Genomic DNA, 56,323 nt, shown 5'->3' on the forward strand with positions numbered 1-56,323 from the left:
GAAGGTCGCTTCCACCTGGATGTCGGGGATCATCTCGGCGATGCCGTCCATGACGTCGGCGCGCGAGAGAATTTTTGTACCGTCCGACATCAGCTGCGCCACCGACTTGCCGTCGCGCGCGCCTTCCATGATGGCGGCACTGATCAGGGCCACCGCTTCCGGGTAATTGAGCTTCAAGCCGCGCGCCAAGCGCCGTTCGGCCAGCAGCGCGGCCGTAAAAATGAGCAGCTTGTCTTTTTCGCGGGGAGTCAGGTCCATGGTTTTCCTTGCGCTTCTTTAATGTTCAAGTGTTCCAGATGCGGGGCACGACGGCGTCGCGTCCCAGCATGGCGGGACGCAGCAGCTGCCAGGCGGCCAGCATGACGCGGCGCGCCGCCTCGCTGTCGCCGCACAGCAGGCGCACCACCACCAGCGCTTTCATCTGCGTGGCGCCAAACGCGGCGCCTTCCGGCACGGCGATCTCGCGCACGGCGGCCAGCACGGCGGGGGGGACTTGTGTGCCGACGGCGATCAGGGTGGCACACACCGTGTGTCCACCCAGGCCCAGGGGGCTGGCCATCAGCGCACCGCCGGCGGCCAGCACGCCCTGTTCCCACCACAGCAGCTTGCCGCCGCGGCGGATCTGCACCTGCTGATTGATGCTGCCCGTGTTGAAAAATTCGCCCGAGGCGCTGCGTCCCAGGCAGACGATGTCGCAGCCGATGTAGCCGGCGTCCGGCGCCAGCTCCACCTCGTGGCGCAGGCGCACGCAGGCCTGGTCGAAGAAAATGCTCTCCTGCGGCAGCCACTCGATGGCGGCGCCGCTGCCGGCGCGCAGCACGATGTGCTGGCCCGAGACATGGCCGTTCGCGCGGTACCACTTGGTGGCGCCGGGAGACGTCAGCAAGGCGTGCGCGCCCTCGCCCACTGTGGCGTCGACGGCCAGCTGGTCGCCGCCCACCACGCCGCCGGGCGGATGGATGATGATGGCGTGGCAGACGGCGTCGCCTTCCGGATACAGGGGCTTTTGCACGCGCAGGGGGCCGCTGTGCGTGCGCTCGACGAGGCGGCTGACGCCATCGTGCAGCGCGAAGCCCAGGCGCAGCTGCGCCTGCCAGGCGCCGTGTGCGCTGGCTGGTGTAGGCATGACTGGATGGCTGCTGTCTGGCATGCGAGGCAATCGCGTAAATAAGCGATTACCTAAGCAGGATACGTGCCAGCGTCAGGGGAAGGAAAAGTGAGAATCCTGCACCGCGCTGCGGCGGACGCACCAGCATGGTGCATCGGCCGCACCGCGGCGCTTAGGCCTGGGCCACGGCCAGGGTGCGCCGTTCGCGCAGCAAGTCCGTGAATGGGGCGGCCGCGAGGGGGCGGCTGAAATAATAGCCCTGCATTTCATCGCAGCCGTGTTCCGTCAGGAAATCGACCTGTTCGCGCGTTTCCACGCCTTCGGCGATGACGCGCATATCGAGGTTGTGCGCCAGCGAGATGACGGAGCGGGCGATGGCCGCGTCGCTGCTGCTGGTGGTGACGTCGTCAACGAAGGATTTGTCGATCTTCAGCACGTCGATGGGGAAGCGCTTCAGGTAACCGAGGCTGGAATAGCCGGTGCCGAAGTCGTCGAGCGAAATGCCCACGCCGATGTCCTTCAGGCGCGTCAGGGCCGCCACGGCCTTGTCCGGGTCGCCCATCACCGTGCTTTCCGTGATCTCGATGCCGAGGCAGGCGGGCGCGATGCCGTATTTGCGCAGGGCCGCCTCGACGAAAGGCACGGTGCGGTCCTGCGCGAACTGCTTGCCGGACAGGTTGACGGCCACCTTGATGCTGCCCAGGCCCGCATCGTGCCACACGCGAATCTGCGCGCAGACGCTTTCGAGCACCCACTCGCCGATGGCCGTGATGGAACCATACTCCTCGGCCAGCGCAATGAACAGGCCGGGCGGCACCTTGCCCAGCACAGGGTTATTCCAGCGCAACAGCGCTTCCGCGCCCAGCATGGCGCCCGTGCGCAAGCACATCTGCGGCTGGTAGTGCACTTCGAATTCATCGCGGCCGATGGCGCCGCGCAGCTGCTGCTGCATGGCCAGGCGGGCGCGGATATCGCTGCCCATGCGCTCCGTGAAGAAGGCGTAATGGTCGCGCCCCATTTCCTTGGCGCGCACCAGGGCCGTGTCGGCGTGGCGCAGCACGTCGTCGAGGCTGTCGCCGTCGGCCGGGCACATGGCGATGCCGATGCTGGTGGTCAGCGCCAGGCGCTCGCCATCGACGCTGAGTTCTTCGCGCAGGCCGGCCAGGATGGTTTGCGCCAGCGCCAGCGTGCGGCCCAGCAGGGCATCGTCCTGCAGCAGGATCTGGAATTCGTCGCCGCCCTGGCGCACCACCGTGTCGCCCTCGCGCACGCAGCCGGACAGGAAACGCGCCACCACCTGCAGCGCCTTGTCGCCCACGGCCTGGCCGTGCGAATCGTTGATGTTCTTGAAGCGGTCCAGGTCCAGGCACATCAGCACCACCTGCACCACCTGCTGCCGTCGCGCAGGGCATTCGCGCGCGCCTGTTCGAAGCGCTCGCGCAGCAGCACGCGGTTCGGCAAACCCGTCAGCGCGTCGTGGTAGGAGAGGAAATCGATCAGGTGCTGCTCGGCCTTGCGCTCGCTGATGTCGAGGAACACGCCGATGTAGTTGACGACGGCGCCGTCGGGGCCGTGCACGGTGGAGGCGCTGAGCAGGCAGGGATAGGTGTCGCCGCTCTTGCGCCGCGTCTGCACCTCGCCCGACCAGCAGCCGCTGCTGCGCAAGCCCTGGCGCAGCGCCAGCAGCACCGCTTCGCCCGTGTATTCGGCATGCAGGCGCATGATGTCCGTGCCCACCACTTCCTGCGCCGCGTAGCCGGTGATGCGGGTAAACGCGGGATTGGCGGTGACGATGACGCCTGCCGGGTCGGTGATCAGGATGGCGTCCTGGGTGGCTTCGAAGACCTGGCCCGACAAGCGCAGCAATTCTTCATTGGCGCGGCGGATCTGCACTTCGCGCGCCAGGGTGCTGGCCACCTGTTCCAGTTCGGCCGTGCGCTCGGCCACGCGCCGCTCCAGGTTGGCGCGCTCCTGCGCCAGCTGCAGCTGCGCCCGCGCCAGCCGCACGTGGGCATCGGTGCGGGCGAGGATTTCCTCGGCCTGGAAGGGCTTGGCAATAAAGTCGACGGCGCCCAGCGCAAAGCCGCGCACCTTGTCGTCCGTATCGTATTGCGCCGACAGGAAGATCACCGGCACCTGGCTCAGCGATGGAATTTCCTTCAGGCGGCGGCATACTTCAAAGCCGTCGAGGCCAGGCATGCGCACGTCGAGCAGGATCAGCTCCGGCGGGCGCGCCTGGGCCGTCCACAGGGCCAGTTCGCCGTTCGGCGCCTGGCGCACCGCATAGCCGGCGCCACCGAGCAAATCGCTCAACAGCTTCAGCGAAGCCGGCGTATCTTCAACGATCAGTACTTCGCCCTTCGAATTCACTTCCGAAAAATCGCGGTGCATGTAGCAGTTCTCTCAGCTTTGGATGAGGCGCGGCGCTCCGTTGCCGCGCTGGACAAGACATTTCTTTGCGATGAACTACGTATTATCATCATAATCTTTATTGCAATTTAGCACCATCCATCGGCGCCACTTAGTCCGTCTTTTCAGCGAAAACGATGTTGTCAGCCCACACTTTTACGCGGGCGCCAGCGCGCCCTCATTCTCCAGCAAGTCGCACAGCTGGCGGTACTGATGCTGGTCCAGCATGGCTTGCAGCGGTGCCAGCACGGGCGCCGCCGCTGGCGGCAAGGCGCCCAGCAGCAGGGCAACCCTGGCCAGGTTCAATTCGCGCAGCGCCACCAGCAAGGCGGCGCGCTCTTCCCCGGCCAGCAGCAGCAAGTCCTGCGCCCGCAGTACCGGCGGGGCCTCGTGCGCGGGCGCTGCCGGCAGCGGCACGGACGCCTGCACGGGCGCCTCGGCCGCCTGCGCGGGTATGCTGAAGCGGAACGTGGCGCCCTGCCCCGGCCTGGACTCCAGCGTCAGTTCGCCTTTCATCAGCTGCACGAATTCGCGCGAGATGGCCAGGCCCAGGCCCGTGCCATCCTTCGGCCCCGCGCTGTCGGCCTGCACGAAAGGTTCGAAGATGCGCTGCTGGTCCTCAGGCGCGATGCCGATGCCCGTGTCGCTGACGGCGAACGACAGCATCCATTGTTCGCCCTCGCGCCGTTCGCCGCGCACGCGCAAGACGACCTCGCCGCCGCCGGCAAACTTGACGGCGTTCGACATCAGGTTCAGCAGCACCTGGCGCAGGCGCGTCGCGTCGAGCAGCACGGCCGGCGGCACGTCCGCGCAATCGAGGCGCAGCGCCATGCCCTGCTGCTCGGCGCGCATGCCCAGCATGTCCATCACTTCCTGCAGCAGCGGCGCCAGCGCCACCACGGCCGTCTGCGCCTGCAGGCGGCCCGCCTCGCCCTTCGTCAGTTCGAGGATTTCATTGATCAAAGTCAATAAATGATTGCCGGAGCGGTGGATGATGGCCAGGTTGCGCTTTTCATCGTCCTGCATGTTCGGCGAGGCGGCCATCAGGCGCGAAAAGCCGATCACGGAATTCAAGGGCGTGCGCAGTTCATGGCTCATGTTGGCCAGGAAGGTGCTTTTGGCGCGGTTCGCCGCCTGCGCCTGGCTGACGGCCACCGACAAGGCGCTCGTGCGCTCGGCCACCAGCTCTTCCAGGTGATGGCGGTGGCGCAGCAGTTCCAGTTCCGCCTCGCGGTGCGCCGTGATGTCGTAGTTCGACCCCACCAGGCGCATGGGCCGGCCCTGGCCGTCGCGGAAGATCACGGCATCGGCCTTGATGTAGCGGATGGCGCCATCGGGCCACAGGATGCGGTACTCGTGCGTGAACGCCTGGCCGGCGCCCAGCGCGGCGCGCAGGGCTTCCTTGGCGGCCGGCACGTCGTCCGGCACCAGCGCCGCGCGCCAGATCGCCGCCGGCGCCATGCAGCTATCCGCATCGGCCTTGAACTGCGCGTACATCTGCTCATCCCACTGCAAGGCGTCGCTGCTGACGTTCCAGTCCCAGATGCCGATGCTGGCCGCGCCGGTGGCCATCTGCACGCGCTCCTCGCTGCGCTGCAAGGCGCGGTAGCGGCTGTCGAGCAGCGCCACCATGTCGCGGATGGAACGGTACAAGGTGCGCAGCTCGCCCAGGAACCACGCTTTCGGCGGCGTGCCGAACGCTTCGCCCTGCCCCGCCTTGACGCCGGCCGCATACTGGCCGATCGCCTTCAGGGGCTTGAGCATCAGACACCACATCAGCAGCCAGATGCTGGCCACCAGGATCACGTCGAGCGCCACGATCATGGCGCCGATGCCCAGCGCGCGCTGGCGCAGCTGCGCGTGCAGCAGGGCCGGCGTCGCATACACGGCAACGCTGCCGATGACTTGTCCGCCCATCGTCACGGGGCGCCGCTGCACCAGCCAGCCAGGTTCCGCAGACAGCGAGGAAAAGCTGCCGATGGCGCCGGACGCAGTGCGGCGCAGGACCAGCGCTTCCTTGCCGATGCCCGGCGTCAGGGAGCTGGCCACCAGGTCGCGCTTGCCCAGCGTGCTGCGCATGATAGCCTGCATCTGCTTTTCATCGAGATTCCACAAGGGCAGCTCGATGGCCACGGCCAGCTGGTCCGCGCTGATGGCCAGGCTGCGGTGCAGCTGCTGCCAGCGCTGCTCGCGTTCGGACTGGTAAAACAGCACGGCAAACACCAGCAGCAGCACGGTGACGACAAAGGTCAGCGCCACGCTGACGGCCAGCACGATGGATACGCCGCCCAGGCGCTCGCCCTTGGGTGCGTGAACGGTCATGCGTCTTCACCCTGCGGCTCGCTGGCCAGCTGCGCCAGCAAGGCGCACAGCGGCTGGTACTGGTGCTGTTCCAGCATGGCGGCGATGTGCGCGGACAGCTGCGGCAGGCTGGTCGCCAAGCCGGCCAGCACGATGGCGCTGCGCCGCAAATCGAGGGCTTGCACGGATTCGAGCAGCGCCTGCCGTTCGGCCCCGCCCAGCTGGGCCAGCTCCCGCTGCAGGTCGAAGGCGGCGGCCGCGCGCGCGCGGCGCGGCGGCGGCGCTGCGCTGGAAGCGCAGGCCCAGCTGCTGCTCCAGCATGGCGAACAGGTGTTCCTGCTCGATCGGTTTGCGCAGGAAGCCGTCGGCGCCGGCCGCCAGCGCCTCCTGCTTTTCTTCCTCGAAGGCGGAGGCGGTCATGATCACCAGGCGCGGCTGCACCAGCGCCGGCTGCGCGCGCAGCCAGCGCGTCAGCGCCAGGCCGTCCATGTCCGGCATGCGCCAGTCGCTGAGCACCATGTCGTAGCGCTGCGCCGCCAGCATGGCTTGCGCCTGCGCGCCGCCCGCTGCCTCGTGCAGCTGGAAGCCCAGCGGCGCCAGCAAGCCGGCCAGCAGCTTGCGGCAGTTGTCGTCATCGTCGACCAGCAGCACCATGCGCCCGCGCTGGGCCGGCGGCAGGCGCGCCACGCGGCCCGGCGCCAGCGCCGCGATGGCCGGCTGCTGCAACACCGGCGCGCGCAGCTCGAAACTGAAGCGGGAACCGGCGCCCAAGGTCGATTCGACGCGCAGCTCGCCGCCCATCAGGCGCACGAATTCGCGCGAGATGGTCAGCCCCAGCCCCGTGCCCGCCTGCGCCACGGCGCTGTCGGCCTGCACGAACGGTTCAAAGATGCGTTCCAGGTCCTGTTCCGCGATGCCGCTGCCCGTATCGCGCACGGCAAACACCAGCGCCAGCTGCCCGTCGTCGCCCTCCTGGCAGGCCAGCGACAGGGTCACGCTGCCCTGCTCGATGAACTTGAGCGCATTCGACAGCAAATTGAGCAGCACCTGGCGCAGCTTGGCGCCATCGAGGCGCACCAGCGGCGGCACGCCGGAGCGCTCGAGCCGCAGCGCGATGCCCTGGTCGCGCGAGCGCATGCGCACCATTTCGAGCACCTCGTCGAGCAAGCCGTTCAAGTCCACGGGTCCCGCTTGCAGCTGCATGCGGCCCGCCTCGATCTTCGACAATTCCAGGATATCGTTGATCAAGGTCAACAAGTGATGGCCGGCGCGGTTGATGATCGCCAGGTTATGCTTTTCTTCCTCGAACATGCTGCTCGAATCGGCCATCATCTGCGAAAAGCCGATCACGGAATTCAAGGGCGTGCGCAATTCGTGGCTCATGTTGGCGAGAAAAACGCTTTTCGCGCGGTTCGCCGATTCGGCCTCGGTGACGGCCACCGACAGGGCGGCCGTGCGCTGCTGCACCAGCTCTTCCAGGTGGTCGCGGTAGCCCAGCAATTCCTGCTCGCTGTGCTTGCGCTCGGAAATGTCGACGATGCCGCTGCGTACCAGGCGCCGCCCTTCCATCGGCAATTTGACCAGCCGCACCTCGCAGGGGAAAATGCTGCCGTCGGCGCGCCGCACATGGCGCTCGACGAGGATGGGTTCCCCCAGCATGGCGCGGCGCAAATGCTCTTCCACCATCAGGCCCAAAGGCAGGCCGTCGGGCTGCTCCGTGCTATACAGGTCGAACGGCCCGCGCGCCAGCAGCGCTTCGCGCGACATGCCCAGCATGCGCTGCGCGCTGCTGTTGGCGTCGACGAAACGGTCCAGGTCCAGGTCATACACGACGATGGCTTCGGGCGCGTGCTCGACCAGGATGCGGAAGCGCTGCTCGCTCTCGCGCGCCTCGCGCTCGGCACGGCGCAAGCGCCGCCGCTGCAGCAGCAAGGCGCTCAGCAAGCCGGCCATCACGATGAAGACGCCGCCCACCAGCAGCACGGCGACGCGGTGCTCATGCCACAGCTGCGGCGGCCGGTTGAAGAACAGGGTGTGCGGCGGCAGGCGGCTGATGTCGGCGTCCCAGCGCTGCAGCTGTTCCCAATCGTACATGGGCACGGGACGAGCCGGCGGCAGCAAGGCGCCCGGCGCGGCAGGCGCCTTGCCCGCCAGTACTGCCAGCGACAGCTGCGCCACCTGCTGCGCGGCCTGTTCGATGTGCAGGATGGAGCCGCCCAGGATGCCCTTGCCGACCGTCGCGTTATACATGCCGAAGGCGGGTACATTCGCCAGGCGCGCCAGTTGCGCGGAAAACTGCACGGGCGTGGCGATATTGCCGGCCACGTCGCGGTTGACATTGCCCGCCACCAGCAAGGTATCGGCGGGCAGGTGCGCCACCGCCGCGCGCATCTGCGCCAGGGTAAGATCATCGAGGTAGCGCATGGCCACCTTGCCCTGCCACGCCAGCGCCGCCTGCTGCATGTTGCGCTTCAAGGCCTGGTCGGCCTCGCTGGCGCCGACGGCCATGACGATGGTTTTGGTCTCCGGGAACAGCGCCATGGCCTGCGCCAGGGTGCCGGGGAAATCGACATTCGCCTTTTGCTGCCAGATGGCCAGCGGGCTGCCGGCCGGCAAGGCCTTGCCCGAGGTATTAATCGCCAGCACGGGCACGCCGCGCGCCAGCGGCGCCAGGTCCGACAGCAAAAAATCGAGCGCCGGCTGCTGCATGGCGATGATCAGGTCGGCCTTGCGTCCCATCATCTGCGTGTATCTTAAAAGCAACAAATCCCGCATCTCATTGCGCAGCGCCGGGTCGCCCTGGGTATTGAGGCTCAGGTGCTCGACCATGATGTCTTCGCTGGCCAGGCCCGCAGCCACCATGGCGGCCACATAAGTGCGCGTGTACGATTCCACGCCGGCGCGGCCGTAATCGTAAGCGTTGAGGAACAGCACGCGCTGGCCCTGGTGCGGCGGCGCAGCGGCCGGCGCCGATGCCGGCAAGGCGGCAGGCGCCGCGGCGGCACAGAACGCCAGCAGCAATGCGCGGCCACAGCGGCGCACCGCCGCCCTGCCCTGCCCACCGCCCGGCACATCACGCATCATTCGCCATGCCCATGCTCACCCTCGCCTGTCACCATGTTTCACCTATGCGCCGGCCATTCAGCCACCGACACTTACAAAAACATGATAACGTCAACTGCAGGGGCAGGGGCAAGTCTATTGCTTAGGACAATCATTTGACAATACACCCGCCCGCAACACCCGTCATCGTTATGCAGCCGTGCCGCTGATACCGAACAATTCCAGCTTCAGCCCTTTTATGCCGGCCGGCACGTAAATCGCAATCGCCTGCGCCTTGATCATGCTGTCATAGATACTGCCCTTGCTATCGATGGAAAAGTAATACGTATTGGGCCGCACCGGCACTTCGGCGGGAACCTGGGCCATATGGCGCAACTCGGCACCCGGAAGCGCCCGGGCCAGCAATAGTTCGATATTGTCCGGAGATGAAATCTTGAACTGCAACGGTACCGTGGCAACCAGTTCCAGCGCCGGCATATCGGCGTTTACCGCCAGGCAGAGTTCGGTCTGGCGGTCTATCCGCTTGGCATCGAGCAAACCGTGATAGTGGGTGTTTTGTTGCGCATCGTTGGACAGGGGAATCGGGAAGTAGCGCGACAGGAGCACCGTATCGATCAGGTCGCGAATGATGCCATCGAGCTTGCCGAAACCGGGAGCCGCATCATCGTGAGAATAAGACGGCAAGTCGCTCAGCGTGTATTTTTTTGAAAACGTCATCAAGCCGCCGGCCAACGCCATCAATTTTTCAAACAGATACACGGGATGGTGGCGCCGGTAGCTGGCGCAATGACTGAGCATGGCGCTGGCCGTGCTCAAGGTATGCAGCATCCAGAACGAGGAAACATCACCGCCATGAAATTCCACCGTATTGTTACCGGGCTGACGGTGGCGGCTGTACAGCGCTTCAATTTTCGCGCCCATGCGGTCGATCAGCGAATCGAGCAGTTTCTGCAGCGAGGGATCGGCGCTGATGGTCAGGCCAGGCGGCATGAAGGCGGCATCGATGTCAAAGCTGCCGTTGCCAGCGCGGTACAAACGGATCACCGGGATGGCAAGGTAATCGTTCAGGGGATCCAGTTGCGACAGCAGATACACGCGTTTCTTCAGGTAAGCGACGTCTATATGTGACTGCCTCGCTGTACAGATCCGGGGTTTCGATATCCGCCTGGACATAGCGGGCGCCCGCTGAGCTCACATTGCCGCCATGTGCCTGCAGCGCGGGCAGCGCGGCATAAAACGTAAAACTATGTTCGCTGGCAGGCAGCCTGGACAGGTCAACCGCACTGGGCAATATATCGCCAAGCGGCGCGTCAAACAGTTCTCCATCCTGAAAGACGAGCGACATGGCATCCGCCCGCAAGCTATTGTTGGCCAGCGCATCCGCGTTCCAGCTGATGCCATGCACGCCCCATAAATGGGGATTCATCAATGAAGCCAGACGTTGCAGGCGCGCTTCATGGTAGCGGTCCAGCTGCTGGAATTGCTGGGGACCGATGGCCAGGCCTTCGGACCAGAGTAATTTGGATGGCAATGTCATGGCGTTCTCCATATTGACCATTGGAATCATGCTGCCTTGCCAGTCTGATGTTGTCAGTTTGAACGTCCTTGATGTTGCGCAGCAACCCTGTTCAATTATTTGCGCAAACGCAATTTACCTTGGAGCAAACGCTCGGATACTGGCCATTCCGCCGCCAAGACACAGGAAAAGAGAGATGGAGGACTTGCTGCCGTATTTCGAGCGCGAGCTGGTGATGTTGCGGCGGCATTGCCGCGAGTTTGCCGAACGCTATCCGAGAATCGCCGGCAAATTGCACATGTCCGGCGAGTCGTGCGAAGACCCGCACGTGGAACATTTGATCGAATCGGTGGCCATGCTGGCGGCACGCATCTCGAAACGGCTCGATGACGACTATCCGCAATTTACCGAAGCCCTGTTCGAAGCCCTGTTCCCGCATTATCTGCGCCCCTTTCCATCCTGCAGCATCGTGCGCCATTGCGCCCCAGCGGCTGGCGCGGGCGTCTTGCACCTGCCGGCCGACAGTGAAATGGATGCAGCGCCCGTGCGCGGCGTGCGCTGCCGCTTCAAGACGGTCTATGAGCTGACGACCGGCGCATCGGTACTGGACAGCGCCGTTTTCGATGCGATGATCAAGGCGCCGCCGGGCTTGCGCTTGCCAGTATCGGCCAGTTCCTCGCTGAACATCGGCCTCCGGCATCTCGATGCGGCACCCGCATCGCTGCGCGTCTTCATCGATGGCGAAGCTTCTTTTTGCGCCGCATTGCGCGATGCCTTGTTCATGCAGACAGTCTGCGCTTTTGTGTCGACCGAGGCGGCGCAATGGACGGCATTGCCCACCGTGCCGTTGACGCCCGTCGGCTTCGCCGACGCGGATGCCTTGCTACCTTTCGGTGCCCGTTCCCAGCCGGCCTACCGCATCCTGAGCGAGTATTTTGCGTATCCGGAAAAATTCAATTTCTTTGACATCGATGTCGCGGCGCTGGGCGCGGCCCTGCCGCCAGCTTGCCAGCGCTTCACCCTGCATCTGTGCATGGCCGGTTTGCGGCCCGATTCCGCCGCGGCCCGCATGTTGTCCAGCATTTCCAGCGAAAACCTGAAGCTGGGCTGCAGTCCGGCGGTCAATCTCTTCCGCCAGGAAGGCGTACCGATCTCCGTCACCCGGCAGAAAACCGACTACTCCGTGCTGGCCCATGCCACCCATGCGCATGGCTACGAAGTCGTCACTGTCGATGCGGTGCGTTTGCTGCGCCAACGCGGCGGCGAAAGCACGCTGAGCGAATTTCGCCCCCTGTATAGCCTGCGCCATGGCGAGGGGCCGGCGCAACAAGGCCATTACTGGATCATGCGCCACGATACGGCGTTGGCCATCAAGAGCCCTGGTCACGAAAAGAAAATTTCGCTGGTCGATGGCGACTTCCATCCACTGATCCATGAAAAGGCCAGCCTGTCGCTGTCGCTGACATGCAGCAACCGCGATCTTCCCCTGGCACTCAAATACGGCCAGCCGCAAGGAGACCTGCAGCCATGCGCTGGCGGGCCGGCACTGCACATGCTGCGCCGTCCCAGCCAGCCGCGCCGCTTTTCACCGGGCGCGGGCCTGCACTGGCGCCTGATTTCGCACCTGGCGCTGAATCATCACGCGCTGGTCCAGGAGGGCCTGCCGGCGCTGCGCGAAATGCTGACGCTGTATGACCTGTCCCAATCGGCCACCTCGCAGCGCCAGATCGGCGGCATTGTGGCATTGGCTCACGCGCCCACCACGACATGGCTGCGGCACAGGCGCGGCACCTCGCTAGCGCACGGCGTGGAAGTGCGCATCACGCTGGACGAAGAAGCCTTTATCGGCAGCGGCATGCACCTGTTTGTGCAGGTGATCGATCACTTCCTTGGCCTGTATGTGCAAATCAACAGTTTCATTGAACTGGTGGTGCTGTCACTGCAAAGCGGAGAGGAGCTGATCCGATGCAAACCAAGAAGCGGATTGCAGAATCTGGTGTAGTCCAACACTTGTTCGCCGAGCCGTACCGCTATCAGTTCGTGCAGGCGGTGCGTATTCTGCTGTGCTGGCTACGTCAGCAGAACGTGTCCCATGCACAAGCCTTCGGCCAGGGTGCTGCGCTTCAGAAACAGCCTGTCCTTGAGTTTTCCGGCCAGTGAAATCGAGCGGCTCTCGCTCGACGAGAATGAACAGCTGATCCTGATACCGGCGTTCATGCGCTTTCTGGGCGTCGGCGGCACCTTGCCCTTGCATCACTCGGAACGCATCGCCGCCTACCGCTTGTCGAGCAAGGACGCCGGCGTCTCGGCCTTCCTCGAGATCTTTTCGCACCGCATGGTCGCGCTGTATTACCAGGCGTGTGAAAAGTATCGGCTGGAATCCATGCTCCAGACCCAGGCAAAAGACGAGCAACTACTGTTGTTGTCGGCACTGGCCGGCGTGCAGCGCGATGCGCTGCCGTCAAGCGGCGAAGCCGGCGCCGTGACGCAGGACGTGGCGGCCTGGTACGCGGGTCTGCTGCGCTGCCGCCCCGTCTCCGCGCAAGCGATAGGCCCCGTGCTGGCCGAGTACTGCGGCGTCCCCGTCGCCCTGCAACAATTTGTCGTGGTGGGACTATCTGGAAAAAGACCGGCGCAGCCTGCTGGGCAGTGTCAACTTTACGCTGGCGCGCGGCGCAACCGTGGGCCTGCGGCTGTGGCGCCAGGACATGCGCATCTGCCTGCATATCGGCCCGCTGGATCCGGCCGGCCTGCAGCGCTTCCTGCCGCGCAGCGCTGGTGCGGCGGCACTGGCAAAGATGCTGGCGCTGTTTGGCGTCCCGGACTTGCAATATGAAGTGCGGCTGATACTGAGCCCGCCGTGCATCGGGCCCCTGCTCCTGAGCGCCAGCCCTTCAGAAAGGCGGCGCCTGGGCTGGACGACGTTCTTGCAGACGGCGCAAGGCAAGGTGCGCGGCGCCGAAGTGCGTTATTTGCTGCAGCTGGATTGAACAATTCATCTCTGGAAAGCGAGGCAAGCATGAAACATGCGGGACGCGGCGTCATCCGGCTCGGAGACGCAACCGATCACGGCGGCAAGGTCACCAGCGCATCGTCGGGCAGCACCGTGATGGGGAAGACGGCGGCGCTGGCCGACGACACAACCTTCTGCCCCAAGTGCAAGGGCAGCTTCCCCATGACGCCGGACGGCGCCGGCGCAAAACACATGGGCAAGCCGTACGCCTATGACGGCGATGCCACCGCCTGCGGTGCCCGCCTGATCACATCGCTATAGCGGAGGCCGGCCATGCATGCAAGCACACAGGCGGCGCTATCGGTCTTCGACCTCGCCGCGCAAGAGCGGCGCCTGCTGAAAATCGAGTTCCCCCATGACGATGGGCCAGCCGGCGCCATCCTGCTGGTCAATTCGCTGTCCGCCAGGGAAGAAGTATCGCGCGACTTCCGTTTCGAAGCCGAATTGCTGTCGGACGACGCGCACATTGCGCTCAAGGCCATGATGGGCCGCATGGTGACCATTTCCATGGTGCGCGACGATGGCACGCTGCGCCACTTTAACGGCTATGTGGGCGAGTTTTGCCTGCTGCGCGCCGACGGCGGCTTTACCTGGTACCCGCATGGTGCTGCAACCATGGCTGGCCTTTGCCCGGCTGCGCCAGGACAACGTCTCCTTTCATGGTCAAAGCGTGATGCAGCTGACCGAAACAACGTTTGCGCACTACGGGCAGCGCGACTGGAAAACCAGCATCCATGGCGACGATCCGCAGATAACCTGCGCCAACCAGCACAATGAAACCGACTACAACCACCTGCACCGGCGCTGGGAAGCCCTCGGCTGGCATTACTGGTACGAGCACCGTGCCGATGGCCATACCTTGTGGCTCGCAGATAACAGCACCCTGGCGGACATGATCGCCACGGCATCCGGCGACGGCGCCATGCGTTTCCACTCCGGGTCGGGTTCCATGGAAGACGATGGCTTACAACAATGGCAAGCCGTGCGCCGGATCGGCTCCGGGCAGCTGACCTTGGCCAGTTTCGACTATAAGAATCCGCAGCCACGCCTTTCCAGCGGCTACTCCCTGAATCGCCAGGGCGACGTATTTTCCCACGAACTGTATGAAAACACGGGCGCCTATGGCTACAAGAATGTCAATGATGGGGAATCCCTGGCACAGCGCCGCATGGAAGAAAGCGACCATCTGCGCCAGTATTTCGAGGCGGCAGGCAATCACCGTGGCGCACAGCCCGGCCTTTGTTTCCGGCTCGATGGGCATTTCAGCGCCGAGGAAAAACGCTATCAGCCTGGCCAGGAGCGCCCAGACAGTATTGCCGAACGCGAATACCTGATCCTGTCAGCCGAGCATATCGCCAGCAATAACTATCAGGCAGGCCCCAGCGCGCCATCGGATTATGCGAACACGCTCGTATGCGTGCGGCGGGACATCCGCTGGCGGCCGGGCCGCGGCTACAACAGCACGCCATGCATCGTCGCCGGCGTGCAGACGGCGCTGGTGGTCGGGCCGGCCGGGGAAGAAATCCATACCGACGCCCTGGGACGCATCCGCCTGCAATTTCACTGGGACCGCCTGGGTACATTCGATGAACGCAGCTCGCCATGGATAAGAGTCATGATGCCGATGGCGGGAGCGCAAATGGGACAGATCGCCTTGCCCCGCGTGGGACAGGAAGTGGTCGTGCAATTCCAGGACGGCAATATCGACCACCCTATCGTCATCGGCGTCGTCTACAACAGCGCCAATCCGCCGCCGTGGCAATTGCCGCAGCAGCGCGCGCTGTCCGGCGTGCGCAGCCGCGAACTGGGCGCCCGCAGCGCCAACCATCTGGTACTCGACGACACCAAGGGCGCGATCCAGGCACAGCTGCGCAGCGAACACCAGGACAGCCGGCTGTCATTGGGCAACATCACCCGCATCGACGACAATGCCGGCCGCAAGGAAGCACGCGGCGCGGGCTTTGAATTGGCCAGCAACGCCTGGGGCGCCCTGCGCGCCGCCAAAGGCATGCTGATCACCACGGAAACATCAACAGGAACTGGATCGGTCAAACAGCTCGACGAAACGCAGTCCCGCCTGGCGCAGGCGCGCCAACTGCATGAGGGACTGGCCGGCATGGCCGTCGATGCGGGCGCGCAAGACAGTACCGCACAGCAAGGCGCCGTGGCCGACGCCATCCAGCGGCAAAACGCCGCCATCAAGGGCAGCGGCGGCGATTTCCCGGAACTGTCCGAACCACATTTGCTGCTGGCCAGCCCGGCAGGCATCGAACTGAGCACGGCCCAGTCCATCCACCTGGCCGCCAGCGAGCATGTGGCGCTCAGCAGCAGCAAGCATATTTCACTCGCCAGCGGCGACAGCATGTTTGCCAGCATCGCCAAGAGCTTCAGCCTGTTCGTGCACAAGGCCGGCATGAAACTGATCGCCGCCAGCGGCAAGGTGTCCATCCAGGCGCACAGCGACGAGGTGGAAATCCTCGCCCGGAAAGTGCTGTCGCTGATCAGCGAAGCGGACTGGGTCAACATCAAGGGGAAGAAAGGCGTACGCCTGCACGGCGCCAACCACATGCTGGAAATCAGCGACAAGGTGCAGTTCTTCACCTCCTCACCCGTGCTCTTCAACGGCAACCTGGAAACCCTGGCGCCGAAGAGCGTGTCGCAGGAATTCAATGAGAGGCCAGTGGCGCGTTTTGATCAGGCCGTTCGACTGCTGCAAGTCGATGGCACACCCGCTCCCGATATAGCTTTTGAGTTAATACGCGAAGATGGCCACAGAATCAGTGAAAAAAGTAGCAGTGACGGGCACACCCCAGTACAGAAAGGAGACGGCATGGATAGCTACACAATACGCTATAAGGGAGAACTTCCATGAGTGACGATACGGATCTGAATGAACACGGCAATCACCAAGGCGAATTTCGGCAGACTGTTGGCGGATGGGCTGAGTACACCGTCAATATGACTGAAATAAACGACACGATTCGTCATGACGTAACCATTCCTCCTGGGAAAATAATTCCTATCATCTTTTTACCAGGCGTGATGGGTAGTAATTTACGCATGAGCAAGGTACGCCAGAAAGAGCTGGACAAAAGCGATAACATCTCCTGGAGGCCAGATGACATGATGAGCGTGGCCGGAAAATGGAGTGTCGTAGAAGGTTATGGCATCGGTGGATGGTATAAAAATGCATCACCGAGAGATCGACAGATGGCCCTCGATCCAAATGAAACCGAGGTCGAATATTATATTTACAGCACAAATCAAGGAAGATTTGAACCAAGTGGCAACATCACAGGACTTTCCGATTTTCGCCACACCAACATTCCACATGATTTTGCTGGAGTGCCGCCATTGATTGCCATTAGTCCAAGAAAAATAAAAAAGAATGCAAAGTACAACATTCCAGGAATAGTAGATACCTCCTTACCCCCAGCCTTGCGTGAAACACCGGCACAAATTGCACGTTGGCGCGGCTGGAGCGAGATACTTTTTATTGGGGCTTATGGTGAAATGCTAAAGACTGCGGAATTTTTCATGAATAACATTGTCAGAGACAAAAATATTCTTCCCCATTGGCAGACAAGAGATATTCACTCCAATAAAAATCAAGGTCCATATCCTGAAATTTCAAAATTAGTGCTACAAGCACCCAGCGCCTTCGGTGCCACATCCGGTACTGCAATTACCGAGGCTGATCTAAAAAAAATATCTCCATGCTGGTATCCTGTTCACGCCATGGGCTACAACTTCTTGCAGAGCAATGCTATCTCCGCCGGCGTCATCGCTGAGCGGATACGTGGACTTGTCAAAGGCTATGTGGGCTGCGGATTCAAATGCGAAGAGGTCATTCTCGTCACACATAGCATGGGAGGTCTGCTTGCACGCACCTTAATGCATCCAAGTTATGGAAATCTTGTTAACGACAAGGAAGTAAAAGTACTTGGCGTCTATCATAACGTCATGCCGTCGATAGGTGCCGCAAGCGCCTATAAACGTATGCGCTTCGGTTTTTTGGAAAAATCTGGCCCATTCAATAAAAAGACGGCACAAGTTCTGGGAATTAACGGAGAGCATGCAACTGCAACGGTAGCAAATGCTCCAGCTGCATTGGAAATGATGCCGAGCGTTGCCTATGGCGCGAATTGGCTCAAAGTCGTGGACGACAAAGATCGAATTTTATGGAGCTGGCCGCAAGAAGGTCAGAACGCACTCGATAGCATTTATCTACGACCAAGCAGTAATTGGTGGCGCCTTATCAATCCGACGTGGGTAAATCCAGCTAACATTCCCCATGAAAAAGGTGGCGGATTAAAAAATGTAACCCAACGAATAAAAGATGCTTTTGCATTTTCACAATCCATCGAAAAATACTTCCACAAACAAACATACGCTAGTTACTGCGAATCAAAAGACTACCTGTCTTATGGCGAGGTAATCTTCAAAGTTACTGACGGCATGGGTGGTGGACTGACAGATTTTTTTAAGAACTTTACTCCTCCTCATGCAGAGAAATGGAAACTAACCAACGATGATGCAAAAGGAACCCTAACCGTTCAAACTGGATCACGCATACTAAAACTCAAGTTGCAGCCTGCAAAAGAGCTTGGAGATGAAACAGTTCCAGCAATCCGGTCTGCCCGCCATATTACAGGAAATATTTTTCGTCATGGATTAGCAGATGGTAGCGGCTATGAACACCAAAATAGTTACTTGAACAAAAACGTGCTTGCATCTATGCTTTACTCCATAATTCAAATTGCAAAATTAGCAAATTGGGATAAAAAATGAAATCAATTTTTATTAAATATATTTTAATAATTTTCATATATCTCCCCATAATTGCTTGCACAAAAAATTCTATGATTAAGGAGGAAACTATGCCTGAAAAAACGAAATTGAATGGTCGATTGGAAAAAATGTTTTTAAAAACTAAATTATTATGTTTCGGCCGCTATGCCTTGGAAGTTCCAGTCGAATCGAAACTTATTATTGGAAGCAATACTATTGACGCGGAAAAAATAACAACAAATAATTTGCATTTTAAAATAGAAAAAGACATAGAAGAAATTCTTAAAAAAAACAAGAGCGCAGAAAGAAACACATACAACCTTGAAGGCCCAATTGAAAATAGTTGGCAATTACGCTATTACAACAGCATTCATGCAAAGGAAATGAAATTTCTATTTTTTAGAACTTATATTACAAAAGGAGATTTTACATTTATTGCTGGAGATGCTGTAGATGTGGATATCGGTGAACGAGAAGAAGAAATTGCTCGTCGACAACTGCTTCTCGCAAAAAACATACGGTTGCGTGATACGGAGGAAATTCCTTCAGATCCTGGCGTTTGCTTCGAACATGGCTTCCTAGCAGAAAGTTTATATAAAGAGCAAGAGATTGATAACGTCGGAATTCATTTCCCAAGTATTCCTGATATAACTTTTTCGGTGAGTTCCAACAAGGATGCATACGGCGATTACTCTTCAGAAGAATTTGAGAAGCGCCTGCGTGGCGAATTATCCTTGCTCAACCGCATACAGAGTGCAAAAGACATACAGGGGGCGACTTATCCCAAGCGGAACTTGTTACGCGAAGGGAAGCGGGACGTTCAGCATTGGAAGGGGGAAGAGTCACTCATCCTGCGCCCTGATGGAGTACATGATTTTGAATGGGCATTGGTAGGCAAACCGAAAGACATCGCAAATCCATCTGTGCTGGAAGTCAAGATGTACACCAAAGTCGCCCACAACATGGTCGGCGCCGCCGACGCGGCGTCGCTGACGGACGAAGAGGCCATCGCCTTGTGGGACAAGCTGCTGTCCGGCTTGAAGTTCCGGGTGAAGGTGCCGGGTGCGCCGCCGGGTTCGTATTACATCGATCCGGACAAGCCGGCGCAGTGACAATTGACAAACTCATGCTGGCGCCGTGCAAGCCATTGCGCTAGCATGCTCCTTTTGCCCGGAAAGCCGCCATGCCCATCACCCTGCGCCCCGCCCTGCCCACTGATATCGATGCCCTGTGGGCCCTGCGCACGGTGGCCGTGCGCGTCAGTTGCGCCACGCATTATGCGCCGGAGCAAATAACTGTTTGGACAGACAGCTACGCCCGTGCCGGCATCGTATGCGGCCATGCTGGCTGCCGGCGGCGGCATCGTGGCGATGCAGGACGAGGCCATCGCCGGCTATGCCATGCTCGATGCGGACAAGCAGGAAGTCGATGCCGTATTCGTCGATCCCGCCCACGGGGGACTCGGTATCGGCAAGCGCCTGCTGGCGGCGCTGGAGCAGCTGGCGCGCGGCCGCGGCATCGCGCGCCTGCACCTGTCCGCCTCGCTCAATGCGGAACCGTTTTACCGGGCCGCCGGTTTTGTTGCCTTGCGCGCAGAAGCGTATGCGCATCCCAGCGGCATCAGCCTGGCCAGCGTGGCGATGGAAAAGGAGTTGACGCCCGCCTGAACCTTCAGTCAGGCACCGCGCCTGCCTCGGACTCGGCCAGGCATTGCTGCAGCTTCGCGATCAGGGCGCGCACTTCGTCGTCGCCCAAGTCCAGCGGGTCGCCCTGCGCGCCGACGGCGATCAGGCAGATGGCCGAACCGTCGTACCACGCGTCCAGGCGATCCTTGCCTTCACTCATATTGTTCTGCCTCATGTTGCAAATCCCTCAGTAAATCGCCAGGCGCCGCGATGGCGCCCGCTCCTTGCGGCACGGGAAAGACGGACGCCAGCTGCAAGTTGCCCGCCATGCCGGGCAGCCACCTGGCCAAAAAATCGCCGAGCGCGATGGCGCGCGGCTGGAAATGTTCCCACTCGCCGCCGGCGCACGCTTGCGCGAACGCCGCTTCCGGCCAGAATGGTATCGCCACCTTGCCATGGGCTTGCGCCGTGGCCCAGCCGTCGTGGTGCAAGCCCCACACCTCTTGCGTATCAGCCACCTTGCGCACAAAGTAAGCATGGCGTTCGGCGGACGGCAGGCCCATCACCTGCTTGAGCTTTTCAGGATGCACGGTTTCCCCCTACCTCGTCCCATACCCGCAGCTGTGGCGCGCACCAGCCCGTCACCATGTCGAGGGCATCCAGTATCACATCTTCCAGCGCCTCATCCTGCGCGCCGTCCTGCGCAGACGCGCGCAATTCCTGCAGCAAACCGGCCACTTGTTCCGCCGTCGCGCCGCCAGCCTTGTAGCGCAGCAGGATGGCGCGCAGCGTCAATAGCCCTGCCCTGGCATCGAGCGCGGCCAGCAATTCCCTGTCGATGTCGGCGATGATGGTGTGCGGCATGTCAATCCGCCTCCCAGGCGATGGCGGCCGGCCGCGCGCCGCCTGTCGTGAAGAACGCGACGAAGGCGCGCTGGCATTGTTCCAGATCAATGCACCACGCTTCCGGATACTCATCGACCTGCCCATTCGTCAGCAGATAGCTGCAAACGCCGTCCGCCTCCTCATCGCCCAGCGAGTGAAAACTCAGGTCATCCTGTCCCGACAGATACATCAGCCAGGCGTTGCCGCCATTGCGCAGCATGCACAGGGCCGGGCCCTGTTCCGCATCGATTGCCAGGGTCAGCCACAGCTCGCACTGCGCCAGCGCGCGCGCTTCCTGCAGCATTTGTTCCAGCGCAAGGATATTGTCAACGGCGCGCGCCTCGCCATGCAAGTTCAATTCCATCGTCATGTTTTGCTTCCGCTCAAATCGTTCATCGCCAGCGCCGTGCTCAGGTACAGCTTGCCGCTCAGGTCTTGCAATAAACTGCTCTGGCGCAAACGGTCCATCACGGGCCCCTTCACTTCGGCCAGGTTCAGGCTGATGCCGCGCTTGGCCAGTGTGCTGTTGAGTTCGATCAAGCCCAGCAAGGCCGTGCTGTCGATCTGGTTGACGGCCGACAAGACCAGCACCAGGTGGCGCGCCGTCGGGTGGCCCCGCAGCTCGTCTTCCACGCGCTCCGTGACGGCTTCGACGTTGCCGAAGAACAGGCCAGCATCGATGCGCAGCAGCAAGACGTCGGGCAGGGTTTGCGCCTCGTAGCGCTCCACGTTGCGGAAGTGCTCGCTATTCGGGATACGGCCCAGCACGGCGATATGCGGGCGGCTGGCGCGCCAGATCAAGGTCCCCATCGACAGCAGCACGCCGATCACCACGCCCGCTTCCACGCCCAGCACCAGCACGCCGGCCGTCGTCGCCAGCAGGGCCAGCGCATCGCTGCGGTCGTAGCGCCACGACAATTTCAAGGTATCCCAGTCCAGCAGGCTGCTGACGGCAAAGATGATGGTGGCGGCCAGCACGGGCAGCGGCAACAGGGCCAGCCAGCCCGTGGGCGCCACCAGCGCCAGCGCCAGCAAGCCCGCCGTGATGATGCTGGCCAGCGGCGTGTTGGCGCCCGCCTGGAAATTGACGGCCGAGCGGGAAATGGAACCGGTGACGGGAAAGCCGCCCGACAGCGCGCTGGCCACGTTGGCCGCGCCCAGGCCCAGCAGTTCCCGGTTCGTGTGCAGTTTTTCGCCGCGCTTTTGCGCCAGGGTCTGGGCCGCGGACATGCTCATCAGGAAGACGATGAAGGCGATCAGCAGCGCCGGCGACAGCAGGGTGCGCCAATGGGCGCCGGACGTGGCCAGGTTCAGGCCCGGCAAGCCGCTGGGCACGTGGCCCGTCGTCTGCACGCCCATCGCTTCCAGGCCGCCATAGGCGACGAGGGCGATGCCGGCCAGCACCAGCGCCATCGGCGCCAGGCGCGCGCCCACGTCGGCGGCGACTTTATTCAAGCCGCAGCGCTGCAACAGCCGCGAAGCATAGCGCTTGGCCAGCCACAGGAACAGCAGGCCGGACAGCCCCAGCACGAGGCTGGGCGTGTGCCAATGGGGGAGCGTTGCGCCCAGCAGGGGCGTGATCTGGCCCCAGATGATCAGGATGGCGGCGCCATTGCTGAAACCGCTGATCACGGGGCGCGACAAAAAGCTGGCCATGAAGCCCAGGCGCAGCACGCCGCACAGCAGCAGGACGAGGCCGCTGATGAAGGCCAGCTGGGCGGCCAGCACGATGTACAGCGAGGAACCGGGGTCGGCCAGCGGCGCCAGGGCCGCGGCCGTCATCAGCGAAACGATGGCCATGGGGCCCACCGATTGCGTCATGCTGCTGCCGAACAAGGCATACAGCACGGGCGGCAAGATGCTGGCGTAGATGCCCACCACGGGCGGCAAGCCGGCCACCAGGGCGTAAGCCATGCCTTGCGGCACCATCATCATGGCGACAACGATACCGGCAGTGATGTCCCCGGCCAACAGAGGACGCCGGTATTGCCTGAGCCAGAGCAGCATGATGAAATCCCAAAATCTGAAAACCGAAGCCTATCATGCGACGAGGCCGGCTGACAGGGGGATATGCTCAGTCCGGCAGCAATTGCGCCTTCACGGCGTCGAGGATTTCCGCCGACAGCGCCTCGTCATCGATTGCGCGTGCCAGCACCATGGCGCCCACCATGGCGGCAAACGTGGTGATCGCCTGCTGGCGCTGCCGCTCCTGTGTACCATCCGGGGCGCCGTCGGGCAGCAAGCCCTGCAGCAAGGCAAACTGCTGCCGCGTGGCTTGCGTGAACGCGGGACGCGCGCCGGGCGACATGCGCGCCACGTCGACGCCCATGGCCGCCGCCGGGCAGCCGCCGCCGGGCTGGTCGCGGTGGCGGGTGCTCAGGTAGCTATCGACAATGGCCGGCAACGCCCGCTGCGGGTCGCTGGCGATCTTCGCCCGCCAGCCTTCCAGCGACTTATTCAAGGCATGCTGGCACGCTTCGATCATCAAGTCTTCCTTGGACGCAAAATGGCCATAGAAGCCGCCATGCGTGAGACCCGCGTTCTTCATCAGGTCGGCCACGCCGATGCCGTCATAGCCCTTTTCGCGGAACAACCTGGCCGCCGTTTCGACGATGCGTTCGCGGTTCAGCGCCGCCTGTTCCCTGCTCACTTTCATGCTGCCCTCCAATATTTATGTCAATCATCATATAACTTTGCGCCTGTTTGCGCCACTCTGTTAGCAAGCGCACCGTTTGATGGGGGCGCCGCGCCGATACTGGATCTTCGTTTCCAGGGAGGCCAGCATGAACGAGAACAAGGACCAGTCCGCCGGTAACTTGCAGCGCGCCGTCCAGCAGGAGCAGGATGGACGTGATGCCGGCAAGCCAGGCCAGGAAAGCAGGCAGCCCGTGCAGACGGGCCAGCGCGGCCAGCCGGCCCCTCCCCTGCCCGCCCAGCACCTGGACAAGCCAGGCATCGAAGCGCAGATGGCATTGAAACCGCGCTTCCTGGCGCCCGACTATTGCGGCAGCGGCAAGCTGGCCGGCATGGTGGCCGTCATCACGGGCGGCGATTCGGGCATCGGCCGCGCCGTGGCCGTGCTGTACGCGCGCGAAGGGGCCGATGTCGCCATCATTTACCTGAACGAACACGCGGACGCCAACGAAACCAAGCGCTACGTGGAAGCGGAAGGCCAGAGCTGCCTGTTGATTGCCGGCGACGTGCGCGACCAGGGCTTTTGCCAGCAAGCCGTCAGCCAGGTGCTGGAACGTTTCACGCACATCGACGTGCTGGTGAACAACGCCGCCTTCCAGGAACACGGAATCGCTGCTGCTCGACCTGAGCGAGGAACGCTTCGACCTCACCATGAAAACCAATGTGTACGGCTACTTTCATATGGCCAAGGCCGTGCTGCCCCACTTGCAGCGGGGCGCGGCCATCATCAACACGGGTTCCGTGACGGGCTTGCAGGGCTCGAAACACCTGCTCGACTATTCCACCACCAAGGGTGCCATCCATGCGTTTACCATGGCGCTGGCCGGCAACCTGCTCGACAAGGGCATCCGCGTCAACGCCATCGCCCCGGGGCCCGTCTGGACGCCGCTCAATCCGGCCGATAAAACGCCGGAAGAAATCCGGCAATTCGGCGCCGACACGGACATGCGCCGTCCGGCCCAGCCAGAGGAACTGTCGCCCGCCTACGTCTTTTTAGCCTCGCCCGCCTGTTCCAGCTACATCACGGGCATCGTCCTGCCCGTCACCGGCAGCGTGGGAGCATAAGCGATGGCGCGCGCACTGTGGAAAGGCGCCATCAGCTTCGGCCTCGTGCACATCCCCGTCGAGCTGATTTCAGCCAGTCTCGACCATGAACTGGACTTGTCCATGCTGGACCGGCGCGACTTCGCGCCCATCGGCTACAAGCGCTACAACAAGCAGACGGGTGAGGAAGTCGAGTGGGACGACATCGTCAAGGGCTATGAATACAAGACGGACGAATACGTGGTGCTGTCCGACGAGGATTTAAGGCAGGCGAACGTGAAGGCCACGCAAACCATCGACATAGACACCTTTGTCGACGCGGCCGAGGTGCCGCTGACCTTTTACGCGCACCCGTACTACGTGCTGCCCGCCAAGGGCGGCGAGAAAGTCTATGCGCTGCTGCGCGAAACCTTGCGCAAGGCCAATAAAGTGGCTATCGCCAGCGTAGTCATGCGCACCAAGCAGCATCTGTGCGCGCTCGTCTGCGTGGGCGACGCCATCGTGCTCAACACCTTGCGCTACGCCGATGAGCTCCGCCCCACGGACGACCTGGACTTGCCCGCCAGCACCCTGAAGGCGGCGGGTATTTCCGACAAGGAACTCAAGATGGCCCTGTCCCTGGTGGAAGGCATGAGCGAAGCGTGGGAACCGGAGCAATACCACGACAGCTACCGCGAAGACGTGCTGGCGCTGGTCAAGAAGAAAATCAAGGCGAAACAGACCAAGACCATCACCGCGCCCGCGCCCGCGCCCGCGCCGGAAGAAGAGCACGGCAGCAACGTGATCGACCTGGTCGCCCTGCTGCAGCAAAGCCTGGGCAAGAAGGCACCCGCCGCGCCGGCCCGCAAGCGTCCTGCCTCGTCCGCCGCCCGCAAAACGGCGTCCGCCAGGCGCAAGGCGGCCTGAGGCACGCCCCACGCCACCGAGAATAGTCAAGACTATAAATGCATTGACTTTGATCAAGCTTCTCGCTACGTTATGCACAGGCCTGCCAGCCGGCAAGCCCTGTCTCGCGTGCGGAAAAAAATGGATGCCGAGTTAGATCAGCTTATCCTCAGCGGCGCCCCTGGCGGCGTCGTCATCACGAACGAAGAGCATGCCGTCGTGCGCTGGACGGTGGGTGCCCAGCGCATTTTCGGCTATGCCAGCGACGAGGCGCTGGGACGCACGCTATGGGAGCTGATCTCGCTGCCGGGACAAGCCGAAGCGGCCCTGCTGATCGACGAACAGCTGACCCTGCACGGCAGCTATGACCGCGAATCGCTGCGGCGGCGCAAGGATGGCGAACTTATCCACGTCGATGTGGCATGCCAGACCGCACAGGCCGGGGCGGACGGCCCCCGCTACCTGATTTCCACCATGAAGGACACGACCTTGCTGAAGGCGGCGCGCGACGCCCAGTTCGTCGAGGTGCGCTACCGCGTGCTGTTCGAATCGACGCCGGACAGCGTCATCATGGTCAATGCCACGGGCGCCATCGTGCTGGCCAACCAGCAGGCACAGCGCCTGTTCGGGTACGCGGAAGGCGAATTGAACGGCAGGCAAATCGATAGCCTGCTGCCCAACGCCTGCGCCATTCGCACGTGGCGCACCGCGCGCGCTATTTCGACCAGCCGCGCACGCGCACCATGGGCGCCGACCTGGAATTGCTGGGTTTGCGCAAGGACAACGTCGAGTTCCCCGTCGAAATCAGCCTGTCGCCCATCCAGACGGAGATCGGCACCTTCGTCATCAGCGCCATCCGCGACGTCAGCGACCGCCGCCGGGCCGAACAGAAGTTCCGCGGCTTGCTCGAATCGGCGCCGGACGCCATCGTCATCGTCAACGGCGACGGCGAGATCGTGCTCGTCAACTCGCAGACGGAACGCCTGTTCGGCTACTCGCGCGCGGAGTTGCTCGGGCGCAATGTGGAAGTGCTGATCCCGGCCCGCTACGCGCACGACCATCCGCGCCACCGCCATGCGTTTTCCACGGCGCCGCGGGCCCGTTCCATGGGTGCGGGCCTGGAACTGTACGGCTTGCGCCGCGACGGCACCGAGTTTCCCGTCGAAATCAGCCTGTCGCCGCTGGAAACGGACGAAGGCGTGCTCGTGTCATCGGCCATCCGCGACATCTCCGAGCGCAAGCGCATCGAACGCACGCTCAACGAACAGAAAGTCGAACTCGAGCGGGCCAGCCAGGCGAAGGACCGTTTCCTCACCAGCATGTCGCACGAACTGCGCACGCCGCTGAACGCCATCCTCGGCTTTGCCCAGCTGCTGGCCAACGAATCCCTGCCCGCGACCGTGCTGCAAAAACGCACCTTCGTGCAAAACATCGTCACCTCGGGCCGCCACCTGCTCACCCTGATCAATGAAATCCTCGACCTGGCGAAGATCGAATCGGGCAGCCTGAGCCTGTCGATGGAAGCGGTGACGCTGCCCGCGCTGATCGAGGAAGTGCGCGTGATGGTGGAAGAACAGGCGCAGCAGCGCCAGATCCACCTGATCTTTCCAGCCTGCGAAGCGCTGACGCTCAGGGCCGACCATACGCGCCTCAAGCAAGTGCTGCTGAACCTGCTGTCGAACGCCATCAAGTACAACCGCCCGGCCGGCAAGGTGGAGCTGGAAATCTCGCAGCCCGATGCACTGTGCGTGCGCATCGCCATCCGCGACACGGGCAAGGGCCTGGACGACGCGCAGATGGCCGAACTGTTCCAGCCGTTTAACCGCCTGGGACAGGAGGCCGGCAGCGAAGAAGGCACGGGTATCGGCCTGGTCGTCACCAAGCGCCTGGTCGAACTGATGGGCGGACGCATGGGCGTGCACAGCTGCCTTGGCGAGGGCAGCGTGTTCTGGATCGAACTCGACACCATGGCCGCGCCGCCCGAGAGCATGCCGCTGGACACGGAGGGGCTGGCCGAGCCTGCCGGCGGAGCCGGGGACGATGCCAGCGGCCAGGCCCTGCTGCTGTACGTGGAAGACAATCCGGCCAGCCTGCGGCTGGTGGAAGACATCGTCAGCTTCCTGCCCCATCTGCGCATGATCTCGGCCACCGACGCGCGCCAGGGCATCGCGCTGGCGCTGGAACGCCGCCCCGACGTCATTTTGATGGATATCAACCTGCCCGGCATGAATGGCAACCAGGCACAGCGCATCCTGCGCAACGATCCGCGCACGGCGCACATCCCCGTCATCGCGCTGACGGCCAATGCCATGAAGGGCGACATCCGGCACGGCCTGGCCGCGGGCTTTTTCCGCTACCTGACCAAACCCGTCGAGATTCCCCAGCTTAACGCCGCCATCGACGAAGCGCTGCAGCTGGCACGCGCCACCCTGCCGTTCAAGCCGGCGGACTGAAACCGAGCTTTTGCATGGCCCCATCGATGGCCCTGGCGCTGCGCGCATAGCCAGCCCAGGGCGCATTGCCCACGTCGAGGCGGCTGTGGACGTTGCCGACATTCCACTGATCGCCCGCCTTCAGCTGGTCGAGTTCCTCCCAGGCCAGCGGCACGGAAATGCCCAGCCCCGAGCGCGTGCGGGCCGACCACGCGCACACGGTGGTGGCGCCCCGCCCATTGCGCAGATAATCGATGAAAATCTTGCCGACCCGGTTAGCCGGCCCGCTTTTCAGCACAAAACGCTGGGGAATGAGCTGCGCCATGTGCGCCACGATGGCTTGCGAAAACGCCTTGACCGTATCCCAGTCGTGTTTCGGGCGGATCGGCACGACCACGTGCAAGCCCTTGCCGCCGCTGGTTTTCAGCCAGGCGGGCAAGCCCAGCTCCGTCAGGAAGGCGCGCAGCAGCACGGCCGCCTCGCGGATGGCGGGCCAGGCCACGCCCTTGCCCGGATCGAGGTCGAACACCAGGCGGTTCGGCGTGTCGTAGGCGCTGGCCAGCGCGTTTTGCGTGTGAAATTCCACCACATTCCACTGCGCCGCCGACAGCAAGCCCTGTACGCTGCCCACTTCCAGCATGGGCGCATGCTCGGGATCGAGGCCGGGATCGAGCTGTTTGACGCCGGGCATGGTGGACGTGTCCGCATGCTTCTGGAAAAACAATTCTCCGCCCATGCCGGCCGGCGCGCGCACCAGCGACACGGGGCGCCCGCGCAAATGCACGAGCATCAGCTTGCCCACCAGCGCGTAATAGCGCACCAGGTCGATCTTCGTGGCGCCGCTGTCCCGGTCGATCACCCTGTCCGCATGGCTGACCTTGAAACTGGCCGGCAGGACGCTGTCCGCCGCCTCATCGTGCTTGCCCATGCTCTTCTCCCTGGTCCGATCGCTTCGCTGTGGCCGCTCCCGCACGATGGCGGCCGGCTGTTTGTCCTCGCGCAAGCCGTGAAACACGGCGTGGCGCACGGCGCCGCCGCTGGTCCATTGCGCGAAGCTCACTTCGGCCACCAGCTGCGGCTTGACCCAGATGGGCCGGCGCACGCCGCCCGCCTGGCCTTCAAACGGACTCGTATCAACGGTGAGCGCGCCGAGACGCTGCCGCAAGTCGCGCAAGGCCGCATCGTCAAAGCCGCTGCCCACGTTGCCCGCATAGCGCAGTTTTCCCTGGTCATCGTGCACGCCCAGCAGCAGCGACCCGATCCCTTCGCGCGCGCCTTGCGGCGCCGTATAGCCGCCGATGACGAATTCCTGGCGCAGCCCGCATTTGAGCTTGATCCAGTCGCCGGAACGCCGCGTGACGTAGGGCGAACCGCGACGCTTGCCGATCACGCCTTCCAGCCCCAGGCGGCAGGCGTGGGCCAGCAGTTGCTGCGGCGCAGCATCGAGCGCCGCGCTGAAGCGCACCTGGGGAGAAGTTGGCAAGCGCTGCAGCAGCCCTTGCAGCAAGGCCCTGCGCGCCTCGACGGGCTGGCCGCGCAAGTCATGGCCATCGAAATACGGCACGTCGAACAGGTAATACACGATCGCGCTGGTGCTGTCCGCGTCGAATGCGCGCTGCAAGGCGCCGAAATCCGGCTGGCCGCCGGCGTCGTTGACGACGATTTCGCCGTCATACCAGCCTGGCGGCAAACCCAGCTGTTCCAGCGCCTGCCGCAGTTGCGGCAGTTTCGCCGTCCAGTCGTTGCCATTGCGCGTCATCAGGCTGACCCGTTCGCCATCGCAACGCGCAAGGATGCGGTAGCCGTCGAATTTCGCCTCGAAAATCCAGTCTTGCGCGTCCGGCGGCGGCGCATCGACGAGCGTGGCGAGCTGCGGCGACAGGGTGCTGGGCAAAGCGGCATCGGGCGGTGCGGCAGCCGCCTTGCGCGCAGGCAGGGCCTTGTGCTTGACGCTGGCGGGGAACTCGTCGACGACGGAAAACGCGACGGCCGGCCGGGCAAACGCGTCTTTTTCCTTGATCAGCAGCCAGGCCGGCTGCTTTTCATCCTTGCCCCGCATGCGCACCAGCACCCAGTTTCCATGCATCTTGTGGCCATAGAGGGTGAATTTCAGCTCGCCGGCAGCCAGCGCGGCGCGCGCATCGGGCGTGGCCGCCTGCGGCTGCCACGTGCCCTTGTCCCAGATGATGACCTTGCCCGCGCCATACTGCTTTTCGGGGATCGTGCCTTCAAAGCTGGCGTAGGCAATGGGGTGGTCTTCCACCTGCACGGCCATGCGCTTGTCGCGCGGGTCGTAGCTGGGCCCTTTCGGCACGGCCCAGCTTTTCAGCGTGCCATCGAGTTCCAGGCGAAAATCGTAGTGCAAGCGGCTGGCCCAGTGCTTCTGGATCACGAAGGAGAGCCCGTCGCCCGCTTCCTCGCCGCCCTCCGCGGGCTCGGGCGTGACGGCGAAATTGCGCTTGGCTTGATAGGTTTTCAGGGCGGCTTTCATGGCGGACCCATGCGGTGACGATGGCATCGAGTCTAGTCCGCCTGGGGCTGGGGTGCGGTACGCCAGCTAACAGAGTGCCTGTCCGGGCAAATGTAAGTGTTTGTAATTGACGAAAATCCTGTCAACGCAATTGCCGCACGGCGCGTTTTTGGCTCAGTGACAGGGGATTGATCTCCTGAACTACAACCCCACTTCTCGAGGAACTGCATCATGAAAAAACGCACTGTCAACATTGTCGCTACTCTGATCGCCGGCTTGTTCGCTACCGCAGCCTTTGCTCAAACCCCAGCACCAGCGGCGCCGGCCAAGGCCGAAGCCAAGCACACCAAGGAAGTGGCTAAAGCAGAAGCCAAAGAAACCAAGGCCGTCGTGAAAGCCGATGCGAAAGAAGCCGCCGTCGCTGCAGACGCCAAAGCCGATGTCGCCAGCGCCAAGGCTGATGCCAAAGCCACCAAGGCCAAAGCCCATCACAAAGCGAAAAAAGCCAAGGCCAAGGCTGACGAAGCCAAAACTGAAGCGACCGCAGCAGCAGCCAAATAATCGGCTCCGCGCGTTTTCCGCGCCGCACAAAAAGACAGCTTCGGCTGTCTTTTTTCGTTTTCATGCCCGCATCACGCAGCAACAGCCGATAAAACACCTGATTGTAAGAAAGTGTAAACGAGGTCAACGGTAAGCTTCCGGGGCGCGTTTTATGCTCAGTGACACGGGAATCATCCCGGCACCAACAGACATACCAGACAAACCACCACTGAGGACTGCACCATGAAAAAAGTAATTGCTACCCTGATCGCCGGCCTGTTCGCTACCGCAGCCTTTGCCCAGACCCCAGCAGCGCCAGCAGCGCCCGCCAAAGTGGAAGCGGCCCACGCCAAGGCCGTCGTGAAAGCCGATGCCAAGGAAGCGCAAGCCGTCGTGAAAGCGGACGCGAAAGAAGCGAAAGCCGTCGTCGCCGCGAAAACGGACGTCGCCAGCGCCAAAACGGAAGCGGCCGCCACCAAGGCCAAGGCCCATCACAAAGCCAAGCACACCAAAGCCAAGGCTGACGAAAAGCTGGCTTCGGCCACCGCCGCCGCACCGGCTCCAGCGCCAGCAGCAGCCAAGTAATCACCGACACACCATCACTTACCACTCGCCAGGAAAATAAAATGAAAAAAGTCATCGCCACCCTCGTCGCCAGCCTGTTCGCTACCGCCGCCTTCGCGCAAACCCCTGCCGCCCCGGCAGCGGCCGTCCCCGCCAAGGCGGAAGCGGCCCACACGAAAGCCGTGGCCAAGGCTGACGCCAAGGAAACCAAGGCCGTCGTGAAAGCCGATGCGAAAGAAGCAGTCGCCGCCGCCGACGCGAAAGCCGACGTCGCCAGCGCCAAGGCCGATGCGAAAGCCACCAAGGCCAAGGCCCATCACAAGGCAAGCAAAGCCAAAGTGAAAGCGGACGCAGCGAAAGCGGCAGAAGCCGTTCCGGCGGCACCAGCACCAGCGAAGTAATCGCGGCAGTCGCCACGCGAGCGCGTCCGCCGGGTCTGCGCTTGCGCGGCTGTTTCGCCCGCAATACCAGGGACAGCTTCGGCTGTCCTTTTTGCATGGCGCGCCTTCATGCGAACGTCATCGAACAGGCCAGCTTGCGCGCGACATAGCGGCGCACTTGAGCGAGACTGGCACTCCGGCCATCGGCGCCGTGAACCGCGACGCCGACAGCTACGGCTACGGCTACTTCTCGTACGCGAAGACGCAGGACATCGGGGGACAGCAGATTGACGTGCACTTCGCCCCGGGCAATGGCGGCAACAAGATCTATGTGATACCGGCGCGCCGCATGGTCGTGAGCATCGCTTCCAGCGCCTACGGCAAGGGTTACGGACAACGCCGTTCGGAAGACATCCTGAAGGCGGATACGCGGTAGTTGTAAGCGTTTGTAATGAGCGTCAACGCCAGCGTCCGGGGGCGCGTTTTATGCTCAGTGACACGGGAATCATCCCGGCACGCCAGACAAACCACCACTGAGGACTGCACCATGAAAAAAGCAATTGCTACCCTGATCGCCGGCCTGTTCGCTACCGCTGCCTTTGCCCAGACGCCCGCAGCGCCAGCAGCGCCCGCCAAAGTGGAAGCGGCCCACACCAAGGCCGTCGTGAAAGCCGACGCCAAGGAAGCGCAAGCCGTCGTGAAAGCGGACGCGAAAGAAGCGAAAGCCGTCGTCGCCGCGAAAACGGAAGTGGCCAGCGCCAAGACGGAAGCTGCCGCTACCAAGGCCAAGGCGCATCACACGGCGAAAAAAACCAAAGCCAAAGCAGATGCGAAACTGGCATCGGCCACCGCCGAAGCGGCACCAGCCAAGTAATTTCTTCACACTGCACTCACCCGAAAAAACACCAAGGATCTCATCATGAAAAAAGTTATTGCCACCCTGATCGCCACCCTGTTCGCCACCGCCGCTTTCGCACAGACGCCAGCAGCGCCAGCAGCGCCGGCCGCTCCAGCAGCTTCCGCCGCAGCCGTTGCACCTGCAGCCAAAGCCGAAGCGCCAGCCGCCGCCGTCAAGCCAGCGACGCACAAGAAAGCCAAGCATCACAAGGCGAAGAAAGCGGCTACTGGAGAGAAGGCAGTTCCAGCGACGCCGGCAGCTTCCGCACCGGCAGCAGCGCCAGCCAAGTAATCAGGGCTGCAGCTACCAAAAAGACAGGGTTTTCCCTGTCTTTTTTTTCGTCCATTTATTTTGGCATCAGCACCGTATCGATGACATTGATCACGCCATTCGATTGATATACATCATAGGTGCTGATGTTGGCGCTGTTGCCGCCCTCATCCATCACGACGATGTTGTGCATGCCGTTCATGGCGAACATCAGCTTGCCCCCGCTGGCCGTGGGCAAGGTGGCTTTACCGTCATGCATCTTGATTTCCTTGGCCAGCGCCTTGAAGTCGTATTTGCCCGGCACCACGTGGTAGGTGAGGATTTTCGTCAGGGTCGCCTTGCTTTCCGGCTTGACCAGGGTCTCGACGGTGCCGGCCGGCAGCTTGCCAAACGCCGCATTCGTCGGCGCGAACACGGTAAACGGCCCCTTGCCTTTCAGGGTGTCGACCAGCCCGGCCGCCTTGACGGCGGCGACCAGGGTCGTGTGGTCGGCCGAATTGACGGCGTTGTCGACGATGTCCTTGCTCGGATACATGCTCTGGCCGCCCACCATGGTGCTCATGTCGGCGGCAAAAGGGGCGCTGGCGGCCAGCATGGAGGTGATGAAAAGAGCTGCGGGAACGAAGGTGCGCATGGTGATATCTCCTGGATGACTGCGTTTGCGTGATTGCACGAGTATTTACGCGGCCTGTCCGCAAACGGATTCAACTGGTTTTCAACAAAAAAAAAACGGCGCCGTGCAGATGCACGACGCCGTTTTCATGATGTTTTCCTCGCCGCGGGCCGGGAATGCCAGCCCGCGGTGCCGGAAATCAGTTGGCCGCGACCTGCGGCTCGGCATCTCCCCAGCCGCCGCCCAGGGCGCGGATCAGCGCCACCGTGGTGACGGCCCGGTTGCCGCGCAGCTGCACGGCGTTGCGCTCGATGGCAGCCAGGTTGCGCTGCGCGTCGAGCAGGTCCAGGTAGCTGGAACGGCCCGCATCGTACAGCTTTTGCGCCAGGTCGGCCGAGCGGCGCGCCGACACGACGGCTTCGTCGATCTGCTGCGTCTGGCCCGACAGGATGCGCAGGCCGGCCAGGTTGTCTTCCACCTCGGCGAAGGCCACCAGCACGCTCTGGCGATACGTGGCCACCGATTCTTCCAGCTGCGCTTCGCTGCGCGTCACGGCAGCCTTGTTGCGGCCGCCGTCGATGATGGGCATCGACATCAGGGCGCCCAGCAGCCAGGAGCGGCTGCTCCACTTGAAGATATCCGAGAAGGTGTCGGACGCGCCGCCGCCGGAAGCGTTCAGGCTCAAGGCGGGGAACATGGCCGATTTCGCCACGCCGATGCGCGCATTCGACGCTTCCATGGTGCGCTGCGCCGACGCGATGTCGGGACGGCGCTCCAGCAAGGACGATGGCATGCCGGCCGGGATCACGGGCAGGAAGCCGCTGTCCTGCAGCGGGTTGACGCCCGCCGTGAAGCTGGCGGCAGGTTTACCCAGCAGGACGGCCAGCGCATGCTCGCCGGTGGCGCGCTGGCGCTGCAGGCCGATGGCTTCGGCGCGCACGGTCGACAGCTCCGTGCGGGCACGGGACAGGTCGAATTCGCCGATGTCGCCCAGATCGTAGCGGCGCTGGTTCACATGCACGCTTTCCTCGCGCAGGCGCACCGTCTGCTCCAGGGTCGCCAGTTCGGCGTCCGTGGCGCGCAGCTGGAAGTAGGTTTGCGCCACGTCAGCCTGCAAGGACAGCAGCACCGAGCGGTAAGTCGCTTCCACGGCCAGCGCATCGCTGTGCGAGGCGCTGACATTCGATGCCACCCGGCCGAACAGGTCGACTTCATAGCTGGCCGTCAGGCTGGCCTGGTAGACGTTGGTCGCCGCCACCGGCGCGCCGTTCGGCAAGCCGAGCGACACGGCGGAAGCGCGGTTGCGCTGGCCGCCCACGTTCACGCCCACTTGCGGGATGCGGTCCGCTTCGGCGATGCCGGCAATGGCCCTCGCCTGCTTGACGCGGGCGGCGGCCACCGCCAGGTTGGCGTTCGCCTGCGTGGCTTCGCTGATCAAGCTGGTGAGGGCCGGATCATTGAAGGCCAGCCACCATTCGCCGCGCGCCTGTCGCTCGGCTGGCACGCCCTGCTTCCAGCGCGTGCCGTCCGCCGCCGTCTGCACGGCGGACGCTTGCGCTTCCTTGAACGCAGCCGGCGTCTCGATCTGCGGCTGCTTGAACTCGGGCGCCGCGCAGGCGGCCAGCAACACGGCTGCGGCCATGGCGCTCAAGACGGGCGCCGCGCGCCGGATGATTGCATTGGTTTTCAATATATATCTCCTTCCAGGTTCAATGCTGGCGCAGCAGTTGGCTTGGCGGCAGCATCGGCTGGTTTTTTCTCAAAACGCTGCGCCAGGGTGCGCAGCAGAACATAGAACACGGGCGTCAGGAACAGGCCGAAGAAGGTCACGCCCAGCATGCCGGCGAAGACCGCCACGCCCATCGCATGGCGCATTTCCGAACCGGCGCCGTGCGAGAACACCAGGGGCACCACGCCCATGATGAAGGCGATCGACGTCATCAGGATCGGACGCAGACGCAGACGGCACGCTTCCAGCGCCGCTTGCACGACGGTGCGGCCATGCTCTTCCAGTTCGCGGGCAAATTCCACGATCAGGATCGCATTCTTCGACGCCAGCCCCACCAGCACGAACAGCGCGATCTGGGTGAACACGTTGTTGTCGCCGCCGGTCAATTTGACGCCCAACAAGGCGCACAGGATCGACATCGGCACGATCAGGATCACGGCCAGCGGCAGGGTCCAGCTTTCGTACTGGGCGGCGAGCACCAGGAACACCAGCAGCACGCACAGGGGGAACACATAGATCATCGTATTGCCGGACAAGATGTCCTGGTAGGTCAGCTCCGTCCATTCATACGAAATCCCCTGCGGCAGCACTTCCTTGGCGATGCGTTCCAGCGCGGCTTGCGCCTGGCCGCTCGACACGCCAGGGGCGGCGCCGCCGTTGAAATCGGCTGCGGCATACGCGTTGTAGCGCTGCACGCGGTCAGGACCGTAACTATCCTTGACGCGCATCAACGACGACAGCGGGATCATTTCACCTTTGTCATTACGGACTTTGAGCTGCGCGATATCCTGGGCATGTGAACGGAAAGCCGCATCGGCTTGCACGCGCACCTGGTAGGTGCGGCCAAACTGATTGAAGTCATTCACGTACAGCGAACCGAGGTTGATCTGCAAGGTCTGGTAAATCGTTTGCAGCTGCACGCCCATCTGCTTGGCTTTTACACGGTCGACGTCGGCGAACAGCTGCGGCACGTTGATCTGGTAGCCCGAGAACACGCCCGCCAGTTCCGGCGTCTGGTAGGCCTTGGCGGCCAGCGCCTGGGTGGCGTTGTACAGCGCGTCGTAACCGAGGTTGCCGCGGTCTTCGATCATCATCTTGAAGCCGCCGATGGTGCCCAGGCCATTCACAGGCGGTGGCGGGAAGACCATGATGAAGGCGTCCTGGATGCCGCCCAGGCGCTTGTTGATCTCGGCCGCGATGGCGCCGCCCGACAATTCCTTGCTGCCGCGCTCATCGAACGGCTTCAGGGTGGCGAAGACGATGCCGGCGTTCGGCGCGTTGGTAAAGTCGTTGATCGACAGGCCGGGGAAGGCGATGGTCGATTCGACGCCGGGCACCGACTTGATGACGTCGGACATGCGGCGCACGACATCTTCCGTGCGGTCCAGCGAAGCGGCGTCGGGCAATTGCGCAAAGCCCACCAGGTATTGCTTGTCCTGCGCCGGCACGAAACCGGCCGGCACGGACTTGAAGGTGAAGATGGCGGCAACGACGAGCAGCGCATACACGCCCAGCGAGGCGCTCTTGCGGCCCAACACGCCCTTCACGCCCGCTTCGTAGCGGTGCGAGGCGCGGCCGAAGAAGCGGTTGAACCAGGCGAAGAAGCGGCCGAAGACCATGTCCATGCCGCGCGTCAGTGCGTCTTTCGGCGCATCGTGCGGTTTGAGCAGCGCGGCCGACAGGGCCGGCGCCAGGGTCAGCGAGCTGAAAGCGGAGATCACGGTCGAAATGGCGATGGTCAGCGCGAACTGGCGGTAGAACTCGCCCGACAGGCCGGGCACGAAGGCGATCGGCACGAACACGGCGCACAGCACCAGGGCGATGGCGACGATGGGACCGCTGACCTCTTTCATGGCCTGGATGGTGGCGTCGCGCGGCGACAGCCCTTCCTCGATGTTGCGCTCGACGTTTTCCACTACCACGATGGCGTCATCGACGACGATACCGATGGCCAGCACGAGGCCGAACAGCGACAGGGTATTGATCGAGAAGCCGAAGCCCAGCATCACGGCAAAGGTACCGACGATGGACACGGGAACGGCCAGCAGCGGAATGATCGATGCGCGCCAGGTTTGCAGGAAGATGATCACCACCAGCACCACCAGGGCAATCGCTTCGAGCAGGGTATGGATCACGGCTTCGATGGACGAGCGCACGAATTGCGTCGGGTCGTACTCGATGCGGTATTCCACGCCTTGCGGGAAGTCTTTTTTCAGTTCGTCCATCTTGGCGCGCACGTCGGAAGACAGTTGCAGCGCGTTGGCATTCGGCGCTTCGAAAATACCCATGCCGACGGCCGGATTATTGTTCAGCAGCGAACGCAGCGAGTAGCTGTTTGCGCCCATTTCCACGCGCGCCACGTCCTTGAGGTGCGTGACGGCGCCGTCGGCATTCGTGCGCACGATGATGGCGCCGAATTCCTCGGGCGTCTGCAGACGGCCCTGGGTATTGACGGTCAGCTGGAAGTCCGAGTTTTTCGCTGGCGAGGCGCCGATCACACCGGCAGCCACCTGCACGTTCTGCTCGCGGATCGCGTCGACGACGTCATTGGCCGTCATGCCGCGCGCCGCTACCTTTTGCGGGTCGAGCCAGATGCGCATCGCGTAGTCGCCCGCGCCGAAGATCTGGATGTCGCCCATGCCGGGCAAACGGGCCAGTTGGTCCTTGACGTTCAGCACCGCGTAGTTACGCAGGTACATATCGTCATAGCGCTTGTTCGGCGAGACCAGGTGCACGACCATGGTCAGATTCGGCGACGATTTGACCGTCGTCACGCCGATCTGGCGCACTTCCTCGGGCAGGCGCGGCAAGGCGCGCTGCACGCGGTTCTGCACCTGCGTCTCGGCCTGCTCGACGTTGGTGCCGATCTTGAAGGTCACGGTCAGCATCATCGCGCCGTCGGACGTGTTTTGCGAGGACATGTAGAGCATGTTCTCGACGCCGTTGATCTGCTCTTCGAGCGGCGCGGCCACGGTTTCGGCGATCACTTTCGGGTTGGCGCCCGGGTATTGCGCGCGCACCACCACGGATGGCGGCACGACGTCGGGATATTCGGAGATGGGCAGGCCGAATATCGACAGCAGCCCGGCCACGAATATGACGATCGACAGCACCGCCGCGAAAATCGGCTTGTCGATGAAAAAGCGGGAAAAATTCATGTTTATTCCTTGGAAGTCGATGCTGCTTTCGCGGCGATCTTGGCGTCTTTTGCTTCAGGTTTGGCGGGAGCGACGGGCGCGGTCGGGTCGAAATCCATCGCCACCATCTGCGGCGTCACGGGTGCGCCGGGGCGCACGCGCTGCAAGCCGTTGACGACGATTTTTTCGCCCGCCTTCAAGCCTTCGCGCACCACGCGCAAGCCGTCCGAGGTCGGGCCCAGCTTGACGGCGCGGTATTCGGCCTTGTTGTCGGCGCCTACCACGTAGACGTATTTGCGGCTCTGGTCCGTGCCGACGGCGCGGTCGCTGATCAACAGGGCCGTGCTTTGCGCCTGCGGCCCGTTGCCGCCGTCGAGCTGGATGCGCGCGAACAGGCCAGGCACCAGCTGGCGCTCGGCGTTGGCGAAGGTGGCGCGCATGCGCACGCTGCCCGTGGCCGGGTCGAGCTGGTTGTCGACGAATTCCAGCTTGCCTTCGTGCGGGAAGCCCGTTTCGTTGGCCAGGCCTACCTTGACGGTGACGGGCGTGCCCTTTTGCGCCGTGCCGGCCACGCGCAGATACGTATCTTCATCGCCGTCGAAGCTGGCGTAGATGCGGTCCGTCGACACCACCGAAGTCAGAATGGCGGAAGCGTCGATCAGGTTGCCGACGGTGATTTCCGCCTTGCTGACGCGGCCGCTGATCGGCGCCTGCACCTGCGTGTACGACAGGTTCAGCCTGGCCGCTTCATACGCGGCTTGCGCCGAGCGGACATTCGCGTCCAACTCTTTCAGGCCCGAGGCCTTTTCATCGAATTCGCGCTGGGCGATGGCTTTTTCGGCCAGCAGCTTTTCAGCGCGCGACAGTTCCAGCTTGGCCAGTTCCGCCTTGGCGCGGGCCGAGGCAGCCGTGCCTTCGGCGCGCGACACTTCAGCCTGGAAGGGGCGCGGATCGATGACGAACAGCACGTCGCCCTTTTTGACTTCGCTGCCCGGCTTGAAGTTGACGGCCGTGATGAAGCCGCCGACACGCGAGCGGATTTCCACGCGCTCGATCGCTTCCAGGCGGCCCGAGAATTCCTGCGTTTCCGTAATCTGTTTTTCAACGACGGCGGCGGCCGAGATGGGCGGGCCGCCGGCCGCTGGCGCGTCGGGCACCTTGCTGTTGGCTGAATCGCAGCCGGCCAGGCTCACGGCCACCAGTCCTGCCAGCGCGAGCGAGGCAGCCAGGGGCTTCAGCAGAGTGGAAAATTGTTGAACGTTTTTCATTTTATTTCCCTGTTTTATGAAAATTTCTAATGGTATGGGCGGCAGGAAGCAACCCAGCTTAAAAAGTGAATGGTGGTGCCATGGCGCCCGACGGCGCTCGATCAAAGGTAAACAGGCCGCCAGCTGCTTGAAAGCGGACGGGGACGACGAAGCTGGCTGTGCGAACGCACAACGCAGACAGGATGGGAACTACACTGCATAGTGTAGCAACCGAAACTCAAAAAGTAAACTGATTAGTGTAAGTTTTTTTGCGGTGCCGCGGATGGCGGCTTTATGACTCGGGCTCTTGCCCCAGTCCGGCGACGAAACTGCTAATTTCGCTCAATACCTGCACCTTGCAGGCGCATTCATTACGGGCGGTGGCGTCTTGCAGCGGCGCGGCGGCCATGCGCCGCACGGTGGTCTTGATGCCGCAGGCGATCAATTTGCTGCCGTATTGTTCAGCCTCGTCGCGCAATGGGTCGTCTTCGCTGGACAATATCAAGGCTGGCGGCAGGTTCTTCAGGCGGCTCGACTGCAATGGCGACGCATACGGATGGGTACGGTCAGCGGCATTCGGCAGGTAGCCGCGGTAGGCGGCGGCGCACTGGTCGGCCACCTCCGCCAGGTCGGGGCAGCTCGGCAAGTGGCGCATCGAGCAGGTCGACAAGCCGGGGTCGAGCATGGGCATGATCAGCACCTGGCCCGCGAGGGGCGGTCCGCCCCGGTCGCGCGACATCATGGCGCACACGGCAGCGAGGTTGGCGCCCGCTTCGATGCCCGATACCACCATCTGCTTGCCCGTCCAGCCCAGCTTGGACTTGTTCTTTTTTGCCCACAGCAGCACGGCATGCGCGTCTTCCACGGCGGCGGGGAATGGCCGCACCTTCGCCAAGGTATAGTTCGCGGCCAGCACCACGTGGTCGGGATTGCTCAGCACGAGGCAGCGCAGGAAGTCGTCCGCGTCTTCCAGGTCGCCGTCGACAAAGCCGCCGCCATGGAAGAAGACCATCAGGTTCGGCTGCTTGGCGCCCGGCACGCCGGCCGTGTAGACGCGCGCGCCGAGCGCATCCTGCGCGCCCTGCACCTGGATGTCGCGTATCTTCAGCGCCTGGCCAGGTGCCAGTTCAGCCGCGGCGTCGGCAAACGTCATTGCGCCACCACCGGCTGCACCGCAGCATCGCGCACCGTGTCGTTCAGGCACAACAGGGCGACGCCGCCCACTTCATGGGTCAGGGCGCTATATCCGCTGGCTTCGCTTTGCGCCGCCGACGAATAGGCATCCGTCGATACCATCGCGGCCAGAGCGAGCGAGCTCATAGCAAGAGCAAGCACTGCAAAGATTCCATTCCGGTGACCCATGATATTTCTCCTGTGAACTTCCTGCGGCAATCACATTTATGCTGCAGTACAACAACTATAGACTTGATCTACAATCTGATAAAGAGTGCAATGCCGAATTGATTGTTCAGGATTCTGAATAATCACGCAGAAAGTGATAGGAAATCAAGTGAACAAGCTGCAAGCCATGGAAGTCTTCATCCAAGTCGTCGACGCGGGCGGCTTTACGCGCGCGGCGGAAAACATGCAGCTGCCGAAAGCCACCGTGTCGACCCTGATCCAGTCGCTGGAAGCGAGCCTGTCGGTCAAGTTGCTCAACCGCACCACGCGCCACGTCAGCATCACGTCCGATGGCGCCGCGTATTACGAGCGCTGCGTGCGCATCCTGTCGGACGTGCGCGAGGCCGAGGAATCGCTGTCGCGCACGCGCCTGAGCCCCAGCGGGCGGCTGCGCGTGGATGCGCCGACAGCCCTGGCCAGCGAACTGATCATCCCCGCCCTGCCCGACTTCTTTGCCCGCTACCCGGACATCTCGCTGGAACTCGGCTGCAGCGACCGCCCCGTCGACCTGATCGAGGAAGGCGTCGACTGCGCCGTGCGCGGCGGCGAATTGGGCGACCTGAACCTGATCGCGCGGCGGGTCGGCGTGCTGCATTTCATTACCTGCGCCGCGCCCGGCTACCTGGCGCGCCACGGCACGCCGCAGCACCCGAACGACCTGGCGCAGCACCGGGGCGTGAATTTTTTCTCTGCCAAGACGGGCAAGACCTTCGACTGGGATTTCACGCGCGCGGGCGAACGCATCCAGATGTCCATGCCCAGCCATATCGCCCTGAACGACTCGAACGCCTACGCGGCCGCCGGCCTGGCGGGCCTGGGCATCGTGCAAATGACGCATTTCATGCTTGCGCCGCTGCTGGAACAGGGCAAAATGGTGGAATTGCTGGGCGATTGGGAATCCGACCCGCTGCCCATCCACGTGATCTATCCGCCCAACCGCCACCTGTCCGCCAAGGTGCGCGTATTCGTCGAATGGGTCGCCGACACATGTTTACCAACCACCCGGCCACGCAACTGAAGGGCAAGAGCACCCTGCCCGCGCGCGCCACCCTGACCGAGGCCCAGCCATGACCGCAGCAAGCACGCCACCGCACCTGCACCCGCACCGCATCGTCTTTCTCGACCGCGACAGCCTGATCGCCACCGTGCGCCCGCCCGCCTTCGCCCACAGCTGGGAAGAGTTTCCGCATACCAAGGGCAGCGAGCAGACGGTAGCCCGCCTGCAAGGCGCCAGCATCGCCATCACCAATAAAGTGCCGCTGCGCGCGGCCGAGCTGGCGCAGCTGCCCGATCTGAAAATGATCGCCGTGGCCGCCACGGGCACGGATATCCTCGACCTGGCCGCCTGCCGCGAGCGAGGCATTATCGTGGCGAATATCCGCGACTATGCGCGCGCCACCGTGCCCGAGCACACCTTGGCCCTGATGCTGGCCCTGCGCCGCCAGCTCATCGCCTACCGCGCGGACGTGGAAGCGGGCCTGTGGCAGGCGTCGGACCGCTTCTGCCTGTTCGGCCACCCGATCCGCGACCTGGCGGGCAGCCGCCTGGGTTTGCTCGGCTACGGCGCGCTGGGCAAGTCCGTGGCGCAACTGGGGCGCGCCTTCGGCATGCAGGTGATCGTCCACAACCGCTCCCCGATCCAGGAAGACGGCGTCAAGGAAGTGAGTTTTGACGAACTGCTGGCCACCTCCGACGTGCTGAGCCTGCACCTGCCCCTGACGGACAAGACGCGCAACATCATCGGAGCAAAAGAGCTGGCGCGCATGCAGCCGACTTCGCTGCTGATCAACACGGCGCGGGGCGGCCTGGTCGATGAAGCGGCGCTGGCCGACGCATTGACCCGTGGCGTGATCGCCGGCGCCGGCTTCGACGTGCTGTCGCAGGAACCGCCCCTGCCCGACAACCCGCTGTTGAACTTACGGCTGCCCAACTTCATCCTTACGCCCCACACGGCCTGGGCCAGTGGTGAAGCCATGCAAAAGCTGGCCGACATATTGATCGGCAATATCGAAGCGTTCGAACGGGGCGTTCCCGTGAACGTGGTGGCATGAGCGTCTTGCAGGAACTCGATGAACTGCTGCGGCTGGATGGCGACGAGTACGACCGCCTCGACCTGTTTCATGAGGCGGATGAGCTGATCGGGCAACTGCGGACGGCCGACGTGCCCGCGCTGCTGGCCTTGTGGCCGCAGCGCAGCCTGTGCTGGCAGCAACGTTTCACGCAAGCGAGCAGCAACATCGACGGCGCCGCGCTGCGCGCGCTGCTGGCCGGTTTGCTGCAGATCAAAGATAGGCCGCACGGCGTGCTTGAATTGATGTCGCGCCTGCCACCCGTCGCCGACAACTCTGCCCTCAGCGACGCCCTGCTCGCCTACGCCGAGCAAGCGTGGCATGCGCAGGGGCCGGCGCTGCACCGGCAAATCCAGATCAGCTGCTGGAGCTGCGGGCTGTCGGGCCGGCTGCTGAAGCGGCTGGGGCTGTCTGCATGGAAGGATGCGGGGCTGTAAAACCGGTCGCCACGCCAGGCGGCACTCTAGATTGCGTTGGAACAAGTATCGCTGTGCACATTCGCCATACAGTGAGCCCATGCTTGTTTCAACCACTCTGGAGGCGCCATGAAAATACTCTACCTTCTCGTCCTGTTCGCCACCGTCACCCTGAACAGTGCATGCACTAGCTTGCCCGCCATTCCCGCACCGACATTGCAAATAGCCAAAGCACCAGGTCCGATCGATTCCAACTCTGGCCCCCACGCCCCGCGCCAGCTGGCATGGCAATGGGACGAAGGACGTACCTTCGAAGCAGAATTCAATAGTGACTGCCGGGGCCCCATCTATTTCGTCGACAAGCAGCGCAACATCAGCAGCTTTGTGGGCATAGACTCTCCGCCACGGGCCACGTTCGACAGCGACGACCCCGACGTTATCCTGGGTAATATCGGATACGCTGACCAGCTGATTTTCTCGACCAATGGGGGGCGCAGTTTTTTCAAGGAAGTACGGGCCTTCCCCCGCTCCGCCTCTGTCGAATTCATTGCCGTGCGCAAGGGGCATGTGTATGTGGGAATCAACCACCAATCAAACGACGCCGATGCCTACTTTGCCTGGCATAGAACGAAGAACAAGTATCGTTCCGAGGAAATGGAACAATACAGCCGCAAACTGATGATTCTCGAAGGAAAACTCGACAAAGCCCAGGGCCGCATCGCAAGCTATCGGATACTCAAACCGAAGGGCCATCAATTCACCAGTCCCTACGCTGCCATGGCCGCGGAATACATCAAGGAGGTCGACGACATTGAGGCGCTGGGCCTGCCGCACGCCGGTGGCAACGTTCCCCTGCACCGCTGTGACACGACCATGCAACTACCCGTCTGGCATCACTGGGCATCCAAGAAAGAGTTGGCGGAAATGAACACATGGTACGAAACCACCAAACGCGCCCACCCCGAATGGGCCACGGCAGAAATGGACAAGTTGATGCAGGAGGCGCGTGAATTTACTGAAAAATATCGCTAGGCCTACAGTGTGTGCCGGCGCATCGCCGCCGGCGCCACCCAGCGCCACCCAGCGCCACCTTATCCCGCCGTTTCCGGCCGCTCGAATGAAAACCCCGGCGCATACGCGTGATAACCGTCGAAATCGCCCTTGCCGATGGCCGCGCCGCCGCTGCGGGCGATCGCATACGCCATGCTGAAGTGAAAATAGAAATTCGGCAGGATGTACAAATTCAAATATTCATTGGCTGGCAGCGCGATGTCGGCAAAGCCGGCGCGGTCGCGGCAGATGCGTCCGGACGGCCCGTCAAAGCGTTCAGGAGGAATATCCTTGATGTAGCGCATGGTCTGCGCGATCTGTTCCTGCAGGCTGGCGGCGCCGCTGAAATCGGCCACCTCCAGCCCCGCCAGCGGGCAGCAGCCGCGCAGGGAAAAGCTCACGGCTGCGCGCACTTGCTGGGCGAACGGCAGCATGTCCGGGTGCAGCCGCGCCGCCAGCAACTGCGGCTGGGCGTCGAGCTTGTCCAGCATGGCCGACAACTGGCCCAGCGAGCGGCAAAAGACGGTGGCGGGGTTGATCTGCATCATGTCCGTCATGGCTGGCCCTCCTGCGCAGCGACCTTTTTCAGCACACGGATCAGCCTGCGTTCATGGCGGCCCACGGCGTCCCAGTCCCACGCGTCGGGCGAACCGAATGCCGGGTAATGGGCTTGCCATTTTTCCGCGCGCTTCTGCGAATTGGCGCCCACGTTCGACGCCAGGCCCTTGCCGCTGGACAGGCGCAGATACACGTGGATGACGCCCCAGCCTTCGCACACGTAACGATATGTGAGGCCGCCGCACTGGGCCGGGTCGAGCGCGATGCGGGTCGGGGCAAACTGCCCGGCCATGTCGGCGTAATGGACGGCCAGGAGCACGTCGCTGGCCCCTTCGGCCTCCAGCCTGGCCGCATACGCGCACAGCTCGGCAGGCGAGCGGAAATACAGCGTTTCCTGTTCCGGCTCCGAATACGCCTGCGCCACGGACGCGCCGGGCTTGGCAAAGATCGCCTCGGCCATGGCCGCGATACCTGCTGTTGATAATCCCACTGTGCCTGCCTTTCCTGTTGGGTTACGCCATGCGCCGCCATCCTAGCATGGCGTCAGCGCCGATGGCGGCTGAAAAATTCCCACATCACCTCATTCGCATCGATGGCGCGCGTGGTCTTGCCGATGGGTAAGCCAACATTGAAGGCATCGGCGCCGGGCCACGTGTGGCCGCCGTCCTTGACGGTGAGCAAGGCCACACTGGCCCCGCCAGCGCCCTGCTCCAGCCAAGTCACTTGCGTGGCGTCGCCGGCAGGACCTGGCATCAGGCGCGGCAGCGGCACGGCGCCGTCGATGCCGTTGTGCCTGCGCCAGTAATCGAACGTGTCCTCGGCCGACAGATAGCTGGCGGCCTTGCCCTCGAACAGCACCACCTTGTCGGCCGTGCCCTGTATCAGCAGCATGCCGACCTTGTCCTTCTGCTTGTGATGCTGCCGCACGGGTTCCGGCATGGGCGCGCCCACCGAGGCGACGGCGGCGAACTGTTGCGGCAACTCGGCTGCCAGGCGCAGGGCGAAGAAGCCGCCGCGCGACAGGCCCGTCGCATACACGCGCTTGTCATCGATGCGGTAATCCTGCTTGAGTTTGCTCAATATCGCTTGCGTAAAACCGACGTCGTCCGTGCCCGCCAGGTAATCCATGCCAAAGCCTACGTTCCAGTCTTGCTTGATGCCTTGCGGATACACAACGATGAACTGGTGGCGCTCGGCCGTCTTGTTCATCTGCGTGTACAGCATCTGTTCCGCCATGCTCATGCCGCCGCCATGGAAATTGAAGACGACGGGAAAGGTCTGTTGGGGCTGGCTTTGATAAGCCTCCGGCGTATAGACGATGTAGCGGCGCTTTTCCTCCTTGTGGACGAGGCTGCTAACTTGCGCCAGAACAGGGATGCTGGTGCACGCCAGCACCAGCAGGCTGATAAGAAATTTCATGCGGTTTTCTCCGTTAATCAAGAGCTTGCAGCTTATGCAGGCGCCGGTGAAATCGCGGTGAAATCTCCCTGCTTTTTACTGTTTCTGGAGCGCAATGATGTCGACGCGGTACTGCGCCGCGCCCGGGTGGAAAACGATGTCCCAGTGCATGGCTTGCGCCAGGCGCAGCAGCAGGTTCTGGCCATGCGCGAAACCGTGGATGCGCCGCGGTTGCCCCGCCGGCACCGTATTGACGATGCTCAGGCGGCCTTGCGCAAATGCAATGCTGATGCGGCAAGCGGGGCCGCCATGGAACAGGGCATTCGCCAGGCAATTATTGATGAGCAACATCGTCAGCTGCGGATTGCCGACCACATCCAGGCGCTCGGGCAAGTCCAGCGCCAGCAGGCTGGCATCCCAGGCGAAATCTTCGAGCAGGCGCAGCAGGCATTGCTCTATGCAGCCGCGCAACTCCACCACCTCGCCCGGCAGTTGCTCGGCGCGTGCCAGCGCGAACAGCACCTCGATGGTGGCGCGCATGTCGTCGATGCCCTGGCGCAGCTGCGCCTGCCCGTCTGCCGTCACAGGCTGCGCGCCGGCCAGCGCCAGGCTGTTGTGCATCAAGGTCAGCGGCGTGCGCAGTTCGTGGCTGACGTCGCGCGCGAATGCCTGTTCGCGCCGCAACACTACCTGCAGTTCGGTAAACGTGGTTTCCAGGCGGCGCGCCAGGAAACCGATCTCGTCGGGACGGTCGCGCTCGCTGAAGTGCACGGCGCCGCCGGGCGCCAGCCGGCGCGCTTCCTGCGCCAGACGCTGCAAGGGCCGCACGAGGCGGCGCGCCAGCCAGTACGCCAGCAGCAGGGCCAGGCCGATCAGCGCCAGCGCCACGCCCAGCACGACACCGCCCACTTCCGGCACCAGGCGCGACACCACCAGCACGGGCGCCACGTCGGCCAGCAGATACGCGCGCCGCGGCTGGCCGGCGGCAGCGAGGTCCAGCGCCAGCACGTGATAATGCTGGCCCGTCGTGGTAAACACTTCCGCGCGCGGGGCGGACGGCGGCACTTGCGCACGCACTGCTTGAGGCAAATCAAGGTAACTGCCATAAACCGTGATGAGGTCGCTGCCAGACGGCGTAAGCTGACCGTGCTGGCGCAAGCGCTGGCTGACGGCCACCGCCTCGCGTTCGAGCAAGCGCTGCACCAGCATGTCTTCCGTCACGTAGGCGATCACCAGCGCCAGGCCCGTGTAGCACAGGCACAGCACGACGGTGAAGCCGGCCAGGGCGGCGAACAGGCGTTGCCGGATCGACTTAGCCATCGCTGGCCGCCCCGTCGAAGGCCAGGCGGTAGCCCAGCTGCGGTATGGTCACCAGCACGCCCGCCGCGCCAGCCAACTCCAGTTGCTTGCGCAGCGCGTAGATATGCGATTTGAGGGCGTCGCTGTCGGGCGGCTGGCTGCCCCACAGGGATTGCAGCAAGGCGGAGCGCGACACGGCGTGCGGATGCTCGCGGCACAGCAGCAGCAGGATTTTAAAACCCGTCTGCGTCAGCGGCAGCGGTGCGTCACGGTACAGGGCGCGTCCTGCGCGCGTCTGCAAGGTAAACGGGCCCACGCGCATTTCCTGGTGCACGTGCAGCTGCTGCCGGCGCGCCAGCGCTTCGCAGCGCAAGGCCACTTCGCGCAAGTCGAAGGGCTTGGTCAAATAATCGTCGGCGCCGTCGCGAAAGCCGCGCGCCTTGTCTTCGAACGCGTCGCGCGCCGTCAGCATCAGAACCGGCACATTGCTGGGCGCCCCGGCCTTGATGGCGCGGCACACTTGCAAGCCATCGATGTCGGGCAGGTTCAGGTCCAGCAGCACCACGTCATAGGCGTTGCGCGTGGCCAATTGCACCGCCAGCGCACCCGTGCCCGCATGGTCCGTCTGCCAGCCCAGGCCGTCGAGGAAATCGAGCACCTGCCGCGCGATGCCCAGGTGGTCTTCCACCAGCAGGATGCTCAGGGGCGCTTTGTTCATGGCACGCCGGCAAGGCGCGCAACCAGCCAGAAGTTGCCGGACCTTCCACGAATTTGCCGGTAGCAGCGCAGATAGCCTTCCCGCTCGAAAGCGCAGCGTTCGAGCACGCGCAGCGAACGCTCGTTGCTTTCCAGCACGGTCGCCTGGATGCGCAGCAAGCCAAGATGCCGGAAGCCCCAGTCCACGACAGCGTTCACGATGGACGTGGCCACGCCCTGCCCCCACACGGCAGGAGCAAGATCGTAGGCGATTTCGGCCGTACGGTGCTGCGGGGAAATCGCATTCAAGCCGATGGTGCCCACCAGCTGGCCGCCCTCGCGCAGCACGACGGCCAGGCGCATGGGCGAAGACGCGTCTGCCGACGCGTAGTCATCAAAATTGGCTTGCAGATCATCGATGGAATGCAAATCCCAGCTCGTGTGTTCGACGACGACAGGGTCGGCCAGGTAGGCATACCAGGCGGGCGCGTCGCTGCGTTCCAGGTGGCGCAAGGTCACCAGGGGATGATCGGTGAGCGGCAATCGCGGCTTCCCGCAGTGGCTCACGCGGCGCCCTTGCGCCGTGCTTCCCACTCGCGCCGCAGCAAGCCGTACAGGGCCGAATCGCTGACCTGGCCAGCGACGATCCAGCGCTCCGGCAAAAAGCCTTCCTTATTAAAACCCTGGCGTTCGAGGGCGCTGGCCGAGCCGGCGTTGAGCGGGTCGATATCGGCTTCCAGGCGGTTCAGGTCGCGCTCGACGAAGGCGAATTCGATCAGCGCCGACAGCGCTTCCTGCATATAACCGTTGCCCCAGTACGGACGGCCCAGCGCGTAGCCGATCTCGGCGCGGCGGTTCTGGCGGTGCTCGGAAAACAGGCTGCAACTGCCCAGGTATTCGCCCGTCGCCTTCAGCTCGACGGCAAAGCGGAAAAATTCCTCCTTCTCGAAAGCGGCGCTGTCCTCGGCGATCTGGCGCGTGGCGCGGCTGATATCTTCCCACGGCGGTTCGCGCTGAAATAGCGCATCACTTCGGGGTCGGCATGCATGGCGAACTGGGCCGCCTCATCCGAGGGTTGCGGTTTGCGCAGGATCAGGCGCTCAGTGGTGATGGTTTTCGTGTAGGCCATGCAACTCCAATCGAAGGTTGAAACGGACGATGCTTATTATTCCATGCAACTATAGTGATGTGGCAACTTTGTGACGGCACTTTTTAATGTAGTATGGCAATATTTTTACCATATCATTGATGCAACTTCATGATCCGTTCATGCGCCCACTAAAGGATGTCCCCGACACCAACGCCCTCGCGGCGCAGCCCCAGGTCTTGCACCGCCACAAGCGGCCAGTGACGGTCTGGGCCAGTATCGCCTTCTTTTGCATGTGCGCCATGCTGCTCGGCATGACGGTGTGGATCGTCTGGTCTTCGCGCGACGTGCGCTTGCGCGAAGCGCGGGCGACGACGGAAAACATGGCGCGCACCCTGGCCACGCAAGCGTACATGGAACTGGAAATCGCCGATGTGATGCTGGAAGATATTGCCGAACACGTCAGGAATGAAGGCAATAATGACCATACCGGCGAACGGCTGCAGTCGCATCTGCAGCAGTTGTCGAAAAATATCGTGGAAATTGCCGGCGTCTTCATTTTCGATGGACAGGGAGAGCTGCTGGCCTCCTCTTCCGGCGCCAGGCAGGACGGCAACAATGCCGACCGCAATTATTTTATCTACCACCAGACGCATGCGCAGCTTGGCAGCCATATCAGTGCGCCCGTGCGCAGCAAATCAAGCGGGCAATGGGTATTGCCCGTCTCGCGCCGGGTCGAAGCAAAAGACGGCACGTTTGCCGGCGTGGTGCTCGTCACCCTGGGGCTGAACTCCTTCGAACGCATCTACGCCACGCTCAACCTGGGCAATACGGGCACGGCCTTCTTTGCCCTCGATGACGGCACCCTGATCTACCGGCGGCCGTTCCAGCCCGAGGTGATCGGCATGGATATTTCCTCGGGCGCCATCTTGCAAGCCTACCGCGACCAAGGGCCCGTCGGCACGGCGATGATGACGGCGAAAGTGGACGAGATCGAACGGCTGTACAGCTATCGCCATCTGCAGCGCTTTCCCGTCATCGTGGCGGCGGGCTTGTCGAAGGACGATATTTTTGCCGAATGGCAATGGTTGAGCATGCAAATCGTGCTCGCCTCGCTGGCGGCGGGGGCGCTGCTGCTGTACCTGTTCCGCAAGCTGATGCGGCAAATCGCCATACGCGACCGTATCGAGGCCAGCCTGCGCCTGGCCAGTGCCGAGCTGCAGCAGGCGAATGCCGACCTGGCCGCGCGCGCCTCGCAAGACGGCTTGACGGGCCTGGCCAACCGCCGCTGTTTCGACGAGACGCTGGCGCATGAACTCAATCGCGCCCAGCGCAGCGGGCATCCGGTGTCGCTGATCATGCTGGACGTGGATTTCTTTAAAAAATTTAACGACCAGTACGGCCACGTGGCCGGCGACGCTTGCCTGCAGGCCGTTGCCGGCGCCGTGGCGCGCAGCGTGGGCCGGGCCGAAGACCTGGCGGCGCGCTACGGCGGCGAAGAGTTCGCCGTGATCATGCCCGCCACCCATGCCGCGGGCGCGCTGGAAGTGGCCGAAGCCATCCGCTCGGCCGTCGAAGCGCTGCAAGTCCCCCACGCGGCCAGCGCGAACGGCGTCGTGACCGTCAGCCTGGGCGCGGCCACGCTCCTGCCCGGCCAGGAGCGGCGCACGGACAGCAGCGAACTGATACGCCAGGCCGATGCCTTGCTGTACCAGTCGAAAAACAGCGGCCGCAACCGCGTCACCATCCATGCGCCAGCAACATGACATCGAGATTTTCCATGCAAAAAATTCATATCACCATGCCGCTTGCCCTGGGCGCACTGGCCGTCTGGCTGGGCTTGAGCATGGGCGGCCGCTGGCTGGAATCAGCCGGCTACGCCTTGCCGGGCGCAGCCGTCACCGGCCGTATCGGCCTGTCATGGGCGCTGGCCGCCCTGTTCGCGCTGGCGCTGCTGCTGGCGTCAAGCCGGCCCCGCGAAGCGGGCCTGTGCGCGCCGCAGCCCTGGAAAACAGTGTGGCTGGTCTCGCCGCCCCTGCTGTATGCACTGCTGATGCTGTTGCTGGCCTGGGCCGGCGGCTGGCCGCAGCCGCGCGTGCTGCTGGTTGTCGCGTGCAATGCGGCCCTGGTGGCCATCTCGGAAGAGCTGATGTTCCGCGCCATCTTGCTGCAAGGCATGCTGGACCGCTACGCCGTCTGGCCCGCCGTCCTGATGTCCTCGGCGCTGTTCGGCCTGGCCCACACGGCCAACGGCCTGGCCTCGGGCGACGTCAGCGGTGCCTTGTGGCAAGCCGTGGCCGCCACCCTGCAGGGCATCGGCTACGCGGCCATCCGCCTGCGCACCCGCTCCATCTGGCCCATGGTGCTCGTGCATGGACTGTGGGACTACGCGCTCGTGACGGCCACCTTGCCGCACCCCGCCGAGGATGGCGCATCGATCCTGCCGTACATCGCCCTGCTGGCCGTGCTGCCCTTGTGCCTGTACGGCGCCTACCTGCTGCGCCCCAGCCAGCGGGCGGCCATGTCGCAACTGCAACGATAAGGAATCTGCATGACGTTTTTTTCACGCGAGTACGAAGTATTCCTGCTGCTGGCAGCGCCCGATGCGCCGCCGCTGTGGGATGCGGCGCAATGGACGCCGTTTGCCGCCAGCCTCGACGGCCTGATGGCACAGGCTGGCGCGCGGGGCAAGGCCGCCGTGCGCAGCCATCAATACAATCCCAAGGGCAAGTCAATTCCCTTTGGCCGCCTGGGCTGGAACGACAAATCGCACGCGAAGTGGACGCACACGCCGGCCACGACGGATGCGCGCTTCATGAGCCTGGAAGCGTGGGCGCCCACCTGGACCGTCTGCGAAAAGGACAAGCAGGCGCCCGATGTGTTCCTCGCCCTGGCCAATGAATCGCTGCTGGGACTGGGCACAAGCGCCTGCAGTTCAGCCAGCGCCTGGTGTGCGCCATCGCCACGGACATGGGCCCGGAAGCGGCCGCCACCTTCCGGCAAGCCATGGCGCAACTGGCCGCGCAGCAAGACGCCGTCGTCTTCGCCCATACGCACCGCCAGTGGGGCCGCGCCTCGTCGTATGGCGGCTTCACGGGCGCCATCCAGGACATGCTGATCGGCGGCCTGTTCCGGCAGGACGACCCGCATGCGCGGCCGCTCGATGACGACGCGTTCCAGGATACGTGGAGCAGCATCGGCCATTGACAGCGCCAGACATTCCATGGCATCGTTACCCCATGCCATCGCCATTCCCTCCCCTGCCATCGATCATTGCCGCCATTTCAAGCATGGTGGCTGGACAGGAATGACATTGACCAAGCCGCCTGCAAGGCGGCTTTGATCGGCAACAAACAATCAAGACGTCTCGCAGGCTTTGTTTTACTCACCTGAGCGAGCGACCATGCACACCACTTCCAGCACCCCGGTTTCCCCCACCTTGCACCTCGTGTGCGGCAAGATTGCCTCAGGCAAATCCACCCTGACGGCCCGGCTGGCCAGCGCGCCGCATACGGTGCGCATCAGCGAAGACGGCTTGCTGGCGCAACTGTATCCGGGCCAGATCGCCAGCCTGGCAGACTACGTGGCCTGCGCGGCGCGGCTGCGCGCGGCCATCGCGCCTCTGGCCCTGCAGATGCTGCAGGCCGGCGTGTCCGTCGTGCTGGACTTTCCCGCGAATACGCCGGCCAGCCGCGCCTGGATGCGCGAGCTGTTCCAGCAGGCGGGCGTGCCGCACGTGCTGCACTACCTCGACGTGACGGACGACGAATGCAAGGCGCGCTTGCGCCAGCGCAATGCCAGCGGCTTGCATCCGTTTTCCACCAGCGACGCGCAATTTGATGAGATTACTCGCCACTTCGTGCCGCCCGCCGCGTCTGAAGGTTTTAAGCTGGTGCGCGTGACGGCTTAGAACGTCCCCGGCAGCAGTATCTTTTTATCTACCTGCTGCAGGTCGCGCAAGCCGCAAAACGCCATCGTCAGGTCGAGTTCATTGCGGATGATGTCCAGGCATTTGGTCACGCCCGGGCCGCCCATGGCGCCCAGGCCGTACAGGAACGGGCGGCCGATGTACACGCCTTTCGCGCCCAAGGCCACGGCCTTGATCACGTCCTGGCCCGAGCGGATGCCGCCGTCCATGTGCACTTCGATGGCGCTGCCGACGGCGTCGACGATGGCGGGCAAGGCTTCGATCGACGATTGCGCGCCGTCAAGCTGGCGCCCGCCGTGGTTCGAGACGATCAGCGCATCGGCGCCGCTTTCCACGGCCAGGCGCGCGTCTTCCGGGTCCATGATGCCCTTGATGATCAGTTTGCCGCCCCAGCGCTGCTTGATCCATTCCACGTCCGCCCACGACAGGCTCAGGTCGAACTGCTGCTGCGTCCAGGCCGACAGCGACGACATGTCGGACACGGACGTGGCGTGGCCGACGATATTGCCGAAACCGCGCCGTTTCGTGCCCAGCATGCCCGCCACCCAGCGCGGCTTGGTGGCCATGTTGATGATATTCGGAATGGTGAGCTTGGGCGGCGCCGACAGGCCGTTGCGCAAGTCCTTGTGGCGCTGGCCCAGTACCTGCAAATCCAGCGTCAGCACGAGCGCGCCGCACTTGGCCGCCTTGGCGCGGTCGATCAGGCGGTTGATGAATTCGCGGTCCTTCATCACGTACAGCTGGAACCAGAACGGTTTCGTCGTGTTCGCCGCCACGTCCTCGATCGAGCAAATGCTCATGGTCGACAGGGTGAACGGCACGCCGAAACGCTCGGCCGCCTGCGCCGCGAGGATTTCGCCATCCGCGTGCTGCATGCCCGTCAAGCCCGTGGGCGACAGGGCCACCGGCATCGACACGGGCTGGCCCACCATGGTTGACGCCAGGCTGCGGTTTTCCAGGTTGACGGCCACGCGCTGGCGGAACTTGATCTTGGCGAAATCGCTGTTGTTGGCGCGGTACGTCGACTCCGTCCAGGAGCCGGAATCGGCGTAGTCGTAAAACATGCGCGGCACCCGTTTCTGGGCCAGCACGCGCAAGTCTTCGATGCAGGTGATGATACTCATGCGTTTCCTCGGTCGATGGCAAGTCGGACCATGATCGTGCATTTGCCCGCAATTGTCTATCCGGCAGGCAAGCCTGACGCATGGAGCGTGGCTTACCAGTCGCGCGCGCCGAGGATCTGCTCGCCCAGCGCGGTCAAACGCGCCTGCGGGTAGCGCAGCTTTTCCTTTTCCTCGGGGTCGCCGGGAAACGCGTAGCCCTGCGGCGCGCTGCGCTCGCGCCAGCTTTGCACCCTCCAGTCGCGCAGACTTTGATTGTCTTGCTGGGCCGGCGTAAAGGAAATGTATTGCGCCAAACGCACCTGGTCCGTCGACGTGTTCGGGCGAATGCCGTGCGCCAGCAGGCTGTTGAAGATCAACAGTTCTCCCTTCTTCATGGCGATGAATTCCATCGGGTAGGGCACCGTCGCCAGGTCCGGCTGCCAGGGGTTGCGGTCTTGCGGCACCGTCTTGCGCCAGCTCAATAAATTATTGAACAGTTCCGGATAGCACTGAAAACCGCCGCTCTCGGGCGAGGTATCGGACAGGGCCAGCACGCCCTGCACGTTGACGGGCAGCGGGTCGAGCGTGGTATCGGCATCCCAGTGGATGAAGCCGCCAAACTTGCGCTTGCCATTATTCGGCGTGTTCAGGTTGGCGCGGTCGATGGTTACCCACAGATCCTGGCGGTCCCAGATATCGACAAAGGCGTCGTAGACGCGCGGGGTCTGGCGGTTATCCCACAGGGTCTGGTTGTGGTAGGCCTCGACCATGCCGGAGCCGTTGAGTTCCTTCATCGCATGGTCGCGCAATTGCTCCCGGTTCCAGGTGGCGGGATCGTGCTGGTCGAGTCCCTGGAATTCCCACAGGAAATCGGTCGTGCGGCGTACTTGCTCGGGCGACACGGCATCCTTGACGATAACGTAGCCGTAGGTTTGCCAGTGCAAAAAGTCGCTGGCGGACAGCACGCGCAGGGGCAGCTGCTTTTGGATGTCGCGCAACTGGGTCTGTTCCGTGTAGGCCACGGACGGGTTGCCGGGACGGTCTTCGCCGTACTGGTATGGGTTCTGCATCGCTGTCTCCTGTGTTGGTGTGAGACAGATTGTGCGATGGCACGGCGCCGTAAAATGCGCGTCAGGCAGCCAATACTGATACTATTCTGACCATTGACACCTTCAAAACGTCACAATGACGCCTTTATTCGAACAAGTCACGATCCCGGCGGGCCACTCCTGGGGCTTGCTGTGGCGCGAACTCGATGCCATTCCCTTCCTCTGGCATTACCACCCGCAGTTCGAGCTGACCCTGACGGTCAATGCACGGGGGCAACGCTACATCGGCGACCACGTGGGCGACTTCGAGCCGGGCGACCTGGTGCTGCTGGGGCCGAACTTGCCGCACACGTGGTCGGCCAGCGAGCGCATCGATAGCGCGCAGCCGATGCTGGCCGTCGTCGTGTGGTTTTCATTGGAGTGGCTGGAGCGGCTGGCGGCCTGCTTTCCCGAATTGCACGGCGTGCGGCAGCTGGCGCGCCGCGCCGGCCCCGCCCTGCATTTTTCGCCGGCCACGAGCGCGCGCTGCGCTGTTCAGCTGCTGCGGCTGAACGCCCTGCCCGTGCCGCAGCGCTTGCCGCTGCTGCTCGACGTGCTGCTGGAACTGGCGGGCGATGCGGGCGCGCGGCCGCTGGCCTCGATGGCGCAGGCGCCG

The 56,323-nt window shown here is 63.1% G+C and carries 53 protein-coding genes and 5 pseudogenes (2 of these 58 cut by a window edge); 28 read left to right on the top strand and 30 right to left on the bottom strand.

Annotation, left to right across the window (positions count from 1 at the left end):
- The 7 genes and pseudogenes from ACQVLG_RS27180 to tssK form a co-directional block, all read right to left on the bottom strand.
- On the bottom strand, positions 1-258 hold the 5' portion of the coding sequence (locus tag ACQVLG_RS27180) for an urease subunit gamma (protein WP_034751936.1). Its footprint begins 45 nt before the window's first position; 258 of the gene's 303 nt are visible here — the first part of the coding sequence; it begins with the start codon at positions 256-258; its stop codon lies off the left edge, out of view.
- Positions 259-283: 25 nt separating this feature from the next.
- Complete coding sequence (locus ACQVLG_RS27185) at positions 284-1,126, bottom strand: urease accessory protein UreD (protein ID WP_474291854.1); 843 nt, start codon at positions 1,124-1,126, stop codon at positions 284-286.
- A 154-nt stretch (positions 1,127-1,280) separates the two neighbouring features.
- Positions 1,281-2,498: a putative bifunctional diguanylate cyclase/phosphodiesterase gene (locus tag ACQVLG_RS27190; protein WP_474291856.1), complete on the bottom strand. Its 1,218-nt coding sequence runs from the start codon at positions 2,496-2,498 to the stop codon at positions 1,281-1,283.
- Positions 2,480-3,499 (bottom strand): response regulator, encoded by a 1,020-nt coding sequence (locus ACQVLG_RS27195; RefSeq protein ID WP_474291857.1) that lies wholly within the window; start codon positions 3,497-3,499, stop codon positions 2,480-2,482. The genes ACQVLG_RS27190 and ACQVLG_RS27195 overlap by 19 nt, the downstream gene beginning before the upstream one ends.
- 174 nt (positions 3,500-3,673) lie before the next feature.
- Complete coding sequence (locus tag ACQVLG_RS27200; RefSeq protein WP_230539322.1) at positions 3,674-5,839, bottom strand: sensor histidine kinase; 2,166 nt, start codon at positions 5,837-5,839, stop codon at positions 3,674-3,676.
- A gap of 6 nt (positions 5,840-5,845) precedes the next feature.
- Entirely contained in the window at positions 5,846-8,902 is a 3,057-nt protein-coding gene (locus tag ACQVLG_RS27205; RefSeq protein ID WP_474291858.1) for an ATP-binding protein, read from the bottom strand.
- Between the two features lie 168 nt (positions 8,903-9,070).
- Positions 9,071-10,448, bottom strand: a pseudogene (tssK, locus tag ACQVLG_RS27210) (type VI secretion system baseplate subunit TssK).
- 145 nt (positions 10,449-10,593) lie between these two features.
- Between tssK and tssF the strand changes: the two are divergent.
- From tssF to ACQVLG_RS27255, 9 genes and pseudogenes are all read left to right on the top strand, one after another.
- Entirely contained in the window at positions 10,594-12,399 is a 1,806-nt protein-coding gene (gene tssF, locus ACQVLG_RS27215; RefSeq protein ID WP_474291859.1) for a type VI secretion system baseplate subunit TssF, read from the top strand.
- Positions 12,400-12,489: 90 nt separating this feature from the next.
- Positions 12,490-12,993 (top strand): annotated as a pseudogene (locus ACQVLG_RS27220) (type VI secretion system baseplate subunit TssG); the annotation flags it as partial.
- 4 nt (positions 12,994-12,997) lie between these two features.
- Positions 12,998-13,387, top strand: a complete 390-nt coding sequence (locus tag ACQVLG_RS27225; RefSeq protein ID WP_474291860.1) for a type VI secretion system baseplate subunit TssG — start codon at positions 12,998-13,000, stop codon at positions 13,385-13,387.
- Between the two features lie 29 nt (positions 13,388-13,416).
- Positions 13,417-13,671 carry a PAAR domain-containing protein gene (locus tag ACQVLG_RS27230; protein ID WP_230539634.1) on the top strand — a complete coding sequence of 85 codons (255 nt, stop codon included), beginning with the start codon at positions 13,417-13,419 and terminating at the stop codon, positions 13,669-13,671.
- A 12-nt stretch (positions 13,672-13,683) separates the two neighbouring features.
- Positions 13,684-13,902: pseudogene (locus tag ACQVLG_RS27235) on the top strand (hypothetical protein); the annotation flags it as partial.
- A gap of 109 nt (positions 13,903-14,011) precedes the next feature.
- Positions 14,012-16,282 carry a type VI secretion system Vgr family protein gene (locus tag ACQVLG_RS27240; protein WP_474291861.1) on the top strand — a complete coding sequence of 757 codons (2,271 nt, stop codon included), beginning with the start codon at positions 14,012-14,014 and terminating at the stop codon, positions 16,280-16,282.
- A complete protein-coding gene (locus tag ACQVLG_RS27245; RefSeq protein ID WP_474291862.1) occupies positions 16,279-18,201 on the top strand; it encodes an esterase/lipase family protein in 1,923 nt (640 codons plus the stop codon). The genes ACQVLG_RS27240 and ACQVLG_RS27245 overlap by 4 nt, the downstream gene beginning before the upstream one ends.
- Positions 18,202-18,290: 89 nt before the next feature.
- Positions 18,291-19,313, top strand: a complete 1,023-nt coding sequence (locus ACQVLG_RS27250) for a T6SS immunity protein Tli4 family protein (protein ID WP_474291863.1) — start codon at positions 18,291-18,293, stop codon at positions 19,311-19,313.
- A 207-nt stretch (positions 19,314-19,520) separates the two neighbouring features.
- Positions 19,521-19,868, top strand: coding sequence for a GNAT family N-acetyltransferase (locus ACQVLG_RS27255; RefSeq protein WP_474291864.1), 348 nt, complete (start codon positions 19,521-19,523; stop codon positions 19,866-19,868).
- 4 nt (positions 19,869-19,872) lie between these two features.
- On the opposite strand, the gene ACQVLG_RS27260 is transcribed toward ACQVLG_RS27255, so the two are convergent.
- From ACQVLG_RS27260 to ACQVLG_RS27285, 6 genes are all read right to left on the bottom strand, one after another.
- Positions 19,873-20,046 carry a hypothetical protein gene (locus ACQVLG_RS27260; protein ID WP_474291865.1) on the bottom strand — a complete coding sequence of 58 codons (174 nt, stop codon included), beginning with the start codon at positions 20,044-20,046 and terminating at the stop codon, positions 19,873-19,875.
- Positions 20,039-20,416 (bottom strand): DUF2750 domain-containing protein, encoded by a 378-nt coding sequence (locus tag ACQVLG_RS27265; protein ID WP_474291866.1) that lies wholly within the window; start codon positions 20,414-20,416, stop codon positions 20,039-20,041. The genes ACQVLG_RS27260 and ACQVLG_RS27265 overlap by 8 nt, the downstream gene beginning before the upstream one ends.
- The gene (locus ACQVLG_RS27270; RefSeq protein WP_474291867.1) at positions 20,406-20,690 is read right to left on the bottom strand and encodes a hypothetical protein; all 285 of its coding nucleotides are present in this window, start codon (positions 20,688-20,690) and stop codon (positions 20,406-20,408) included. The genes ACQVLG_RS27265 and ACQVLG_RS27270 overlap by 11 nt, the downstream gene beginning before the upstream one ends.
- A 1-nt stretch (position 20,691) precedes the next feature.
- The gene (locus ACQVLG_RS27275) at positions 20,692-21,081 is read right to left on the bottom strand and encodes an Imm1 family immunity protein (protein WP_474291868.1); all 390 of its coding nucleotides are present in this window, start codon (positions 21,079-21,081) and stop codon (positions 20,692-20,694) included.
- Complete coding sequence (locus tag ACQVLG_RS27280; protein ID WP_230539309.1) at positions 21,078-22,718, bottom strand: SulP family inorganic anion transporter; 1,641 nt, start codon at positions 22,716-22,718, stop codon at positions 21,078-21,080. Before ACQVLG_RS27280 ends, ACQVLG_RS27275 begins: the two co-directional genes overlap by 4 nt.
- 67 nt (positions 22,719-22,785) lie before the next feature.
- The gene (locus ACQVLG_RS27285; protein ID WP_474291869.1) at positions 22,786-23,367 is read right to left on the bottom strand and encodes a TetR/AcrR family transcriptional regulator; all 582 of its coding nucleotides are present in this window, start codon (positions 23,365-23,367) and stop codon (positions 22,786-22,788) included.
- 127 nt (positions 23,368-23,494) lie between these two features.
- Between ACQVLG_RS27285 and ACQVLG_RS27290 the strand changes: the two are divergent.
- From ACQVLG_RS27290 to ACQVLG_RS27305, 4 genes and pseudogenes are all read left to right on the top strand, one after another.
- Positions 23,495-24,470: pseudogene (locus ACQVLG_RS27290) on the top strand (SDR family oxidoreductase).
- A gap of 3 nt (positions 24,471-24,473) precedes the next feature.
- Positions 24,474-25,355, top strand: a complete 882-nt coding sequence (ku, locus tag ACQVLG_RS27295; protein ID WP_474291870.1) for a non-homologous end joining protein Ku — start codon at positions 24,474-24,476, stop codon at positions 25,353-25,355.
- A 120-nt stretch (positions 25,356-25,475) separates the two neighbouring features.
- A pseudogene (locus tag ACQVLG_RS27300) lies at positions 25,476-25,973 on the top strand (PAS domain-containing protein); the annotation flags it as partial.
- A gap of 104 nt (positions 25,974-26,077) precedes the next feature.
- Positions 26,078-27,787, top strand: a complete 1,710-nt coding sequence (locus tag ACQVLG_RS27305; protein WP_474291872.1) for a PAS domain-containing hybrid sensor histidine kinase/response regulator — start codon at positions 26,078-26,080, stop codon at positions 27,785-27,787.
- Here ACQVLG_RS27305 and ligD read toward each other — a convergent pair.
- Positions 27,771-30,257: a DNA ligase D gene (ligD, locus tag ACQVLG_RS27310; RefSeq protein WP_474291874.1), complete on the bottom strand. Its 2,487-nt coding sequence runs from the start codon at positions 30,255-30,257 to the stop codon at positions 27,771-27,773. The two genes, ACQVLG_RS27305 and ligD, sit on opposite strands and share 17 nt — an antisense overlap.
- Positions 30,258-30,467: 210 nt before the next feature.
- On the opposite strand from ligD, the gene ACQVLG_RS27315 reads away from it, so the two are divergent.
- From ACQVLG_RS27315 to ACQVLG_RS27340, 6 genes are all read left to right on the top strand, one after another.
- Entirely contained in the window at positions 30,468-30,797 is a 330-nt protein-coding gene (locus tag ACQVLG_RS27315; RefSeq protein ID WP_230539303.1) for a hypothetical protein, read from the top strand.
- Positions 30,798-31,019: 222 nt separating this feature from the next.
- Positions 31,020-31,361: a hypothetical protein gene (locus ACQVLG_RS27320; RefSeq protein WP_230539302.1), complete on the top strand. Its 342-nt coding sequence runs from the start codon at positions 31,020-31,022 to the stop codon at positions 31,359-31,361.
- Between the two features lie 41 nt (positions 31,362-31,402).
- The gene (locus ACQVLG_RS27325; RefSeq protein WP_474291876.1) at positions 31,403-31,741 is read left to right on the top strand and encodes a hypothetical protein; all 339 of its coding nucleotides are present in this window, start codon (positions 31,403-31,405) and stop codon (positions 31,739-31,741) included.
- A 157-nt stretch (positions 31,742-31,898) separates the two neighbouring features.
- Positions 31,899-32,156, top strand: coding sequence for a hypothetical protein (locus ACQVLG_RS27330; protein WP_474291877.1), 258 nt, complete (start codon positions 31,899-31,901; stop codon positions 32,154-32,156).
- A 111-nt stretch (positions 32,157-32,267) separates the two neighbouring features.
- Complete coding sequence (locus ACQVLG_RS27335) at positions 32,268-32,594, top strand: hypothetical protein (RefSeq protein ID WP_230539299.1); 327 nt, start codon at positions 32,268-32,270, stop codon at positions 32,592-32,594.
- A gap of 45 nt (positions 32,595-32,639) precedes the next feature.
- Positions 32,640-32,909, top strand: coding sequence for a hypothetical protein (locus ACQVLG_RS27340; RefSeq protein ID WP_474291878.1), 270 nt, complete (start codon positions 32,640-32,642; stop codon positions 32,907-32,909).
- Between the two features lie 55 nt (positions 32,910-32,964).
- Here ACQVLG_RS27340 and ACQVLG_RS27345 read toward each other — a convergent pair whose 3' ends face one another.
- The 6 genes from ACQVLG_RS27345 to ACQVLG_RS27370 form a co-directional block, all read right to left on the bottom strand.
- Positions 32,965-33,522 carry a fasciclin domain-containing protein gene (locus tag ACQVLG_RS27345; RefSeq protein ID WP_474291879.1) on the bottom strand — a complete coding sequence of 186 codons (558 nt, stop codon included), beginning with the start codon at positions 33,520-33,522 and terminating at the stop codon, positions 32,965-32,967.
- 178 nt (positions 33,523-33,700) lie between these two features.
- Positions 33,701-35,143 (bottom strand): efflux transporter outer membrane subunit, encoded by a 1,443-nt coding sequence (locus ACQVLG_RS27350; protein WP_474295818.1) that lies wholly within the window; start codon positions 35,141-35,143, stop codon positions 33,701-33,703.
- A 44-nt stretch (positions 35,144-35,187) separates the two neighbouring features.
- Positions 35,188-38,388 (bottom strand): efflux RND transporter permease subunit, encoded by a 3,201-nt coding sequence (locus tag ACQVLG_RS27355; protein ID WP_474291881.1) that lies wholly within the window; start codon positions 38,386-38,388, stop codon positions 35,188-35,190.
- Between the two features lie 2 nt (positions 38,389-38,390).
- Positions 38,391-39,635, bottom strand: a complete 1,245-nt coding sequence (locus ACQVLG_RS27360) for an efflux RND transporter periplasmic adaptor subunit (RefSeq protein WP_474291883.1) — start codon at positions 39,633-39,635, stop codon at positions 38,391-38,393.
- Between the two features lie 271 nt (positions 39,636-39,906).
- Positions 39,907-40,767, bottom strand: a complete 861-nt coding sequence (locus ACQVLG_RS27365; RefSeq protein WP_474291884.1) for an alpha/beta hydrolase — start codon at positions 40,765-40,767, stop codon at positions 39,907-39,909.
- On the bottom strand, positions 40,764-40,934 hold the full coding sequence (locus ACQVLG_RS27370; RefSeq protein ID WP_230539293.1) for a hypothetical protein: 171 nt from the start codon (positions 40,932-40,934) through the stop codon (positions 40,764-40,766). Before ACQVLG_RS27370 ends, ACQVLG_RS27365 begins: the two co-directional genes overlap by 4 nt.
- Before the next feature lie 190 nt (positions 40,935-41,124).
- Between ACQVLG_RS27370 and ACQVLG_RS27375 the strand changes: the two genes are divergently transcribed.
- From ACQVLG_RS27375 to ACQVLG_RS27390, 4 genes are all read left to right on the top strand, one after another.
- Positions 41,125-42,033, top strand: a complete 909-nt coding sequence (locus ACQVLG_RS27375; protein ID WP_474291886.1) for a LysR family transcriptional regulator — start codon at positions 41,125-41,127, stop codon at positions 42,031-42,033.
- Positions 42,034-42,082: 49 nt separating this feature from the next.
- Complete coding sequence (locus tag ACQVLG_RS27380; RefSeq protein ID WP_474291887.1) at positions 42,083-43,066, top strand: D-2-hydroxyacid dehydrogenase; 984 nt, start codon at positions 42,083-42,085, stop codon at positions 43,064-43,066.
- Positions 43,063-43,521, top strand: coding sequence for a hypothetical protein (locus ACQVLG_RS27385; protein ID WP_474291889.1), 459 nt, complete (start codon positions 43,063-43,065; stop codon positions 43,519-43,521). Before ACQVLG_RS27380 ends, ACQVLG_RS27385 begins: the two co-directional genes overlap by 4 nt.
- 108 nt (positions 43,522-43,629) lie before the next feature.
- The gene (locus ACQVLG_RS27390; protein WP_474291891.1) at positions 43,630-44,532 is read left to right on the top strand and encodes a hypothetical protein; all 903 of its coding nucleotides are present in this window, start codon (positions 43,630-43,632) and stop codon (positions 44,530-44,532) included.
- A gap of 59 nt (positions 44,533-44,591) precedes the next feature.
- Here ACQVLG_RS27390 and ACQVLG_RS27395 read toward each other — a convergent pair whose 3' ends face one another.
- The 8 genes from ACQVLG_RS27395 to ACQVLG_RS27430 all read right to left on the bottom strand — a co-directional run bounded on the left by ACQVLG_RS27395 (position 44,592) and on the right by ACQVLG_RS27430 (position 49,630).
- The gene (locus tag ACQVLG_RS27395; RefSeq protein WP_474291893.1) at positions 44,592-45,107 is read right to left on the bottom strand and encodes a DUF1993 family protein; all 516 of its coding nucleotides are present in this window, start codon (positions 45,105-45,107) and stop codon (positions 44,592-44,594) included.
- Positions 45,104-45,568 (bottom strand): hypothetical protein, encoded by a 465-nt coding sequence (locus ACQVLG_RS27400; RefSeq protein WP_474291895.1) that lies wholly within the window; start codon positions 45,566-45,568, stop codon positions 45,104-45,106. The genes ACQVLG_RS27395 and ACQVLG_RS27400 overlap by 4 nt, the downstream gene beginning before the upstream one ends.
- Before the next feature lie 83 nt (positions 45,569-45,651).
- Positions 45,652-46,527: an extracellular catalytic domain type 1 short-chain-length polyhydroxyalkanoate depolymerase gene (locus ACQVLG_RS27405; RefSeq protein ID WP_474291897.1), complete on the bottom strand. Its 876-nt coding sequence runs from the start codon at positions 46,525-46,527 to the stop codon at positions 45,652-45,654.
- 75 nt (positions 46,528-46,602) lie between these two features.
- Positions 46,603-47,826, bottom strand: a complete 1,224-nt coding sequence (locus ACQVLG_RS27410; protein ID WP_474291899.1) for a sensor histidine kinase — start codon at positions 47,824-47,826, stop codon at positions 46,603-46,605.
- Positions 47,819-48,523: a response regulator transcription factor gene (locus tag ACQVLG_RS27415; RefSeq protein WP_474291901.1), complete on the bottom strand. Its 705-nt coding sequence runs from the start codon at positions 48,521-48,523 to the stop codon at positions 47,819-47,821. Before ACQVLG_RS27415 ends, ACQVLG_RS27410 begins: the two co-directional genes overlap by 8 nt.
- Entirely contained in the window at positions 48,520-49,044 is a 525-nt protein-coding gene (locus ACQVLG_RS27420; protein WP_474291902.1) for a GNAT family N-acetyltransferase, read from the bottom strand. Before ACQVLG_RS27420 ends, ACQVLG_RS27415 begins: the two co-directional genes overlap by 4 nt.
- Positions 49,045-49,064: 20 nt before the next feature.
- Complete coding sequence (locus tag ACQVLG_RS27425) at positions 49,065-49,493, bottom strand: GNAT family N-acetyltransferase (RefSeq protein WP_474295820.1); 429 nt, start codon at positions 49,491-49,493, stop codon at positions 49,065-49,067.
- Complete coding sequence (locus tag ACQVLG_RS27430; RefSeq protein WP_474291903.1) at positions 49,412-49,630, bottom strand: GNAT family N-acetyltransferase; 219 nt, start codon at positions 49,628-49,630, stop codon at positions 49,412-49,414. The genes ACQVLG_RS27425 and ACQVLG_RS27430 overlap by 82 nt, the downstream gene beginning before the upstream one ends.
- Before the next feature lie 140 nt (positions 49,631-49,770).
- Between ACQVLG_RS27430 and ACQVLG_RS27435 the strand changes: the two genes are divergently transcribed.
- From ACQVLG_RS27435 to ACQVLG_RS27450, 4 genes are all read left to right on the top strand, one after another.
- Entirely contained in the window at positions 49,771-51,354 is a 1,584-nt protein-coding gene (locus tag ACQVLG_RS27435; RefSeq protein ID WP_230539282.1) for a sensor domain-containing diguanylate cyclase, read from the top strand.
- 14 nt (positions 51,355-51,368) lie between these two features.
- The gene (locus ACQVLG_RS27440; RefSeq protein WP_474291905.1) at positions 51,369-52,130 is read left to right on the top strand and encodes a lysostaphin resistance A-like protein; all 762 of its coding nucleotides are present in this window, start codon (positions 51,369-51,371) and stop codon (positions 52,128-52,130) included.
- Between the two features lie 9 nt (positions 52,131-52,139).
- Complete coding sequence (locus tag ACQVLG_RS27445) at positions 52,140-52,706, top strand: hypothetical protein (RefSeq protein ID WP_474291907.1); 567 nt, start codon at positions 52,140-52,142, stop codon at positions 52,704-52,706.
- Positions 52,707-52,991: 285 nt separating this feature from the next.
- Positions 52,992-53,498 (top strand): P-loop nucleotide/nucleoside kinase family protein, encoded by a 507-nt coding sequence (locus ACQVLG_RS27450; protein ID WP_474291909.1) that lies wholly within the window; start codon positions 52,992-52,994, stop codon positions 53,496-53,498.
- Here ACQVLG_RS27450 and ACQVLG_RS27455 read toward each other — a convergent pair.
- Both ACQVLG_RS27455 and ACQVLG_RS27460 read right to left on the bottom strand, forming a co-directional pair.
- A complete protein-coding gene (locus ACQVLG_RS27455) occupies positions 53,495-54,640 on the bottom strand; it encodes an alpha-hydroxy acid oxidase (protein ID WP_474291910.1) in 1,146 nt (381 codons plus the stop codon). The genes ACQVLG_RS27450 and ACQVLG_RS27455 overlap by 4 nt on opposite strands.
- 92 nt (positions 54,641-54,732) lie before the next feature.
- Positions 54,733-55,689 (bottom strand): phytanoyl-CoA dioxygenase family protein, encoded by a 957-nt coding sequence (locus ACQVLG_RS27460; RefSeq protein ID WP_474291912.1) that lies wholly within the window; start codon positions 55,687-55,689, stop codon positions 54,733-54,735.
- Between the two features lie 115 nt (positions 55,690-55,804).
- Between ACQVLG_RS27460 and ACQVLG_RS27465 the strand changes: the two genes are divergently transcribed.
- Positions 55,805-56,323, top strand: partial view of a helix-turn-helix domain-containing protein gene (locus ACQVLG_RS27465; RefSeq protein WP_474291913.1) — the 5' portion only. 354 nt of this gene lie beyond the right edge of the window; the window shows 519 of its 873 coding nt (coding positions 1-519); the start codon lies at positions 55,805-55,807; the stop codon falls past the right edge of the window.

This window comes from Janthinobacterium sp. TPC_1 (genome assembly GCF_056037845.1).

Bases quoted from the DNA above. Each gene is read 5' to 3' on its own strand.
- ACQVLG_RS27260 (WP_474291865.1), bottom strand. From the start codon at position 20,046: ATGAGTGAAGGCAAGGATCGCCTGGACGCGTGGTACGACGGTTCGGCC.
- ACQVLG_RS27280 (WP_230539309.1), bottom strand. From the start codon at position 22,718: ATGCTGCTCTGGCTCAGGCAATACCGGCGTCCTCTGTTGGCCGGGGAC.
- ACQVLG_RS27185 (WP_474291854.1), bottom strand. From the start codon at position 1,126: ATGCCTACACCAGCCAGCGCACACGGCGCCTGGCAGGCGCAGCTGCGC.
- ACQVLG_RS27305 (WP_474291872.1), top strand. From the start codon at position 26,078: ATGGGCGCCGACCTGGAATTGCTGGGTTTGCGCAAGGACAACGTCGAG.
- ACQVLG_RS27245 (WP_474291862.1), top strand. From the start codon at position 16,279: ATGAGTGACGATACGGATCTGAATGAACACGGCAATCACCAAGGCGAA.
- ACQVLG_RS27395 (WP_474291893.1), bottom strand. From the start codon at position 45,107: ATGACGGACATGATGCAGATCAACCCCGCCACCGTCTTTTGCCGCTCG.
- ACQVLG_RS27440 (WP_474291905.1), top strand. From the start codon at position 51,369: ATGCAAAAAATTCATATCACCATGCCGCTTGCCCTGGGCGCACTGGCC.
- tssF (WP_474291859.1), top strand. From the start codon at position 10,594: ATGGAGGACTTGCTGCCGTATTTCGAGCGCGAGCTGGTGATGTTGCGG.
- ku (WP_474291870.1), top strand. From the start codon at position 24,474: ATGGCGCGCGCACTGTGGAAAGGCGCCATCAGCTTCGGCCTCGTGCAC.
- ACQVLG_RS27450 (WP_474291909.1), top strand. From the start codon at position 52,992: ATGCACACCACTTCCAGCACCCCGGTTTCCCCCACCTTGCACCTCGTG.
- ACQVLG_RS27385 (WP_474291889.1), top strand. From the start codon at position 43,063: ATGAGCGTCTTGCAGGAACTCGATGAACTGCTGCGGCTGGATGGCGAC.
- ACQVLG_RS27325 (WP_474291876.1), top strand. From the start codon at position 31,403: ATGAAAAAAGTCATCGCCACCCTCGTCGCCAGCCTGTTCGCTACCGCC.
- ACQVLG_RS27455 (WP_474291910.1), bottom strand. From the start codon at position 54,640: ATGAGTATCATCACCTGCATCGAAGACTTGCGCGTGCTGGCCCAGAAA.
- ACQVLG_RS27460 (WP_474291912.1), bottom strand. From the start codon at position 55,689: ATGCAGAACCCATACCAGTACGGCGAAGACCGTCCCGGCAACCCGTCC.
- ACQVLG_RS27370 (WP_230539293.1), bottom strand. From the start codon at position 40,934: ATGAGCTCGCTCGCTCTGGCCGCGATGGTATCGACGGATGCCTATTCG.
- ACQVLG_RS27445 (WP_474291907.1), top strand. From the start codon at position 52,140: ATGACGTTTTTTTCACGCGAGTACGAAGTATTCCTGCTGCTGGCAGCG.
- ACQVLG_RS27205 (WP_474291858.1), bottom strand. From the start codon at position 8,902: ATGATGCGTGATGTGCCGGGCGGTGGGCAGGGCAGGGCGGCGGTGCGC.
- ACQVLG_RS27430 (WP_474291903.1), bottom strand. From the start codon at position 49,630: ATGGCCTACACGAAAACCATCACCACTGAGCGCCTGATCCTGCGCAAA.
- ACQVLG_RS27270 (WP_474291867.1), bottom strand. From the start codon at position 20,690: ATGCCGCACACCATCATCGCCGACATCGACAGGGAATTGCTGGCCGCG.
- ACQVLG_RS27315 (WP_230539303.1), top strand. From the start codon at position 30,468: ATGAAAAAACGCACTGTCAACATTGTCGCTACTCTGATCGCCGGCTTG.
- ACQVLG_RS27355 (WP_474291881.1), bottom strand. From the start codon at position 38,388: ATGAATTTTTCCCGCTTTTTCATCGACAAGCCGATTTTCGCGGCGGTG.
- ACQVLG_RS27200 (WP_230539322.1), bottom strand. From the start codon at position 5,839: ATGACCGTTCACGCACCCAAGGGCGAGCGCCTGGGCGGCGTATCCATC.
- ACQVLG_RS27365 (WP_474291884.1), bottom strand. From the start codon at position 40,767: ATGACGTTTGCCGACGCCGCGGCTGAACTGGCACCTGGCCAGGCGCTG.
- ACQVLG_RS27275 (WP_474291868.1), bottom strand. From the start codon at position 21,081: ATGACGATGGAATTGAACTTGCATGGCGAGGCGCGCGCCGTTGACAAT.
- ACQVLG_RS27345 (WP_474291879.1), bottom strand. From the start codon at position 33,522: ATGCGCACCTTCGTTCCCGCAGCTCTTTTCATCACCTCCATGCTGGCC.
- ACQVLG_RS27410 (WP_474291899.1), bottom strand. From the start codon at position 47,826: ATGGCTAAGTCGATCCGGCAACGCCTGTTCGCCGCCCTGGCCGGCTTC.
- ACQVLG_RS27335 (WP_230539299.1), top strand. From the start codon at position 32,268: ATGAAAAAAGCAATTGCTACCCTGATCGCCGGCCTGTTCGCTACCGCT.
- ACQVLG_RS27380 (WP_474291887.1), top strand. From the start codon at position 42,083: ATGACCGCAGCAAGCACGCCACCGCACCTGCACCCGCACCGCATCGTC.
- ligD (WP_474291874.1), bottom strand. From the start codon at position 30,257: ATGAAAGCCGCCCTGAAAACCTATCAAGCCAAGCGCAATTTCGCCGTC.
- ACQVLG_RS27195 (WP_474291857.1), bottom strand. From the start codon at position 3,499: ATGCACCGCGATTTTTCGGAAGTGAATTCGAAGGGCGAAGTACTGATC.
- ACQVLG_RS27350 (WP_474295818.1), bottom strand. From the start codon at position 35,143: ATGGCCGCAGCCGTGTTGCTGGCCGCCTGCGCGGCGCCCGAGTTCAAG.
- ACQVLG_RS27320 (WP_230539302.1), top strand. From the start codon at position 31,020: ATGAAAAAAGTAATTGCTACCCTGATCGCCGGCCTGTTCGCTACCGCA.
- ACQVLG_RS27405 (WP_474291897.1), bottom strand. From the start codon at position 46,527: ATGAAATTTCTTATCAGCCTGCTGGTGCTGGCGTGCACCAGCATCCCT.
- ACQVLG_RS27285 (WP_474291869.1), bottom strand. From the start codon at position 23,367: ATGAAAGTGAGCAGGGAACAGGCGGCGCTGAACCGCGAACGCATCGTC.
- ACQVLG_RS27390 (WP_474291891.1), top strand. From the start codon at position 43,630: ATGAAAATACTCTACCTTCTCGTCCTGTTCGCCACCGTCACCCTGAAC.
- ACQVLG_RS27230 (WP_230539634.1), top strand. From the start codon at position 13,417: ATGAAACATGCGGGACGCGGCGTCATCCGGCTCGGAGACGCAACCGAT.
- ACQVLG_RS27400 (WP_474291895.1), bottom strand. From the start codon at position 45,568: ATGGCCGAGGCGATCTTTGCCAAGCCCGGCGCGTCCGTGGCGCAGGCG.
- ACQVLG_RS27340 (WP_474291878.1), top strand. From the start codon at position 32,640: ATGAAAAAAGTTATTGCCACCCTGATCGCCACCCTGTTCGCCACCGCC.
- ACQVLG_RS27435 (WP_230539282.1), top strand. From the start codon at position 49,771: ATGCGCCCACTAAAGGATGTCCCCGACACCAACGCCCTCGCGGCGCAG.
- ACQVLG_RS27415 (WP_474291901.1), bottom strand. From the start codon at position 48,523: ATGAACAAAGCGCCCCTGAGCATCCTGCTGGTGGAAGACCACCTGGGC.
- ACQVLG_RS27240 (WP_474291861.1), top strand. From the start codon at position 14,012: ATGGTGCTGCAACCATGGCTGGCCTTTGCCCGGCTGCGCCAGGACAAC.
- ACQVLG_RS27360 (WP_474291883.1), bottom strand. From the start codon at position 39,635: ATGAAAAACGTTCAACAATTTTCCACTCTGCTGAAGCCCCTGGCTGCC.
- ACQVLG_RS27250 (WP_474291863.1), top strand. From the start codon at position 18,291: ATGCCTGAAAAAACGAAATTGAATGGTCGATTGGAAAAAATGTTTTTA.